At 73.5% G+C, this 43,358-nt stretch carries 19 protein-coding genes; 6 read left to right on the plus strand and 13 right to left on the minus strand.

Going from position 1 to position 43,358, the window contains the following annotated elements; translation table 11 throughout:
* Window positions 1–49: 49 nt before the first annotated feature.
* Window positions 50–469 carry a hypothetical protein gene (locus ABZX96_RS32480; protein ID WP_355551326.1) on the minus strand — a complete coding sequence of 140 codons (420 nt, stop codon included), beginning with the start codon at window positions 467–469 and terminating at the stop codon, window positions 50–52.
* Window positions 470–940: 471 nt separating this feature from the next.
* A complete protein-coding gene (locus ABZX96_RS32485; RefSeq protein ID WP_355551328.1) occupies window positions 941–1,852 on the minus strand; it encodes a DUF2867 domain-containing protein in 912 nt (303 codons plus the stop codon).
* A gap of 56 nt (window positions 1,853–1,908) precedes the next feature.
* On the opposite strand from ABZX96_RS32485, the gene ABZX96_RS32490 reads away from it, so the two are divergent.
* Window positions 1,909–2,520, plus strand: coding sequence for a TetR/AcrR family transcriptional regulator (locus tag ABZX96_RS32490; RefSeq protein ID WP_355551330.1), 612 nt, complete (start codon window positions 1,909–1,911; stop codon window positions 2,518–2,520).
* A 135-nt stretch (window positions 2,521–2,655) separates the two neighbouring features.
* Here the strand turns inward: ABZX96_RS32490 and ABZX96_RS32495 are convergent, their stop codons facing one another.
* Window positions 2,656–2,781: a DUF397 domain-containing protein gene (locus ABZX96_RS32495; protein WP_355551359.1), complete on the minus strand. Its 126-nt coding sequence runs from the start codon at window positions 2,779–2,781 to the stop codon at window positions 2,656–2,658.
* Complete coding sequence (locus ABZX96_RS32500; RefSeq protein ID WP_355551331.1) at window positions 2,744–3,658, minus strand: helix-turn-helix transcriptional regulator; 915 nt, start codon at window positions 3,656–3,658, stop codon at window positions 2,744–2,746. Before ABZX96_RS32500 ends, ABZX96_RS32495 begins: the two co-directional genes overlap by 38 nt.
* A gap of 149 nt (window positions 3,659–3,807) precedes the next feature.
* On the opposite strand from ABZX96_RS32500, the gene ABZX96_RS32505 reads away from it, so the two are divergent.
* Both ABZX96_RS32505 and ABZX96_RS32510 read left to right on the plus strand, forming a co-directional pair.
* A complete protein-coding gene (locus tag ABZX96_RS32505; protein WP_355551333.1) occupies window positions 3,808–4,236 on the plus strand; it encodes a hypothetical protein in 429 nt (142 codons plus the stop codon).
* Window positions 4,237–4,268: 32 nt separating this feature from the next.
* Window positions 4,269–4,481 carry a hypothetical protein gene (locus ABZX96_RS32510; protein ID WP_355551335.1) on the plus strand — a complete coding sequence of 71 codons (213 nt, stop codon included), beginning with the start codon at window positions 4,269–4,271 and terminating at the stop codon, window positions 4,479–4,481.
* Window positions 4,482–4,635: 154 nt separating this feature from the next.
* On the opposite strand, the gene ABZX96_RS32515 is transcribed toward ABZX96_RS32510, so the two are convergent.
* From ABZX96_RS32515 to ABZX96_RS32525, 3 genes are all read right to left on the minus strand, one after another.
* Window positions 4,636–5,952, minus strand: coding sequence for an MFS transporter (locus ABZX96_RS32515; protein WP_355551337.1), 1,317 nt, complete (start codon window positions 5,950–5,952; stop codon window positions 4,636–4,638).
* Window positions 5,953–6,307: 355 nt separating this feature from the next.
* The gene (locus tag ABZX96_RS32520) at window positions 6,308–6,970 is read right to left on the minus strand and encodes a response regulator transcription factor (protein ID WP_355551339.1); all 663 of its coding nucleotides are present in this window, start codon (window positions 6,968–6,970) and stop codon (window positions 6,308–6,310) included.
* A complete protein-coding gene (locus ABZX96_RS32525; RefSeq protein ID WP_355551341.1) occupies window positions 6,967–8,199 on the minus strand; it encodes a histidine kinase in 1,233 nt (410 codons plus the stop codon). Before ABZX96_RS32525 ends, ABZX96_RS32520 begins: the two co-directional genes overlap by 4 nt.
* A 100-nt stretch (window positions 8,200–8,299) precedes the next feature.
* Between ABZX96_RS32525 and ABZX96_RS32530 the strand changes: the two genes are divergently transcribed.
* The 3 genes from ABZX96_RS32530 to ABZX96_RS32540 all read left to right on the plus strand — a co-directional run bounded on the left by ABZX96_RS32530 (window position 8,300) and on the right by ABZX96_RS32540 (window position 11,228).
* Window positions 8,300–8,518, plus strand: a complete 219-nt coding sequence (locus ABZX96_RS32530) for a hypothetical protein (RefSeq protein WP_355551343.1) — start codon at window positions 8,300–8,302, stop codon at window positions 8,516–8,518.
* Window positions 8,519–8,982: 464 nt separating this feature from the next.
* Complete coding sequence (locus ABZX96_RS32535; protein WP_355551360.1) at window positions 8,983–10,473, plus strand: hypothetical protein; 1,491 nt, start codon at window positions 8,983–8,985, stop codon at window positions 10,471–10,473.
* Between the two features lie 383 nt (window positions 10,474–10,856).
* Complete coding sequence (locus tag ABZX96_RS32540; RefSeq protein ID WP_355551345.1) at window positions 10,857–11,228, plus strand: hypothetical protein; 372 nt, start codon at window positions 10,857–10,859, stop codon at window positions 11,226–11,228.
* A gap of 364 nt (window positions 11,229–11,592) precedes the next feature.
* Here the strand turns inward: ABZX96_RS32540 and ABZX96_RS32545 are convergent, their stop codons facing one another.
* From ABZX96_RS32545 to ABZX96_RS32570, 6 genes are all read right to left on the minus strand, one after another.
* Window positions 11,593–13,239, minus strand: a complete 1,647-nt coding sequence (locus ABZX96_RS32545; protein WP_355551347.1) for a GMC oxidoreductase — start codon at window positions 13,237–13,239, stop codon at window positions 11,593–11,595.
* 202 nt (window positions 13,240–13,441) lie between these two features.
* Window positions 13,442–14,644, minus strand: coding sequence for a cytochrome P450 (locus tag ABZX96_RS32550; protein ID WP_355551349.1), 1,203 nt, complete (start codon window positions 14,642–14,644; stop codon window positions 13,442–13,444).
* A 107-nt stretch (window positions 14,645–14,751) separates the two neighbouring features.
* The gene (gene ccrA / locus ABZX96_RS32555) at window positions 14,752–16,017 is read right to left on the minus strand and encodes a crotonyl-CoA carboxylase/reductase (protein ID WP_355551351.1); all 1,266 of its coding nucleotides are present in this window, start codon (window positions 16,015–16,017) and stop codon (window positions 14,752–14,754) included.
* Between the two features lie 28 nt (window positions 16,018–16,045).
* Entirely contained in the window at window positions 16,046–16,822 is a 777-nt protein-coding gene (locus ABZX96_RS32560; protein WP_355551353.1) for an alpha/beta fold hydrolase, read from the minus strand.
* Window positions 16,819–27,003: a type I polyketide synthase gene (locus ABZX96_RS32565; protein ID WP_355551355.1), complete on the minus strand. Its 10,185-nt coding sequence runs from the start codon at window positions 27,001–27,003 to the stop codon at window positions 16,819–16,821. The genes ABZX96_RS32560 and ABZX96_RS32565 overlap by 4 nt, the downstream gene beginning before the upstream one ends.
* Window positions 27,004–27,049: 46 nt before the next feature.
* Window positions 27,050–43,348: a type I polyketide synthase gene (locus ABZX96_RS32570; protein ID WP_355551357.1), complete on the minus strand. Its 16,299-nt coding sequence runs from the start codon at window positions 43,346–43,348 to the stop codon at window positions 27,050–27,052.
* Window positions 43,349–43,358: the final 10 nt, after the last annotated feature.

Genomic DNA, 43,358 nt, shown 5'->3' on the forward strand with positions numbered 1-43,358 from the left:
GGCCGCCGCGTGGTGCGGGCGGCGGCCGGAGCGGCGCTCGGTCCGGGATCTAGCCCTGGGTGAGAGTGATGGAGTTGATCGGTGTCAGGTCGGCGTAGACACCGTTCTGCGGGGCGATGTCGTAGTTGCAGCCGGCGCCGTTGTAGCCGGTGCACAGATGCGCATAGGCGCCGCCGTACTGGTTGTTGAGCACCCAGTGCCGTCCGTACTGGTTCGAGAGGTTGTGTGCTCCGTAGCTGTAGAAGACGTGCGACGGGGAGACGGCGGGGTCCTGGTTCTGCGGGTAGATGCAGACGGCGCCGTACGGGCAGTTGGCCCACGGGTCGCCTGCCACCTGGGTCTTGACTGTTTCGGTGACCTGGGCATTGGTGGTGCCGGCAGTGCGGGCGTTGGCGGTGCCGGCGGTCAGCATCGTCAGTGTCGCGACGGCGGCGCCCAGCGCGGCCATGCGACGGGTGATTGCACGCATTGGGGTCTCCTCCCGTTGGTGACGTGAGTGTCACCGGGTGACGGCAGCCTAGAAGTGGGACCGTGGCGACCGCCGCGCGATTCCGGTCATGTATCCAGTCAGATATGTACGAATATCGGACGTCCGTCGTTGCCCTGCGGCTTTCGCCGTCGCCCCCCCTGTGACCCCTGTGACCGCGTGGCAGTGACGGCGACAGCGGCGCGGCCGTCGGGCAAACCGGCTGGCAACGGGGGGTGTCGCGCGGGTGGATGGTGCCGCCACGCCGGGGGGCATCGGTGCGTCGGGGGGCGTCGGTGCTGTCGGGGACACGGAGCGGATCGATCGGCGCGGCTACCCGCGTGTGCGTGCGGACCCGCGGATTTCACCGATATCGGCCGGCCGGGCAAGTTCCGCCCAGGAACCGAGCGGCGCGCCGCGCACAGGCCCCACACGCCCCACGTACACCGTCCTTACGCCGCCCTTACGCCGTCCTTACGGCGTACGACTCATCGCCCGGGCCGCGGCGTTCGGGGCGGACAGCATCAGTTTCCGGTGGGTCCGGCGCAGCACGGCGCGCGCGGCGACCGGGTGTACCCGCCGCACGACGGCGAAGTAGGCCCTGCCCCACGCGCTGTGGGTCTTGACGACGGTGCTGAAGGTGACGCGCTTGCCTTCGTCCACGTGGAGTGATGCCCGGTAGTCGAGGTGGCGGGCGTCCTTGCCGAGCAGGACCTCGTCGTCCGTGCGGGCCAGGACGGGGAGGACCCGGCCGGACAGGGCGGCGCCCCAGGCCTCCGGTTCGCGGGGCATGCCCGGGCGCAGCGGCATCCGCCAGGCGTCGGTGTAGTCGGGGCGGGCGAAGGCGGTGCGGACGAGCCGGGCGTCGCCGGGGAGGCTCGTCGCGGTCGGCCCCGCCTCCATGAACCGGTGCAGCAGCCAGTGCAGCGCGCGGACCCTCGGGGACCAGCGGACGGGCCGCTCCGGCTCTCCGGTGGCCAGGCGCTCGACGTTGTCCAGGACTTCCTCGACCACGACGTCGTGGAGGGGGCCGATGACCGCCGCCCATATCAGCCAATGCGCCACGTTCCGGGTCTGGTGGAGGGTGTGGCGCACTCGGCAGCGGTCGGGGCCCACCGGCTCGACGGTCAGTTCGTGGAAACCGTTCTCCGGGGGGGCGAAGGTGAAGCGCACCCGGCGCCCGGGCTCGTGGGCGCTGACGCGGTAGCGGATGAAGCCGTGTCCGCCCTCGGCGCCGACGCCGAGCGGCCGGTCGAAGAGCATCGGGGGCCAGACCGGGGTCGGCCAGAGGGGATCGTCGGCGGCCGACAGACGTTCGAGGAAGGCGCCGACCGTCTCGGCGGGCGCCGCGATGAGGCGGGTGTGGACGTTGCGGATCTGTGCCATGGTCACCACTCCATACGCCAGCGTATGTTCGTGGACCATACGGTAGCGTATGGAGAGTGACAGGCAAGCAGGAGCACCCCTCGCCGACCCCCCAACCCCGCGGACGCCGACGGCGTTTGACGGCCCAGGACTGGACGGACGCGGCGCTCACGGCCATCGGCGAAGGCGGACTCGCGGCCGTCTCCGTCGAACCGCTCGCCGCCCGCCTGGGCACGACCAAGGGCAGCTTCTACTGGCACTTCCGCGACCGCGAGGCGCTCGTCGAAGCGGCCTTGCGGCGCTGGGAGGAGGTCCACACCGAGGCCGTCATCGCCGCCCTGGAAGCCGAGCCGGACCCGGCGCGGCGGCTGCGCACGCTCTTCGCGCAGGGCACGAGCCGGGTGGCCGAGGACCCCCTGGAAGTGACCCTGCTCGCCACGGCGGCACACCCCCAGGTCGCCGAGGTGCTCGGCCGGGTCACCGAACGGCGGATCGCCTACCTGACCGCACTCTTCCGCGAGCTCGGCTTCCCCGCCGAGCCCGCCCGCCACCGCGCCCTGATGGCCTACACGAGCTACCTCGGCCACGCCCAGCTCCACCACGCCGCGGGAGCCGGCGCCGCCCTGCCGACCGGGGCGGAGGCCGGGCGGCATCTGGACGCGGTGATCGAGACGTTGGTGCGGCGGTGAGGTCAGTGATCCAGCAGGCCGCGGCGGCGCTCTGATCGCCAACAGGCGGGGAACGCGGATGACGGGACCGGCGCATGGGTGGGCCCCTGCCACCTTCGGCGAAGATGCGGCAGGGGCCCGTCAAACTGCGCGATATCAGAGTTCGTGGTGCTGTAGTGCGGCGATGAACGCGCCGAAGGCGGCGGGGGAGAAGACCAGGACGGGGCCGGTGGGGTTCTTGCTGTCACGGACGGGGACGGCGCCGGGGATGCCGGCAGCGATCTCGACGCAGTTGCCACCCTCCTGGTTGCTGTAGCTGCTGACGCGCCAGGTAACGGCGCTCAGGTTGGGACGGGACGAGCGAGGCACGGTAGCTGCCCTCCATCACGGAACGGATCATGCCGAGCGACATCACCGGGGGTAGAGCCAGCGCCCGCAGGTGGTCGTATGCCGCCACATAGCTCTTGACTTCTTCCGGATCTTCGATGAGTTGGCCGTAGTCAGCCCCTTCTGTATAGGCGACGCGGGAACCGTTCGGAAGCGTGAGAACGGTGAGGGAGCCGCCCATGCATTGGTGTTCCCCTTGGCTGAACGGAAGCACTTGCAAGGTGATGGACTTGTCCTCGGCCGCCTGAGCCAGGTGCGCGAGTTGGGAGTGCATGACGGGCACATTGCCGACCGGGCGCAGAAGCACCGCTTCATCGAGGACGGCCCACAGCTCGGGTTTGTCCGGCGAGGCCAGGCGCTCCTGCCTGTCCATGCGTGCGGCCAGGCGTTCCTCGATCTGCTCCGGTGACCGTAGGGTTCGGCCGACGCGCAGTACGGCACGCGCGTAATCGGCCGTCTGCAGCAGACCAGGAACCGTGTGCGCCGCATATTCTTTGATCGCCACTGCGTGTGCGGCGTGTTCCATGAACGCGCGCGACCAGTCAGGGAAATTCTCCCGATACATGTGCGGCCACAGGTCCACCAACAGGCCGCCCGCACCCACCGCTTCATCAAGTAGCCGCGTGAGGGCCAGTGTGGGCATCGTGGCTGTCGCGCGCTCGATCTGGGTAATGCGTGTGCTGTGCACGCACACCCTGGCTCCCAGCTCTTCCTGGGTCATTCCGGCGGCCTTGCGCAAAAGCCTGAGCCGGTGGCCGAACAAGGTGCGCATGGACTCCGTCGGGTCAATTCCATTGGCCACGGGTTCACTTCCCAACCTGAACGATTCGGGATTCAGGACCGACCCCCTACCGATCGTACGCACAGAGGGCAATGCTGCGAATGCAATCAGTAGCGATCAATGGTGGAGGGACCACGCGCATGACGCACGACGTAGACGAGCGCAGGAAAGAAGCTCGGCGAATTGCCGCCCAAATGGCCGACGACCTGCAGACATCCCTGTCCGCCCGCGGCTTTCACCTGCCCATGCGTGCAGGTACCCCCATCGGGGGACGGCCCCATATCGCCGTTGACCCCATTCCCCACGACACCGCCCGCCGCCTTTGTGACGTGCTCAAACCCGCGCCCGCCCTGCCCTCCGTCCCCGAGCAGTCCGACCCCTTCGCGCATGTGGAACACGCGCTGGCCACGTTGCGGCAAGCGCTGTTCGGCGCGGGGCTCGTGCTGCCGTCCCTCGGTCTCGACCTGCCCTCGGCCGTCTGCGGAACACCCCTCGTACGTCTGGGAAACGCACGTCCCGATGTCGTACGGCAGGTCGCCGTGCTGCTCCGCCAAGGGACGACGCAATAACGAAGGAGGAAGCGAAAGGAGCAGTGGGCGCGTTGGTGAAGGCAGTGGCAACGGGCCGCACGGAAATCGCTCAGGACGCCTTCGACTGGGAATTCCCTGGCACCCGCACCGCCGTCTTCACCGTTTTCGTACGCCCGGTGGGAGGCGGCTGCGAATGGACCGCCTTTCCGGAGGACGTACGCCGGAGTGGAAAGGAGGCGGGGCGGCATCTGGACGCGGTGATCGCGACGTTGGTGCGGCGGTGACAGCGGCGCTGGTGCGGCGGTGAGCAGGAACCGGCTCTCGCGGCCGGGAACGTCCGGCCGGACCGATGTCGCGGAGGTCCGTCGCGCCGACTTCCGGACGAACGGCCGACGGCGGCTCGTCCTCCGGATGGCGAACGGCTGACGGCGGCTCGTCCTATGGATGGCGAACGGCCGACGGCGGCTCGTCCTCCGGGTTCGGGAGCGCACGGCCCAGGTGGGCGAGTGGGGACAGGGCCATCAGCAGGGGGGACAACAGCATGGCGGTGGCCGTCGCCAGGAGGGCGGTGCGCAGGCCCCAGCCTTCGGCGAGTCGGCCGCCGAGCAGGGAGCCAAGTGGGGTGAGTCCCATGCCGGCGAACGTGATGGTGGCGGCGGCCCGGCCCTGTAGGGCGTGCGGGGTGACGGCCTGCCGGACGGCCATGGTCGTGACGTTCACCAGTTGGCCGCCGGCACCGAACACGAGGTTGATCGCCACGAGGGCCGTGATCGTCGTCACAGACGGTCCGTGCAGCGCGGGCACGCACAGCAGCACGCCGTCGCCGAGCGCCGCCGCGATCACCAGCACCCGGCCGTGGCCGAACCGGCGGGGAAGGCGGGCGGCGAGCAGTGCGCCCAGGAGTGCGCCGGATCCCGTGGCCGCCAGCGCCAGTCCGACGGCGGTGCCCGGCAGGCGCAGTTCCCGGGTCAGGAAGAGCAGGTAGACGGTCATCAGGGCCGCGAAGGAGAACTGGAAGGCCGCCGAGGCGAGGCCCACCGTCCGTAGCGAGGTGTCGCCGGCGACGAATCGGAGGCCTTCGTGGATGCGTCGCCAGACGCGAGGGGGGCGTCCCGAGCGCCGTGGTACCGCCTCGTGGCTGCGCATCCGCCGGATCGACAGGAAGGACAGGGTGAAGCACAGCGCGCCGGAGGCGGCGGCGGTCGGCGCCGACAGCAGCGAAACCACCATGCCGCCGAGGGCGGGACCGCCGATCTGGGCCGCGGAACGGCTGCCCTCCAGCGCGCTGTTGCCCCGTACGAGCTGATCGCGCCGCACCAGCCGTACGAGAGACGCCTGATAGGCCACGTCGAAGAACACGGACAGCGTCCCGACGGCGAAGGCGGCCACGAGCAGCACCGGCGGCCCGAGCCCGCCGAGGAGTGCGGCGACGGCCACGCCGCCCAGCGCCAGGGCCCGGCCGAGGTCCGCCAGCACCATCACCGTGCGGGTCCGCCACCGGTCCACCCACGCGCCGACGAAGAGCGGAAGGAGCAGCAGCGGCGCCAGCCCCACCGCGCGGAGCGCGCCCACCTGGCCGGCGTCGGAGTCGAGTGTCAGCACGGCGATCAGCGGCAGGATCACCAGCCCGGCGTGCTCGCCGAGTTGCGAGGCCGTCTGCCCCAGCCAGAGCCTGCGGAAATCACCGTCCCGCCACAGGTTGGGCGGTCCCGGACGACCGGAATCGGGCGCGGCGGAGGGAGGAGCGGACGGCACAGGGACCCCTTGGGTTGTCGCGGACGAGGCCCGCCGTCCCGGCGTGCGCCGGGCCACCGACGGTGCGGGGGCCGGGCACACCAACGGTGCGGGCGTGCACACACCAACAGTGCGGGCGTGCACACACCAACAGTGCGGCCGGGCGCGCACCAATGGTGCGGGCGGGGGAAGGCTCGCTGTGCCGCGCGTCAAGGGCGGCACGCGATGACGGGCCGATCACGGCCTACGGCGTCAACGCGTGCTCGGACGACCGGGCATGCCGTGGCTCCTCAGGGGTCGCTTGGTGCTCGAACACTAGCCCGTGGCCGTCCGGCGCGGAAGGTGGGAAGTTACCGGGTGGCTCCGGGCGACGGCGTCATGCCGGGTGGATGAGGCGGCTTTCGTAGGCGAAGATCACGGCCTGGATCCGGTCGCGGAGTTCGAGCTTGTGCAGGATGCGCCCCAGATGGGACTTCACGGTCGCCTCCGCGAGGTACAGAGTGGCCGCGATCTCGATGTTGGACAGGCCGCGGCCCACCTGGACGAGCACCTCGCGCTCACGGGTGCTGAGCCGGTTCAGCCGCTCGTCGCGGGCAACGCCGCCGCCGTCGGGGATGTGCGGGCGGAGGTTCTCCAGCAGGCGGCGGGTGATCCGCGGGGAGACCACCGCGTCGCCCGCGGCCACGCTGCGTATCGCGGTGAGCAACTCCTCGGGCCTGGTGTTCTTCAGCAGGAAGCCCGAGGCTCCGGCCTTGAGTCCGGCGAAGGCGTACTCGTCGAGGTCGAAGGTGGTGAGGATCAGCACTCTGCTCCGCGGGGAGGCTTGGATGACCTGCCGGGTCGCCTCGATCCCGTCGGTCCCGGGCATCCGGACGTCCATGAGGACGACATCGGGGCGCAGCTTGCGGGCGAGGCGTACGGCCTGGGCACCGTCCGCGGCCTCGCCGACCGGTGCCATGTCGGGTTGGGCCTCCAGGACGGTGCCGAAGGCCATCCGGAGGAGCGCTTCGTCGTCGGCGATCAGGATGCGGATCGTCATACGGTCGCCGCCCCGCCGCTGTCGAGGAAGAGGCGGGTGTGGACTCCCCAGCCGCCGCCCGGGAGCGGTCCGGCCCGCAGCTTCCCCCCGTAGGCAGCCGCGCGCTCGCGCATGCCGGGGATGCCGTGGCCGGATGGTGTGGCGCCGGGGCGTGGCGGGCGGGGGCCGCTGTCGGTGACGTCCACCGCGACGGTCTCGGCCGAGCACAGCACCCGGACCTTGGCGTGTGTGCCGGTGGGCGTGTGCTTGAGGGCGTTGGTCAAGGCTTCCTGTACCAGGCGGTAGACGGTCAGTTGCGCGGTGGCGGGAATGTGCGCGTGGCCGCCCTGGACCTCCAGGCGGGTCGGCAGTCCGGCGGCGCGCATCTGGTCGGCGAGGGCCTCCAGTTGGGCGATGCCGGGCATCGGATGGCGCTCCGCGTCCGGTTCGTCGGTCCGCAGGATGCCCAACGAGCGCCGCATGTCGGTCAGGGCCTGCCGGCCCGTCTCGGAGATCTGGAGCATCGCGGTGGTGGCCTTGTCGGGCGACCGGTGCTGCGCGTAGACGGCGGCGTCGGTGAGCGCGACCATGACGGACAGGTTGTGGGTGACGATGTCGTGCATCTCCCGGGTGATACGTGTCCTCTCCTCGGCGACGGCCAGCCGGGCCTGCTGGTCCTGTTGTCGCTCCAGGCGTGCGGCCCGTTCCTCCACGGCCGTGAGATAGGCGCGCGTGGTCCGCGCGTTCACCCCCAGGACGGCGGCGGCGACGACCATCGCGGTCACCGCGACGAAGAGGGCCACGAACGCGCCTTCCTCCGCCCAGCGCAGACAGGCCAGCAGGGCGCCTGCCTCCACGACGGCACCGGCGACCAGCGTGCCGCGCCGACCCGTGTTCGCGGCCACCGTGTAGAGAGCCACCAGCAAGGCGACGTCCGCCGGCAGTTGGACGTCCATCAGCCACTGGACGAAGGCCGCGGCTGCCACGGCGCCGAACACCGCCAGCGGGGCCCGGCGCCGCCACAGCAGGGGCAGCGCGAGGGCGGCGGTGAGGGCCACGGCCACCGGCAGCTCCCTCGGGGCGCGCGTGGCCATGACGTGGAGCAGGAGCAACGCCGGCAACAGCGAGCCCCGCACCATGGGCGGCAGCCGGAGGCCCCAGCGCCGGGCGGCCCTCCCCAGTCGCGCCGCTCGCACGGAGGCCAGGTGGGCGGATCCTGCCAGCCGTACGGCTGTCCTCGTCTGCCGCACGGCTGTTTTCGTTCGCCGTATGGCTGTCCTCGTTCGCCGCACGGATCTTGCCAGCCGTACGGCCGTCCGCGTCCGCCGCGTGGCTGTTTTCGTTCGCCGTATGGCTGTCCTCGTTCGCCGCACGGATCTCGCCAGCCGTACGGCCGTCCTCGTCTGCCCCGTGGCTGTTTTCGTCCGCCGCATGGCCGTCCTCGTTCGCCGCACGGCCGTCCGCGTCCGCCGCACGGATCTTGCCAGCCGCACGGCCGTCCGCGTCCGCCCCGTGGCCGTCCTCGTCCGACGCACGGCCGTCCTCGTCCGCCGTACGCGGCCCCGGTGACGCGCCGGGTGGGCACGGCCCGGCTCTGCGACCGCCTCAGTCATCACACGTCCCTGTCGATTCGGCGTCATGGTGGCCCCCGGCGAGAGGCCACGGCGGCCCCCGGCCAGGGGACACGGCGGTCCCCGGCCAGGGCCGCCACCGCGTACGGCCGGAGCCGGGTCGCGTGCCAGGAGGGCAGGAGGGCACACCAGCACACCCCGCGCTCCCCGGCGTGAACCGCGGCCCTGTCACGGTAGGACGCGGGCCCGCGCGGCACATGAGTCCACCGTCTGATGGCACCGCGCCGAGGTACGACCACAGGCGGAGTCCCGCTTCCTTCCGCGGTCGCAAAGCGGCCCGCGCCCGGCGTGCTCGCTTGCGACTCCGGTCGCACGGGCGAGAGGCCCCGATGCGACTCCGGTCGCACCGGCGACATGCCTCGGATGGCGACTCCGAGCGCATGTGAGGGCGACCCGGGATCGATGCGGCACCGCGTGCCCCGCCCTGACGATGGCCGGGTGACCGAGATCATCGCGGGGCTGTACCTGTCCCCTTTGGAATTCCTTGTCTTGCTGGGTGCCATCGCGTTGGTGGTGGCGCGCTGGCTTCCTCCCGTCGCCCGTCCGCGCGTCACGATCGCGGCGGGAGCGGTTCTCGTGCCGTCCGCGATCGTGCTGGGTGTGGTGGGGATCCGCTGGCAGATGCTGCCGGTACTGGCGGGCGCTGCCATCGCGTCGCCGTTCGCCCTCGCTCCCCTGCTGCGGCGCCGTACCGGCCGGACGGCGTGGCGGGCCCGGTGGTGGCTGGCGTTGCCGGGGTCGGTGGCCTGCGTCGGCCTGATCGCCGCGGGCCCGGTGGCCGCCTGGGCCTTCCCCGTACCCGTGTTCCCCGAACCGTCGGGCCGCTTCGCGGTCGGCACCCGCGTGGTGCAGTGGACCGACCCGCACCGCCCCGAGACCGCCACCGCCGACCCGCACGACCGGCGCACGGTCGTGGTCCAGCTCTGGTATCCCGCGCTGGAGAGCCCCGCGAGCGTGCCGCGGGCCCGGTACCTCGGACGCACGGAGCACGAGGCGCGCACCGTCTCCGACGCCCTCGCCCGCCATGTCGGCCTGCCCGGCTTCCTCGTCGACGGCGTCCCGCGGGCCCGTACCCATTCCGTCTTCGACGCTCCGGTGGCCGGCGGGAGCGAACGGTTCCCGGTGGTGCTGTTCTCACCCGGGCTGGGCGGAGTGCGCACCCAGAACACCGCCTGGGCGGAGGAATTGGCCAGTCATGGCTATGTGGTCGCCGCCCTCGACCACCCGTACGACTCCGCCGCCGTCGTTCTCGCCGACGGCCGAACGATCCACGCCAAGGTCGCCTCCACCGGCGACCCGGACAGGGACGAGAAGCTGGGGATCGGCTGGTCGACGGTTCGCGCCGCCGATCTCGGCTTCGTCCTCACCCAGCTGGGCCGTCTGGACCGGGGCGAGATCGCGGGCCCGCTGGCCGGGCGTCTGGACACCGGCCGGGCCGCGGTGACCGGCCACTCCATAGGGGGCGGTGCCGCCCTGCAGGCAGCCCGCCAGGACCGCCGGTTCGACGCCGTCATCGATCTGGACGGCTATCCCTACGACCCCAGCGCACGCCCCCTCCACCAGCCGGCGCTCGCGCTCACCCAGGCCATCACCCCGGATACCGACCCGGACTACCTGCCCCGCCTGACCAAGGTCCTCAAGCTCAACACCGCGACGAGCCATCGGCTCACCCTCCCCGGCGCCGCGCACCTCACCTTCATGGACAGCCCCCTGTACCTGCCGCCTGTGCCCTCGATAGTCGGCTCCCTGGGCCGCACCGAGAGCCCGCGCGTCGTCGCCGCGACCACGCTCGCCTTTCTGGACGCCACCCTGCGGCACAAGCCCGGTGACCTGGCCGCCGTTCTGTCGGCCCACGGCGACCTCAGCGTCTACCGCCCGGGCGACAGCCGGTGAGCGGCCGTGCCGCGGACGGAGACGACGCCCCGCCGACGGTACGGCCATTGTCGACGGTACGGCGATTGCCGACGGCACGGCCGTGCCCTCACCGGCCGGAGCGCGGTCCGCAGCGCGGTCGGTGACCCTCCGCGAGGCGGCACCGTCCGCCCACACGCCGGGGTCCCCCAAGGGGCCTCGGTCCGGTCGTGGACCACGCCCACTCGCTGCCGCGCCCGACACGCAGCCGGCCGGTGGCCCGTCAGGTGGCTTCTGTGCAGGCGTGGTTGTTGTGGTCACATCACTTCGGGCAGAATTCCTGGTGCGGCAGCGACGCCCGTGGCACACGACCAGCCGGGGGCATTCGTCGCCGCACGGAACACAACCAGGAAACGGGGCAACACATGCGCACGATGAAAAAGGCTGCAGCGCTCACGTTCGCCGTGGGGGCTCTGGCCACGACCGGCATGCTCAACGCGGGCGCCGCCCAGGCCGCGGGGAGCTGGCACGGGTGTCCGTCCGGAGCCGTCTGCGTCTACCCGCAGAACGCCGGGTGGAACGGCGACCGCCCGTCGCTCGTCTTCTACAGCTACGGAGCCCACAACCTCAGCAACCAGTACGGACAGCACTACGTCGCGAACAACCAGACCGGGGGCGCCACCGCCCGCACCTGCACGGGGTACAACGGAACGGGCTGCGAGGGCTACCTCTACCCCGGCACTTTCATCGACAAAGACATGACACCGATCAACTCGATCGTCCTCGTCCGGCCGTAGTCGGTCGGCCTCGGTCACACTCGGTCGGACTCGGTCGGACTCGACCGTCATCGGCCGCGATAGGCCGTGACAGGCCGTGATAGGAAACCGAACGGCACTTGGGCCGGGTCCTCGAAGGGCCCGGCCCAAGTGCCGTGTACGTACCGGGGCGGTTCCGGTGGGGCCGCCGGATGTCCTTCACGTCCGGCGGGGCCACGAGAACGACGCGCGGGGAGCGAGGGCCCGGCACGCCACGCCGGAGCGGGTGCCCGGGACGGCGCGGGGAAGCGTTCGGCCACCACTGGAAAGCGGTCGGCCGCCACTCCCCCGCGCCCCCATCAGCCCTTCTTCACCTCTTGCCCGCCCCTTACTTCTTCACGTCCTCTTACTTCTTCACGTCCTCCGCGATCACCCGTTCCACATTGCGCTCCGCGAGCGCGGTGATCGTGACGAACGGGTTGACACCGAGGGAGCCGGGGATCAGGGAGCCGTCGGTGACGTAGAGGTTCTGGTAGCCCTTGACGCGGCCGTAGAGGTCGGTGGCCTGGCCCAGGACGCAGCCGCCGAGGGGGTGGTAGGTGAAGTCGTCGGCGAAGTTGCGGGTGTCGCCGAAGAGGTCGTAGCGGTACATCGTGACGTTGGCCTTGTTGACCCGGTCGAACAGGGAACGCGCGGCCTCCACGGAGGGGGTGTTCTGGTCGCGGGTCCAGTTCAGGCCGAGCTTGTCGGTGGCCTTGTCGTAGGTGAAGCGGCCTCGCTCGGGGTTCTTGGTGATGGCGAGGTAGAGGCTGACCCAGGTCTCCAGGCCGGCGGGCATGGGGGCGATCTCGGCGAAGACCGGGTGGGTGGGGTTGGCCCAGTCGTCGATGGCCAGCACCGGGATCGCGGACTGCTTGCTGCCGGTGGGGTTCCACACGTGGTTGGCGCGGCCGGTCATGATATTGCCGTTGCCGCCCCAGCCGGCGCCGACCGCCTCGTTCAGGCCGGACAGCGTGCCGGTCTCGCGGGCGCGCAGCAGGAGTTCGGTGGTGCCGAGGCTGCCGCCGCCGAGGAAGAGGTGGCGACAGCCGATCTCCTTGCGGGCCAGGACCTTGCCGAGCGGGTCGATCTGCTCGGCGGAGACGACGTAGGTGCCGTCCTTCTCCTGGCGGATGGCGGTGACCCGGTGGAGGGTGGAGATGGTGACCTTGCCGGTGCCCAGGGCGGCGGCGAGGTAGGTCTTGTCCAGGCTGTTCTTGCCGTGGTTGTTGCCGTAGATGACCTCGGTGTCCAGGGCGGACTTGGGCGCCGTCCCCGCCGCCTCCTTCTCCATGTACGCGAAGTCGTAGACGTTGGGGACGAAGGCGGTGCGCAGGCCCGCCTTGTCGGCGGCCGACCGGGAGACCCGGGCGAACTGGTAGTACTCGGTGCTCTCGAAGAAGTCCTTGCCGATGTTGTTGACCTTGAGCATCGCGTTGGCGCGCGGGAAGTAGCGGTCGTACATCGGGCCCGCGTCGACCTGCGGCATCATCTCCTGGAAGTAGGAGCGCAGCGGGGTCACCGCCATGCCGCCGTTGACCAGCGAGCCGCCGCCCACGCCGCGGCCGACGTAGACGGACATCTGGCCGAGGTTGACCTTGTCCAGGACGCCCGCGTACGGCTCGATGTCGCGGTTGGCGACGTCCAGCCACAGGAAGGTGGCCAGCGGCGCCTGGGTGCGGGTCTTGAACCAGGTGGAGCGCCGGTCGGGGCTCGTCATCTTGTTGAAGATCTTGCCGTCCGGGCCGGGCTTGTCCCAGAGCTGGCCCATCTCCAGCATCAGGGTCGAGACGCCCGCCTCGCCCAGCCGCAGGGCCGTCACCGCGGAGCCGTAGCCGGTGCCGACGACGAGGGCGGGGACGAAGGTGCGGCCGTCGTCCGCGGCGGCGCCCCGGGGGCTGCGGGCGCGGGCCGCGGCGGAGTCCAGGGAGATCGTGGTGGCGCCGGTGGCCGCCGCGGCGGTCAGCGCGGCCATGCCCAGGAAACGCCGTCTGCCCATGGAAGGTGTCGTCATGTTTCTCGCACCGTGCCTTTCGTGGTGCTCCCACGGCGGTGTGGGAGGAGTGGAAATGTGCGGAGGGACGCGTACGCGGGTGGGGGCCGCGTACGGCGGGGGTGTCCGGACGTGCGGGGGAGGGTTCGCCGCGCGGGGCGCGCCTGGCTGACGGCACGCGCGTGACCGCCGTGCCGTCAGGCTACTTACGCGGGCGAGGGGTTCACCAGGTGACCGGGAGCTCGTGCACGCCGTAGAAGACCATGTCGTCGCGGAAGCGGAGCTGGTCGGTGGGGACGGCGAGTTGCAGCGTCGGGAAGCGCCGGAACAGGGTCTCGAAGACGATCTGGAGCTCGATCCGGGCGAGTTGCTGGCCGATGCACTGGTGGGCGCCGAAGCCGAAGGCCAGGTGCGGCGAGGGCCGGCGGGTGATGTCGAAGCGCTCGGGGTCGGGGACGAACGCCGGGTCGAAGTCGGCGGCGAGGACGTGGGCGATGACCTGCTCGCCCTTGCGGATCGTGACGCCGCCGAGTTCCACGTCCTCGGTGGCGACGCGCTCGGCGCCGTACTGGCCGATGGTGAGGTAGCGCAGCAGTTCCTCGACGGCGTTGCCGATCAGGGAGGGGTCCTGGCGCAGCAGGGCGAGTTGGTCGGGGCGGTCCAGCAGCAGCGCCGCGCCCATGCCGATCATGCACGCGGTGGTGTCGTGCGCGGCGATCAGCAGGGTGCCCGCGGCGTTCATCAGGAACATGTCGTCCAACTGGCCGCCCTCAGGGTCGTCCATGGTGATGAGGGCGGAGATCAGGTCGTCGCCCGGGGCGGCGCGGCGTTCCTGCACCAGTTGGTAGAGCAGGCCGCCCAGGCGGAGGCCGGCGGCGTGGGTGGCCTCGGCGTCCTGGTCGACGCGCATCATGGCCTCGGCGATGTCCTGGAACTCCGGGCGGCGGTCCACGGGGACGCCGAACAGGTCGGAGATGACCATCGACGGGACGGGCACGGCGAGGGCCTGGACCAGGTCGATCGGGCCGCCCTTGGCCTCCATGGCGTCCAGGTGGTCGTCGACGATGCGCTGGATGTTCGGCCGGAGCTGCTGCATGCGGCGGACGGTGAACTCCTTGGCGAGGAGTCTGCGGTCGCCGGTGTGCTCGGGCGGGTCCTGCCACAGCAGGCTGCCGCGGCCGGGGCGTTCGGCCACCACGCCGTCCTTGGTGTTCAGCGCGCGCGGGACCAGGACGCTGAACCCGGGGTGCCGCAGCATCGCGCGCACCTGCTCGTAGCCGGTCAGCAGCCACGCCTCGTCGCCGCTGGGGAAGGTGGCGCGGGTCACCGGGGCGGCGGCGCGGATGTCGGCCAGCCCGTCCGGCGGGAGGAAGGGGCAGCTTCGGGTCCGGGGGACGGGGGGTGCGCCGGTGGCGGCGTCGGTCATGTCGCTCCGTAGGAAGAAGAGGGGGGACAGGGGGGACAGGGTGGGGAGGCGGCCGGGGGCGTCGGGCCGCCGCGGGCTGTGTGCCGGGCGGGTCGCCGGAGGGGGCGTCAGGCCGCCAGCGGCTCCGTGCCGGGCATGTCGGTCAGCCCGCGCCGGGGGGCGTTGATGAGGACGGACATGTTGCCGGCGGGGTGCACGTTGTCGTGCATGCGCTGGTGCAGGTCGCCGATGTCCTCGAAGCCCTCGCAGGCGGACAGGCAGGGGTCGACGATCCCCGCGTCGACCAGCCGGACGATCTCGCGCACCTCGCGGAAGTTGGCGAAGTGGGAGCCCTGGAGGCGCTTGGAGCGCATCCACAGGTGGCGCAGGTCCACGTCGCCGTTGTACCCGGAGGTGCCGCCGCAGATGACGACCATGCCGCCGTTGGCGCACAGGTAGATGGAGGTCGGCAGGGTGGCCTGGCCGCTGTGCTCCAGCACGATGGCGGGCGAGCGGCGTTCGCCGAGGATGTCCCAGATCTTCTGGCCGATGCGGCGGGCGTTGCGGTGGAAGTGCGCCATGCCCTCGGCGTCGTCGGTGTCGGGGAGGCGGCCCCAGTGGTCGTACTCGCGGCGGTTGATGGTGCCGACCGCGCCGAGGCGGCGGCAGTACTCCGCGCGGGCCTCGTCGGAGATGACGGCGATGGGCAGGCCGCCGACCATCTTGACGAGCTGGATGGCCATGGAGCCGAGGCCGCCGGCGCCGCCCCAGATCAGCACGGGGTCGCCGGGGCGCACCGTGTTGCCCTGCCAGCCGAAGAGCTGGTGGTAGGCGGTCGGGCCGGAGAGCATGAAGCAGGCCGCCTCCTCCCAGGTGAGCCGGGCCGGCTTGGGGTGGCACTGGTAGTCGTCGACCAGGCAGAACTGGGCGAAGGAGCCGTGGTTGTTCTCGTAGCCCCAGGCGCGGGCGCTGGTGGAGACCATCGTGTGGGCGCCCAGGCGGATGTCCTCGGCGGTCTCGTCCCACTGGCCGCCGGAGAGCACCACGTGGTCGCCCACGGACAGGCCCTTGACGCCCTCGCCGACGGCCCAGACCACGCCCGACCCCTCCGAGCCGCCGACGTGGTAGTCCTCGGGCTCGCCGGCGCGCTGCCGCAGGCCGATGACGTCGATGGGGCGGCCCAGGGAGGACCACACGTTGTTGTAGTTGATGCCGGCCGCCATGACGTAGACCAGGACCTGACCGGGGCCGACGGCGGGCACGTCGACGACCTCGGTGCGGAACGCCTGCTTGGGCTCGCCGAAACGGTCCTGGCGGATCACCGAGGCGTACATCTGGCGGGGAACCTCGCCGAGTGGCGGCACCTCGCCGATCTCGTACAGCGACTTGGTCATTGGGGGTGCTCCTCAGATGGTCGGTGGGTCAGCGGTGGGCGGTGGGAGCCGGGGCGGCGGCGCGGACCCGGCGGGCGATGGCGTCGGTGACCTCCGCGGGCCGGTCGCCGAGGTAGAAGTGGCCGCCGGGGAAGACCTCAAGGTCGAACGTCCCGCGGGTGTGGCGCTCCCACGCCCGTGCCTCGTCCAGCGTGGTGCGCGGGTCGGCGTCGCCGGTGAAGACGGTGACGGGGCAGGCGACGGCGCGGTCCTCGGGGCAGGTGTAGGTCTCGATGGCCCGGTAGTCGCTGCGGATCGCCGGGAGGATCATCCGCAGGATCTCCTCGTCGCCCAGGAGCGCGGCGTTGGTGCCGCTGAGCAGCTTCAGTTCGGTGATGACGCCCTCGTCGTCCCGCTGGTGGACGTTCTCCACGCGGTGGGTGGAGGGGGCGCGGCGGCCGGAGAGGACCAGGGCGAGCGGGCCGCGGTCGTCCTGTTCGAGGCGGTGTGCCACCTCGAAGGCGAGGACGGCGCCCATGCTGTGCCCGAAGAAGACCGGGCGGGGGCCGGTCAGGGCGCCGATTTCGGCGGCGACGCGGTCGGCGAGGCCGGCGATGTCGGGGATGGCCGTTTCGTGGCGCCGGTCCTGGCGGCCGGGGTACTGGAGGGACAGCACCTCGATCTCCGGGGCGAGCCGGGCGGAGACGGGGTGGAAGAAGGTGGCGGAGCCGCCGGCGTGCGGGAAGCAGACCAGCCGGTGCCGGGCCTGGGGGGCCGGGTGGTAGGAGCGCAGCCAGGTGCTGGTCGCGGGGTTGGTCGCGGTCATGCGGAGGTCTCTTCCTGGGAGTCGCGGGAGGGGGTGGGGCGGGCGTCGCCCGAAGCCCCGGGCTCACTCGGGCCGCCGGGGGCCGTGGGCAGGTCCGTGAGCCAGGACCGCACCGCCGCCGCGGTGGTGCCGGCGTGGTCCTCCATCATCGAGTAGTGGTTGCCGGGGACGAGGAGGGTCTGCCCGACGTGCTCGGGCGGCGCCGCGTGCCCCTTGCCCCCGGGGGCGTCGGTCAGCAGCGGCTCGCTGGCCCGGACGAGCAGCGACGGCGCGGACACCGAGGGCGCGTCCCAGGCGTTGAACAGGCCCATGTAGTGGCCCATGGCGGTGAGTTGCTCGCCGCCGGCGCGCAGGAAGTCCATGCGCTCGGCCTGGGCCCGTCCCATGGCGTTGATGATGCCCGGGTCGAAGGGCACCTTGAGGCTGAAGCTGTCGACCATGACGATCCCGGCCGGTCCCGCGCCCAGCGCCTCCAGTTGGGCGGCCACGCCGTGCGCGATCCAGCCGCCGGAGGAGTAGCCGAGCAGCACGTACGGCCGTTCGCCCACGAGGTCGGCGACGGTGCGGGCGTGCAGCCGCAGGACGGCGTCCACGTCGGCGGGGACGCGTTCGCCGGTCCCGTAACCGGGGTTGGTCAGCGCCCACATGTCCCGTTCGCCGCGGAACGGCGCGGCCAGCCGCGCGTACTGGAGGGGCCCGGAGGGCACCACGTACGGCGAGAAGCACACCAGCGCCGGGGCGTCGGGGTCGCCTTCGGCCATGCGCACGGGGCCGGGGAGGTCGCCCGCTTCCTCGGGCCGTTCGAAGACGGGCCGGAAGGCGCCCACGCGGACGAGCATGCCCATGGCCTCGGCGGCGCGGCCGGTCTCGCCGGCGTGCTGGTAGAGCTGGACGAGGAGGTCGGCGGGCTGGTCCTGCGCCTCGCCGGCCGTCCCGCTGCCGACCAGCAACGTGCGCAGGTGGGCGGCGAGCCGGGTCGGGGTGGGCTGGTCGAAGGCCACGCCCGGGGGCAGGGTGCGGCCGATGGCGGTGGAGAGCCGGCGGCGCAGGTCGATGGCGGTCAGCGAGTCGAAGCCGAGTTCCAGGAACGGCGTGCCGGGCGGCACGTCCTCGGCGGAGGCGTAGCCGAGCACCACGGCGGCCTGCGCACGGATGAACTCCAGCAGCCGGGCCCGCTGGTCGTCCTCGGAAAGCCCCGCCAGCTCGGCGGCGAGCGTCGCGTCGGCGGCGCCGGACTCCTCGGGCGTCTCCTGGCGCTCGGCCAGCCGCTGGACGTCGGGCAGGTCGGCCAGCAGGGCGCTGGGGCGGCCCACCGTGAAGGCGGGCACGAAGCGTTCCCAGTCGATGGGGGCGACGGTCAGCGCGCCCTCGTCGTCCTCGACGGCCTGGTGCAGGGCACCGATGGCCGCCTCCGGCTCCATGAAGCCCAGGCCGCGCTTGAGGCCGCGTTCGCGTACGGCGTCGTCGACCATGCCGCCGCCCGACCAGCCGCCCCAGGCCACCGACGTGGCGGGCAGCCCGCGGGCGCGGCGGTGCAGGGCCAGCGCGTCCAGGTAGGCGTTGGCGGCGGCGTAGCAGGCCTGTCCGCCGCTGCCCCAGACGCCGGCGCCGGAGGCGAACAGGACGAACGCGTCCAGGTCGCGGTCGGCGAGCAGCGCGTCCAGGTGGGCGGCGCCGGCCACCTTGGCGGCGGTGGTCTCGGCGAACTCCGCCAGGTCCGCCCGGTCCAGCACGGAGGAGCGGGCGGTGCCCGCGGCGTGCAGCACGGCGGTCAGCGGGTGCCGGTCCTCGATGCGGCCCAGCAGGTCCGCGACGGCGTCCCGGTCGGCCAGGTCGCAGGCGGCGAGGGTGACCTCGGCGCCCAGGGCCTCCAGTTCGGCCTTCAGGTCGGCGGCGCCGGGCGCGTCGGCACCCCGGCGGCTGGTGAGCACCAGGTGCTCGGCGCCGGACCGGGCCAGCCAGCGGGCCAGGTGCCGGCCCACGCCGCCGGTGCCGCCGGTGACCAGGACGGTACCGCGCGGCTGCCAGGGCCGCACCGGCTCCGTACGGGTGCGCCGGGCGCGGACCATGCGGCGGGCGAAGACGCCGGAGCCGCGGATGGCGAGCTGGTCCTCCTCGCGCTGGGCCAGCAGCCCGGCCAGGCGGCGCAGGGCGTGCTCGTCCGGGTCCTGCGGCAGGTCCACCAGACCGCCCCAGCGGCGGGGCAGTTCGAGGGCCGCGGTGATGCCCAGGCCCCACAGCTGCGCCTGCGCCGGGTCGTGCGGCGCGTCGGCGCGGTCCACGCCGACGGCGCCCCACGTCGCGCACCACAGCGGGGCCTGTTCGGCGGTCTCCCCCAGGTCGCCGAGCGCCTGGAGCAGCACCGTGGAGGCGGCCAGGGCGGCGGAGAGCCCGGGGTGGTCGGGGTGGGTGCCGGGGAACAGGCCGAGCAGGGACAGCACGCCCGCGGGCCGGTCCTCGCCGCACTCGGCGGCCAGGAGCTGCGCGGCGGTGACGCGGTCGTCCTCGGCGGCGAGTTCCACCACCCGCACCTCGGCGCGGTGGGCGCTGAGCGCGCCGACGGCGGCGGCGGCCCAGGCGTGGTCGGCGAGCCCGGCGGGCACGACGGCCAGCCACAGCCCGTCCAGGCGCGGCGCGGAGTCGTCGGGCAGGTGCCGGAAGGTGATCCGGTAGCGCCAGTCGTCGACGGCGGCCCGCTCCCGGGCGTCGCGCCGCCAGGAGGCGAGCGCGGGCAGCGCCGGGACGAGCGCGTCCACGCTCTCCGTCCCCAGTTCCTGGGCGAGCGCGGGCAGGTCCGCCCGCTCCACCAGGTCCCAGAAGCGGGCGGCGGCCGGGTCCTCGCCCGCCGTGACCGGCGGGGCGTCCGCCAGCCAGTACCGCCGCCGCTGGAACGCGTACGTCGGCAGGTCCACGTGCCGCACCGGCAGCCCGGCGAACGGCGGGGTCCAGTCCACCGGCACGCCCGCGACGTGCAGTTCGGCCACCGCGCGCAGGAACTGCCCGGTGCCGCCGCGCTCGCGGCGCAGCGACCCGGCGGTCAGCGCCTCGGCGCCGGCCGCCTCGGCGATCTCCTGCACCGCGCCGACCAGCAGCGGGTGCGGGCTCGCCTCGACGAACACGCCGTGCCCGTCGGCCAGCAGCGCCCGGACGGTCTCCTCGAAGCGGACGGTCTGGCGGGCGTTGCGGTACCAGTAGTCGGCGTCCAGGCCGGTGGTGTCCAGCGGCCCGGCGGTGACGGTGGAGTAGAACGGGATCTCGGCGGCGCGCGGCGTCACCGGGGCCAGCTTCTCCAGCAGCTCCGCGCGCAGCGCCTCGACCTGCGGGGAGTGCCCCGCGCCGGTCGCGCCGCGCACCCGGCGGACGCGGACGCCCTCGGCACGCAGCTCCGCTTCCAGCTCCTCGATGGCATCCGGATCGCCGGAGACGGTGAGGGTCGCCGGTCCGTTGACGGCGGCGATCGAGAGCCGTCCCGCGTACGGCTCCAGTCGGCGTTCGGCCTCGGCGGCGGGCAGCGCGACGGCCAGCATGGCGCCCTTGCCGATCAGCGCGGTCAGCGTCTGGCTGCGCAGCGCCACGATGCGCGCCGCGTCGTCCAGCGACAGCGCGCCCGCCACGTACGCGGCGGCGACCTCGCCCTGCGAGTGGCCGACGACGGCGGCCGGGGTCACCCCGTAGGAGCGCCACAGCGCGGCCAGCGCCACCATGACGGTGAACAGCGCGGGCTGGGCGACCTCCACCACGGAGAGCTCCGGCGCGCCCGGCTCACCGCGCAGCACGTCCGTCAGCGACCAGTCCAGGTACGGCGCGAACGCCGCCACGCAGGCCCGGACCTCCTCCGCGAAGACCGGCGAGCTCTCCATCAGCTCCCGGGCCATCCCGGTCCACTGCGCGCCGTGGCCCGGGAAGACGAACACCGCCGACCCGTACGAACCGGTGACGCCCTGCACCACCGCGTCCGACGGCGCGCCCTCGGCGAGGGCCGCGAGGGCGTCCCGGAAGTCCTCGTGCCGCTGCCCGACGACCACCGCCCGGTGCTCCAGCCGCGCCCGCGCGGTGGCCAGCGCCCGGCCGACCTGCGGCAGGTCGGCCCCGGCGCACCCGTCCAGCCGGTTCAGCAGCCGCCGGGCCTGCTCGCGCAGTGCCTTGGCGGACTTGGCGGACACGATCCAGGGGAGGGCGTCACCGGGCTCGGTGGCGGTGGCGGGAGCCGCGGAAGGCTCCTCGTCCGGCGCCTGCTCGATGATCGTGTGCGCGTTGGTGCCGCTCATGCCGAACGAGGACACGGCGGCCCGGCGCGGCCGGTCCTGCTCCGGCCACGGCACCGGCTCGGTCAGCAGGCGCACCGTTCCGGCGTCCCACTCGACGTCCTCGGTGGGCTCCTCGATGTGCAGGGTGCGCGGCAGGACGCCGTTGCGCAGCGCCATCACCATCTTGATCACACCGCCGACCCCGGCGGCGGCCTGCGTGTGCCCGATGTTGGACTTCAGCGAACCCAGCCACAGCGGCCGGTCCGCGTCCCGCTCCTTGCCGTACGTGGCGATCAGGGCGCGGGCCTCGATGGGGTCGCCGAGCTGGGTGCCGGTGCCGTGCGCCTCCACCACGTCCACCTCGGCCGAGGTGATCCCGGCGTCGGCCAGCGCGCGCCGGATCACCTGGCGCTGCGCCCGGCCGCTGGGCGCGGTCAGGCCGTTGGAGGCGCCGTCCTGGTTCAGGGCGCTGCCCCGGACCACGGCCAGCACCTGGTGCCCGTTGCGGCGCGCGTCCGACAGCCGCTCGACGAGCAGCAGGCCGACGCCCTCGGAGAACCCGGTGCCGTCCGCCGACGACGAGAACGCCTTGCAGCGCCCGTCGGGCGCCAGCGCCCGCTGACGGCTGGAGAGGGTGAACGCGGACGGGGTGGACATCACCATCACGCCGCCGGCCACCGCCATCGAGCACTCGCCGTTGCGCAGCGCCTGCACGGCCAGGTGCAGCGCCGTCAGCGACGACGAGCACGCCGTGTCCACCATCACCGCCGGGCCCTGGAGCCCGAAGACGTACGAGAGCCGACCGGCGATCACGCTCGCCGAGTTGCCCGGCGACAGGTAGCCCTCCACGCCGTCCGGCACGTCCAGCGGACGGCTGACGTAGTCCTGGTAGCCGGAGCCGACGAACACGCCGGTGTCGGTGCCGCGCACCGCGCCCGGGTCGATACCGGCCCGCTCGAAGGTCTCCCAGGCCGTCTCCAGCAGCAGGCGCTGCTGAGGGTCCATCGCCACCGCCTCGCGCGGGCTGATCCCGAACAGCGCCGGGTCGAACTCGGCGGCGTCGTGCAGGAACCCGCCCTGCGTGGTGTAGGTGGTGCCGGAGTGGTCCGGGTCCGGGTGGTAGAGCGCGTCGATGTCCCAGCCGCGGTCGGTCGGGAACTGCGCGATGGCGTCCCGCCCGGAGGCGACCATCTCCCACAGGTCCTCGGGCGAACGGACGCCGCCCGGGTAGCGGCAGGCCATGCCGATGATCACGATCGGGTCGTCCTGGGACGCGGTGGCGGGGGCCGCCAGGGCGGCGGCCTCCTCCTCGTCCGCGTCCTCACCGCTCAGACCGGCGCGCAGGTAGCGGGCGAGGTCGGTCGCCGTCGGGTGGTCGAAGACCAGCGTCGCGGGCAGCTTCAGGCCGGTCTCGCCCTGGATGCGGTCGCGCAGCTCCACGGCGGTCAGCGAGTCGAAGCCCAGCTCCTTGAACGGCCGGTCGGCCTCCACGGCCTCGGCCCCGCGGTGCCCCAGCACCGCCGCCGCGTGGCCGCGCACCAGCCGCGTCAGGACGCGTTCCTGCTCCTCGGACGGCTTGCCGCGCAGCCCGGCGAGCACCGCCGAGGCGCCGTCGCCCGCCCCGCTCTCCGCCACCGCCTGGTCCCGCAGCTCGGGCAGGTCCGACAGCAGCGGACTGGGCCGGTTCAGGACGAACGGCCGGTGGAAGCGCGGCCAGTCCATGTCCGCGAACGCGAGCACCGACTCGTCCCGGTCCAGCGCCCGCTGGAGCGCGTCCACCGCCAGGTGCGGGGCCATGGCCAGCAGGCCGAGGCGGCGCAGGTGCTCCTCCTCGTCCCCGTCCTCGACCATGCCGCCGTCGGCCCACGGGCCCCAGGCGACGGCCGTCGCGGTGCGCCCGCGCCCGCGCCGGTGCCCGGCCAGGGCGTCCAGGTACGCGTTGCCCGCGGCGTACGCCGCCAGCCCACCGCTCCCCCACACGCCGGAGACGGACGAGAAGAGGACGAAGGCGTCCAGCTCGCGGTCCCCGAGCAATTCGTCCAGGTGCTCGGCGCCGTCCGCCTTGGCGGCCTGCGCGGTGGCGAAGGCTTCGGGCGTGGCCTCGGCCAGCACTCCGGAGTCGGCGACACCGGCGGTGTGCACGACGGCGGTGAACGCGTGCGCGTCCAGCAGCGCCGCCACCTCCTCGCGCCGGGACACGTCGCACGCGGCGAGCGTCACCCGCGCGCCCAGCTCCTCCAGCTCCGCCCGCAGCTCGGCCGCCCCGGGCGCGTCCGCGCCCCGGCGGCTGGTCAGCACCAGGTGCTCGGCGCCATTGCGGGCCAGCCAGCGGGCGACGTGCCCGCCCAGCGCGCCCGTACCGCCGGTGACCAGCACCGTGCCGCGCGGCTTCCACTGGCGGGTGGCCTGCCGGGCGGGCGCGTGCGCGAGACGCCGGGCGAAGACGCCGGACGCGCGCACGGCGAGCTGGTCCTCGGTCCACCGCTCCGAACGGGCCGGGCCGACGATGCCGACGAGCCGGTCGACCGTGGTGTCGTCCAGCTCCTCGGGCAGGTCGATCAACCCGCCCCAGCGGTGCGGGAACTCCAGCGCCGCGGTCCGCCCCATGCCCCACACCTGCGCGTGCCGCGGCCGGCGCACCGTCTCGTCGCGCTCCACCGCCACGGCGCCCTCGGTCAGGCACCACAGCGGCGCCTCCAGTCCGGCGTCGCCGAGTGCCTGGAGGAGGACGAGGGTGGGCAGGAGCGGGCGGTCGTGGAGGAGGAGGGAGAGGACGGTGGTGACGGGACCGTTCGGTGCGGCTTCCCCGGCTTCCACAGCCTGTACGGCGTCGGTCAGGCGGCGGGTCAGCTCGGCGCGGTCGGTGTGTCGGCCTACCGGGACGGTGACGAGGGCGATGCCTCGGGCTTCGAGACCGGCGCGGATGGCTTCGACGAGGGCGTGGCCGTTCCCTTCTTCAGCGTCCGCCTCCGGAACGGCCAGCAGCCACGTGCCGGTGGGGGTGCCGGGTGGCAGCCCGTTCACCCGCTTCCAGGTGATCTGGTAGCGCCACGCGTCGGTGGCCGCCTGCTCCTTGCGCTGCCGCCGCCAGGCGGACAGGCGCGGGAGGACGTCGCTCAGGGCGTCGTCGGGCCGGATGTCCAGCGTGCCGGCCAGCGCTTCCAGGTCTTCGCGTTCGACCGTGGCCCAGAACTCGGCCTCGATCGGGTCGGTGGCGGAGGCTTCCGGCTTGGCCGCGGTGACATCCACCCAGTAGCGCTCGTGCTGGAACGCGTAGGTGGGCAGGTCGACGCGCTGGGCTGCGGCAGGGAAGAAGGCCCGCCAGTCCGGCGAGACGCCGTGGACGTGGAGCTGGGCGAGCGCCGTGGTCAGGGCCTGCGGCTCGGGGCGGTCGGTACGGAGGGTCGGGACGGTGAGCGGCTCGGCCTCCGGGAGGCAGTCCCGGGTGAGGGCGGTGAGGACGCCGCCGGGGCCGATCTCCACGAAGGTCGTCACGCCGAGGTGGTGCAGGGTCTGGATGCCGTCGGCGAAACGGACGGCCTCGCGGACGTGGCGGACCCAGTAGTCGGCGGTGTAGGGCTCGGCCAGTTCTCCTGTCACGTTCGATACGACCGGGATCGTCGGCTCGGCGTAGGACAGGCCGCGCGCCACGGCCGCGAACTCGTCGAGCATCGGGTCCATCAGCGGCGAGTGGAACGCGTGGCTGACCTTCAGACGGGACGTCTTCCGGCCCTGGGCGGAGAAGTGCTCGGCCACCGCCGTGACGCCCGCCTCGTCGCCCGAGACGACCACCGAGCGGGGGCCGTTGAGCGCCGCGATGCCCACCTCGTCCGTCAGGTGCGGCAGGACCTCGTCCTCCGTCGCCTGAATCGCGATCATCGCGCCACCGGACGGCAGCGCCTGCATCAGCGAGGCACGCGCGGAGACGAGCTTCGCGGCGTCGGCCAGGGTGAGGACCCCCGCCACATGCGCGGCGGCAATCTCGCCCACGGAGTGCCCGGCCACGTAATCCGGCCGGATACCCCAGGACTCCAGCAGCCGGAACAGCGCCACCTCGATGGCGAACAACGCCGGCTGCGTCACCCCCGTCTGCGACAGATCATCCCCGTCCACGGCCACGTCCAGGTGCGCGCACACCTCGTCGTACGCGGCGGCGAACGCCGGATAGGCGGCATACAGCTCCCGGCCCATCCCGACCCGCTGCGAACCCTGCCCCGAGAACAGGAACCCGACCTTGCCCCCGGACGAACGACCGACCACCACACCGGCCGACGAGGCCTCCCCCGCCGCCAAGTGACGCAGCCCGTCCATGAGCTCGTCCCGGGACTCGCCCACCACAGCAGCCCGCGACCGCAGCGCGGCACGCGAGACCGCCAGCGAGAAACCGACGTCCACGGGGGAGACCTCGCGGCCGTTCAGGTGCTGCAACAACCGCCCCGCCTGGGCCCGCAGCGCCGCGTCCGTCTTCCCGGACAGCACCCACGGAAGGGCGGCAGGGGCGGCAGGGGCCGGGACCGGCTCGGTGGCCTCTTCCTTCGCCGGGGCCTGTTCCACGATCACGTGGGCGTTGGTGCCGCTGACGCCGAAGGAGGAGATGGCGGCCCGGCGGGGGCGGTCGGTCTCCGGCCAGGGGATGGGCTCCGTCAGGAGCCGTACGTCGCCCGCGGACCAGTTGACGTGCGGGGTGGGTTCCTCCGCGTGCAGGGTCTGCGGGAGGACGCCGTGGCGCATGGCCATGACCATTTTGATGATGCCGCCGACACCGGCGGCGGCCTGGGTGTGGCCGATGTTGGACTTCAGGGAGCCGAGCCACAGCGGGCGGTCCGGTTCCCGCTCCTGGCCGTAGGTGGCGAGCAGCGCCTGGGCCTCGATCGGGTCGCCCAGCGTCGTGCCCGTGCCGTGCGCCTCCACCGCGTCCACCTGGGCCGGTGAGATGCCGGCCGAGGCGAGCGCGGCGCGGATGACGCGCTGCTGGGCCGGGCCGTTGGGGGCCGTCAGGCCGTTGGACGCGCCGTCCTGGTTGACGGCGGAGCCGCGGACGACCGCCAGCACCTCGTGTCCGTGGCGTTCGGCGTCGGACAGCCGCTCGACCAGGATCATGCCGACGCCCTCGGCCCAGCCCGTGCCGTCCGCCCCGGCCCCGAAGGCCTTGCAGCGGCCGTCCGCCGCCAGGCCCCGCTGCCGACTGAACTCGACGAACGGGGTCGGGGTGGCCATCACCTGGACGCCGCCGGCGAGCGCCATGGAGCACTCGCCGTTGCGCAGCGCCTGGATCGCCCAGTGCAGGGCGACCAGCGAGGACGAGCACGCCGTGTCCACCGTCACCGCCGGGCCCTCAAGCCCGAAGGTGTAGGCGATGCGGCCGGACATCACGCTGGCCGAGTTGCCGGTGCCGAGGTGGCCGTCGGAGTCGCCCGACTCGCCCGCGACGCCCAGCAGGAGGTTGACGTAGTCCTGGTAGCCGGAGCCGACGAAGACGCCGGTGCGGCTGCCGCGCACGGCTTCCGCGTCCAGCCCGGCCCGTTCGAACGCCTCCCAGGACGCTTCCAGCAGGAGCCGCTGCTGCGGGTCCATCGCGACCGCCTCGCGCGGCGAGATCCCGAAGAAGTCGGGGTCGAAGTCCCCCGCCTCGTAGAGGAATCCGCCGCGCCGGGTGTAGGTCTTGCCCGCGGCGTCCGGGTCCGGGTCGTAGACACTGTCTATGTCCCAGCCCCGGTCCTCCGGGAACTCGCCGATCGCGTCCCGGCCGGACGCAACCAGCTCCCACAGGTCCTCCGGGGACCCCACGCCGCCCGGGTAGCGGCACGCCATCCCGACGATGGCGATGGGTTCCTGGTCCTTGCTCTCCACCTCGCGCAAGCGCTCCCGGGTCTGGCGAAGATCCCCCGTCACGCGCTTCAGGTACTCAAGAAGCTTGTCTTCGTTGCTGCTCATGCGCCCCATCCGTCCTCGGCTGTTCTTCACGCTAGAGGGCCGGGAACTAGGAGATTTCTAGATCTTTGTCGATCAGATCGAAGATGTCGTCGACCGTGGCGTCCTCCAACTCCCGCTGCGCGTCGCGCTTGCGCCGGGCGTCGTCGGCCGCTTCGGCCCCGTCGTCGCCGACCGCCCGCGTGCCGCCGGCGTTCACCAGCGACAGCAGTTCCTGCAGGCGGGTGCGGACCCTGGCCCGGACCGTCTCCTCGTCGGCGGTGGCCGTGGAGATCACCGTCTCCAGCCGGTCCAGCTCGCTGAACACCGAGACCTCCGGCGTTCCGGCGCCGCCGCCGAGCTCGTCCGCGAGGTAGCGGGCGATGGCGAGCGGGGTCGGGTGGTCGAAGACCAGCGTGGCGGGCAGGGTCAGGCCGGTGTCGGCGGTGAGCTTGTTGCGCAGCTCCACCGCGGTCAGGGAGTCGAAGCCCAGGTCGCGGAAGGGGAGGTCGGGTTCCACGGCGGTGACGTCGGCGTGGCCGAGGACGGCCGCGGCGTTCGCGCGCACCGTGTCCACGAGCAGCCGCCGCCGTTCCTCGTCCGAGGGCAGGGCGGACAGCTTCGCGAGCAGGGTCGGCTGCTCGGTGTCGGCGGCCTCCCCGGTGGCCGGCTCGTCGGCGAACGCCGCCGCCACCTCCGGCAGGTCGCCCAGCAGCGCGCTCGGGCGGCTGATCGTGAACGGCACGATGAACCGCGCCCAGTCCACGTCCGCCACGGTGACCTGCGTGTCCCCGGCCTCCAGCGCGCGACGCAGCGCGGAGAGCGCCCGCGCCGGTTCGAGGGCGGTCAGGCCGCGCAGCCGCAGCCGGTCCTCGTCCCCGGCGTCCGCGACCATGCCGCCGCCGCCCCACGGGCCCCAGGCCACGGCGGTGGCCGCCAGGCCGCGGGCCCGGCGGTGCCGCGCCAGCCCGTCGAGGTAGGCGTTCGCCGCGGAGTACGCGGCCTGTCCGCCACCGCCCCAGACGCCGGAGATGGAGGAGAAGAGGACGAAGGCGTCCAACTCCCGGTCCCCCAGCAGCTCGTCCAGGTGCGCGGCGCCCGCCGCCTTGGCGGCGACCGTCGCGGCGAACTCCTCGGCGTTCGTCTCCATGAGCATCCCGGCCTCGGCGGTACCGGCGGCGTGCACGACCGCGCGGATGTCCGGGTGCCGGTCGAGCAGCGCGGCGAGCGCTTCCCGGTCGGCGACGTCGCAGGCCGCCAGGGTGACGCGTGCGCCCTGGGCCTCCAGTTCGGCGCGCAGTTCGGCCGCGCCCGGCGCGTCGGCGCCCCGGCGGCTGGTGAGGACGAGGTGCTCGGCACCCGACCCCGCCAGCCAGCGGGCGACATGCCCGCCCAGCGCACCCGTACCACCGGTGATCAGCACCGTGCCGCGCGGCGACCACGAACGCTTCGCCGGCACGTCACCGGCGCGCCCGAGGCGACGCACGAAGGTGCCGTCGGCACGCACCGCGACCTGGTCCTCGTCCGACTGCGACAGCACCGCCACGAGTCGGCGCGCCACCCGCTCGTCCACGACCTCGGGCAGGTCGACCAGACCGCCCCAACGCGCCGCGTGCTCCAGTGCGACCACCCGGCCCAGCCCCCACACCAGGGACTGCCCCGGCCCGGCCGGGACATCGGCGGAGCCCACCTGGACGGCGTTGCCGGTCGCGCACCACAGCGGTGCGTCGAGGCCCGCGTCGCCCAGCGCCTGGACGAGCAGCAGCGTCAGAGCCGTCCCGCGCGTCGGCACCGGTCCGGCTTCGCTGCCGGGCGCGGCGTCGGCCGCCAGGAGGGACAGCACCCCGGCGACGGGGGCGCCGGAGGCGGCGGCGGTGAGCTGGGCGGCCAGCTCCTGACGGGTGGTGTCCGGGGCGATCGGGACGGGGACGAGGGTGAGACCGCTCGCGCTTCCCTGTGTTTCGAGGGCCTTCAGGCACGCGGTCACCCACGCGTCGTCTTGCGTGCCGGCGCTCAGCGGGACGAGCCAGGTACCCGGCTGGCCCGACTCCACTCCGGCGGCGGTCCGGTCGGCGAGTCGCTTCCAGGTGATCTGGTAGCGCCACGCGTCGGTGGCCGCCTGCTCCTTGCGCTGCCGCCGCCAGGCGGACAGGCGCGGGAGGACGTCGCTCAGGGCGTCGTCGGGCCGGATGTCCAGCGTGCCGGTCAGGCCTTCCAGGTCTTCGCGTTCGACCGTGGCCCAGAACTCGGCGTCCACCGGGTCGGTGCTGGTGGCGGCCGTCTGCTTCGCTGCCGTCACGTCCACCCAGTAGCGCTCGTGCTGGAACGCGTAGGTGGGCAGGTCGACGCGCTGGGCGGCGGCAGGGAAGAAGGCCTGCCAGTCCGGCGAGACGCCGTGCGTGTGGAGCTGGGCGAGGGCCGTGGTCAGAGCCTGGGGCTCGGGGCGGTCGGTGCGGAGGGCGGGGACGGTGAGCGCGTCGGCGTCGGGCAGGCAGCCCTGCGCCATGGCGGTCAGGACCCCACCCGGGCCGATCTCCACGAAGGTCGATACGCCCAGGTCGTGCAGGGTCTGGATGCCGTCGGCGAAACGGACGGCCTCGCGGACGTGGCGGACCCAGTAGTCGGCGGTGTAGGGCTCGGCCAGTTCTCCTGTCACGTTGGAGACGACGGGGATGGTCGGCTCGGCGTACGACAGGCCGCGTGCTACGGCCGCGAACTCGTCCAGCATCGGGTCCATCAGCGGCGAGTGGAACGCGTGGCTGACCTTCAGGCGGGAGGTCTTACGGCCCTGAGCGGTGAACACCTCCGCCACCGCTGCCGCAGCGTCCTCGGCACCCGAAATGACCACCGACTGCGGGCCGTTGAGCGCCGCGATGCCCACCTCATCGGTCAGGTGCGGCAGGACCTCGTCCTCCGTCGCCTGGATCGCGATCATCGCGCCACCGGACGGCAGCGCCTGCATCAGGGAGGCACGAGCGGAGACGAGCTTCGCGGCGTCGGCCAGGGTGAGGACCCCCGCCACGTGGGCGGCGGCGATCTCACCCACCGAGTGCCCGGCCACATAATCCGGCCGAACCCCCCACGACTCCAGCAACCGGAACAACGCCACCTCGATGGCGAACAGCGCCGGCTGCGTGAACCCGGTCTGGCTCAGATCGTCCGCGTCCACATCCACGGCCACGTCCAGATGCGCGCACACCTCGTCATACGCGGCGGCGAACGCCGGATAGGCGGCATACAACTCCCGCCCCATCCCGACCCGCTGCGAACCCTGCCCGGAGAACAGGAACCCGACCTTGCCCCCGGACGGACGCCCGACCACCACACCGGCCGACGAGGTCTCCCCCGCCGCCAAGTGACGCAGCCCGTCCAGCAGCTCATCCCTGGACTCGCCCACCACAGCAGCCCGCGACCGCAGCGCGGCACGCGAGACCGCCAGCGAGAAACCGACGTCCACCGGGGACACCTCACGGCCACTCAGGTGCTGCAGCAACCGCCCCGCCTGAGCACGCAGCGCCGCGTCCGTCTTCCCGGACAGCACCCACGGCAGCGCGGCAGGAACGGCGGGGGCGGCGGCCGGGACCGGCTCGGTGGCTTCCGCCGGGGTATCGGCGGGGGCCTGCTCCAGGACCACATGCGCGTTCGTTCCGCTGACGCCGAAGGAGGAGACGGCGGCCCGGCGCGGGTGGCCGGTCTCCGGCCAGGGGATGGGCTCCGTCAGGAGCTTCACCTCACCCGCGGACCAGTCCACGTGCGGCGTCGGCTCGTCCACGTGCAGGGTCTGCGGGAGGACGCCGTGGCGCATGGCCATGACCATCTTGATGATGCCGCCGACACCGGCCGCCGCTTGGGCGTGCCCGATGTTGGACTTCAGGGAGCCGAGCCACAGCGGGTGGCCCGGTTCCCGCTCCTGGCCGTAGGTGGCGAGTACGGCCTGCGCCTCGATCGGGTCGCCCAGCGTCGTGCCCGTGCCGTGCGCCTCGACCGCGTCCACCTCGGCGGCCGAGACACCGGCGTTCGCCAGGGCCGCGCGGATGACGCGTTGCTGGGCGGGGCCGTTCGGGGCCGTGAGGCCGTTGGACGCGCCGTCCTGGTTGACGGCGGAGCCGCGGACGACCGCCAGGATCTGGTGACCGTTGCGGCGGGCGTCGCTCAGCCGCTCGACGAGGAGCATGCCGACGCCCTCGGCCCAGCCCGTGCCGTCCGCCCCGGCCGCGAACGCCTTGCAGCGTCCGTCGGCGGAGAGCCCGCGCTGACGGCTGAACTCCACGAAAGCGCGCGGGGTGGACATGACCATCACGCCGCCGGCCAGTGCCATGGAGCACTCGCCGTTGCGCAGCGCCTGGGCCGCCCAGTGCAGGGCGACCAGCGAGGACGAGCACGCGGTGTCCACCGTCACCGCCGGGCCCTCAAGCCCGAAGGTGTAGGCGATGCGGCCGGACATCACGCTGGCCGAGTTGCCGGTGCCGAAGAAGCCGTCGGAGTCGTCGATGGCCTGGAGGGCGTGGGTCGCGTAGTCCTGGTAGCCGGAGCCGACGAAGACGCCGGTGTGGCTGCCGCGGACCGCTTCCGCGTCCAGCCCGGCCCGTTCGAACGCCTCCCAGCTCGTCTCCAGCAGCAGCCGCTGCTGCGGGTCCATCGCGACCGCCTCGCGCGGCGAGATCCCGAAGAACCCGGCGTCGAACTGCCCGGCCTCGTAGAGGAATCCGCCCCGTCGGGTGTAGGTCTTCCCCACGGCGTCCGGATCGGGGTCGTAGACACTGTCTACGTCCCAGCCCCGGTCGTCCGGGAACTCCCCGACCGCGTCCGTCCCGGACCGCACCAGCTCCCACAGGTCCTCGGGCGAGCCCACGCCGCCCGGGAAGCGGCACGCCATCCCGACGATGGCCAGGGGCTCGTCCTCCACGGGAGCGGCGACGGGGCCGGTGGCCGTCGGGGCGTCGGGCAGGTGACCGGTGAGTTCCGTGCGCAGGAGCCGGGCGACGGCGTGGGCGTTCGGGTAGTCGAAGACCAGGGTCGGCGGGAGGCTGAGGCCGGTGTCGGCGTTCAGCACGTTCCGCAGTTCGACGGCGGTGAGGGAGTCGAAGCCCAGGTCCTTGAACGCCCGGTCGGCCTCCACGTCCGTGGTGTCGCGGTGACCGAGGACGGCGGCGGCGTGGCCGCGTACGAGGTCCACGAGCGCGGTGAGCTGTGCCGCCTCGGACTGGCCGGCCAGACGCTCGGCGAGCGGGGAGGCCGCCACAGCCGTTGTTCCGGTGCCGTGGGACCCGGCCGCCGGGTCCTCCTTCGTCCGCTGCGCCTCCGCGAGGTCGCCGAGCAGCGGGCTCGGGCGGCCGAAGGTGAACGGCGGCAGGAAGCGCGCCCAGTCGACGTCGGCGACGGTCGTGGTGGGCTCGCCGGACTCCAGCGCCCGCCGCAGCGCCGACACCGCGAGGTGCGCGGGCATCGGGATCAGGCCGCGGCGCCGCAGGCGTTCCGCCGCGCCGTCGCCCTCGGCCATGCCGCCGTCGCCCCACGGGCCCCAGGCCACCGCCGTGGCGGGCAGGCCACGGGCCCGGCGGCGGGCGGCGAGGCCGTCGAGGGCCGCGTTCGCCGCCGCGTAGGCGGCCTGGTGGCCGCTGCCCCAGACGCCCGCGATGGACGAGAAGAGGACGAACGCGTCCAGCTCACGGTCTCCCAGCAGTTCGTCCAGGTGGACGGCGCCCGCGACCTTGGCGGACAGGACGTCGGCGAAGGCGCCCGGCGTCATGGTGGGCAGCGGGTCGAGCTGGTCCACACCGGCGGTGTGGACGACCGCGCGGATGTCCGGGTGCCCGTCGAGCAGTGACGCCAGGGCTTCGCGGTCCGCGACATCGCAGGCGGCCACGGTCACCCGGGCGCCCAGGGCCTCCAGTTCGGCGCGCAATTCGGCCGCGCCGGGCGCGTCGGCGCCCCGGCGGCTGGTCAGCACCAGGTGCTCGGCACCCGACTCCGCCAGCCAGCGGGCGACGTGCCCGCCCAGCGCACCCGTACCACCCGTAATCAGCACCGTGCCACGCGGCGACCACGGGCGGTCGCCGCCGCCGGTACGGCGGGTGGTCGTGACGCGGGACAGCCGGCGCCCGTACACGCCTTGGGCGCGGATGGCGATCTGGTCCTCGGCGGGGACGGTCGGGGCCGTGGTGGCCGGGTGTCCGGCGCCGGGCTGATCGTCGGCCATCTGGCCAAGGAAGGTGGACAGGCGGCGGACCGCCCGGTCGTCGATCGTCTGCGGCAGGTCGATCAGACCGCCCCAACGCGCCGAGTGCTCCAGTGCGGCCACCCGTCCCAGGCCCCACACCGCGTGCTGGGCGGCGCTCGGCTGCTCGTCGGCGCGGCCGGTGGCCATGGCGCCCTTGGTCAGCGCCCACAGCGGGGCGTCGATGTCCGTGTCCCCGAGCGCCTGCACCAGCAGGAGGGACAGGACGGTGCCGACGGAGGCCGCCGGGTGCTCCGGGTGCGGGCGTTCGTCCGCGCCGAGGAGGGAGATCACGCCGGTGAGCGGCGGGATCGGAGTCCGGGCGTCGTCCTCCGGGTTCCGCGGGGCGTTTGCCGCCGCGTCCCGGAGTTGGCGTCCGAGAGTGTCCCGGTCGGCGGCCGGGTTCAGGACGACGGTCAGCAGGCGCGCGTCACCCGTGGTGAGGCCGGCCTGAACCGTCTCCACCCAGTCGCTCTCGACGAGTTCGTCGGTGACCGCCAGCAGCCACGTGCCGGAGAGCGTCCCGTCGGCCCCCTGGCCGGTCAGCGGCTTCCAGGTCTCGCGGTAGTGCCAGCCGTCCACCGCGGACTCCTCGCGCCGCTGCCGCCGCCAGGCGGACAGGCGCGGGAGCACCGCGTCGAGCTGCTCGGCCGGGAGGTCGAGAGCGGCGGCGAAGGACTCCAGGTCCTCACGCTCCACCGTCTCCCAGAACTCCGCGTCGACGGTGTCCACGGCCTCCCCGGCCGTCTCGCCATCGGGCGCGGCGGACAGCAGCCAGTAGTCCTGCCGCTGGAACGCGTACGTCGGCAGCGCCGCCCGCCGGGCACCACGACCGGCGAAGAAGCCGGACCAGTCCACCGGCACCCCGTGCACGTGCGCCTGGGCCACGGCGGCGGTGACCGCCTCGGGCTCCGCCCGGCCGGTGCGCAGGACGGGCACGGTCACCGCGTCCGGGATGACGGACTGGGTGAGGGCGGTCAGGACGCCACCGGGGCCGATCTCGATGAAGGTCGTCACGCCCAGGTCGTGGAGCGTCTGGATGCCGTCGGCGAAACGGACGGCCTCGCGGACGTGGCGGACCCAGTAGTCGGCGGTGTAGGGCTCGGCGAGCGCGCCCGTGACGTTGGAGACGACCGGGATGGTCGGCTCGGCGTAGGACAGATCGCGGGCGATGGCCGCGAACTCGTCCAGCATCGGGTCCATCAGCGGCGAGTGGAACGCGTGGCTGACCTTCAGGCGGGAGGTCTTGCGGCCCTGGGCGGTGAACACCTCAGCCACCGCTGCCACAGCATCCTCGGCGCCCGAGATCACCACGGACTGCGGGCCATTGAGCGCCGCGATCCCCACCTCGTCCGTCAGGTGCGGAAGGACCTCGTCCTCCGTCGCCTGGATCGCGATCATCGCGCCGCCGGAGGGCAGGGCCTGCATCAGCGAAGCCCGCGCGGAGACGAGCTTCGCGGCGTCGGCCAGGGACAGGACCCCGGCGACGTGCGCCGCCGCGATCTCGCCCACCGAGTGCCCGGCCACGTAATCCGGCCGAACCCCCCACGACTCCAGCAACCGGAACAACGCCACCTCAATGGCGAACAACGCCGGCTGCGTGAACCCGGTCTCGTTCAGCCGGCCTTCCAGAGCGCCGCTGTCCGCCTCGTCACCGTCAAGGGCGCCGAACACCACATCGCGCAGCGGCCGTTCCAGATGGCCGTCCAGATGCGCGCACGCCTGGTCGAACGCCTCGGCGAAGGCCGGGTACGCCGCGTACAGCTCGCGGCCCATGCCGAGCCGCTGCGAGCCCTGGCCCGAGAAGAGGAAGCCGACCTGGCCGGTGTGGGCGCGGCCCAGGACGACGTCCGAGGCGGGGGTCCCCGCGACCAGTGCGCGCAGCCCGGCCAGGAGAGCGTCCCGGTCGTCGCCGATCACCGCGGCGCGGTGGTCGAGGGCGGCGCGGGTGGTGGCCAGGGAGTAGGCGAGGTCGGCGGGTGAGGGCTGCCGGGCGGCGTCGTTGCCGGGCACCTCGTCTCCGGCCAGGGGCTCCCCGGTCTCGGGGTTCCCGGCCGGGCGCTCCAGGTGGCTCAGCAGGCGTTCCGCCTGGGCCCGCAGGGCCGCCTCGGACTTGCCGGAGAGAACCCAGGGGATCACCCCGGCCGACACCGACGCCACCGCATCCGACGACACCGGCTGCTCAACCGCAGCAGCAGCGTCCTCCACCGGCGCCTGCTCGATGATCGTGTGCGCGTTGGTGCCACTGACACCGAACGACGAGATCGCGGCCCGACGCGGACGATCGCCCTCCGGCCACTCCATCGCCTCCGTCAGCAGCCGCACCGCGCCCGCCGACCAGTCCACATGCGGCGTCGGCTCCTCGGCGTGCAGCGTGCGCGGCAGCTCACCGTGCCGCATCGCCATGATCATCTTGATGATCCCGGCCACGCCCGCCGCCGCCTGGGCATGCCCGATGTTCGACTTCAGGGAGCCCAGCCACAGCGGCTGGTCCGCGTCCCGCTCCTGCCCGTACGTCGCCAGCAGCGCCTGGGCCTCGATCGGATCACCCAGCGTCGTCCCCGTGCCGTGGCCCTCCACCACGTCCACGTCCGACGCCGACAACCCACCCGACGCCAGCGCCGCGCGAATGACACGCTGCTGAGCCGGACCGTTCGGCGCCGTCAGACCGTTCGACGCACCATCCTGATTGACGGCCGAACCACGAACGACCGCCAGCACCTCGTGCCCGAGTCGCCGAGCGTCACTCAGCCGCTCCACCAACACCACACCGACGCCCTCGGCCCACCCCGTGCCGTCCGCGTCGGCGCCATACGCCTTGCAGCGGCCGTCCGGCGACAGACCGCGCTGACGGCTGAACTCCACGAAGGCGGCCGGTACGGCCATGACGTTGACGCCGCCCGCGATGGCCATCGTGCTCTCGCCGTTGCGCAGCGACTGGATGGCCAGGTGCAGGGCGACCAGCGAGGAGGAGCACGCGGTGTCCACCGTCACCGCCGGGCCCTCAAGACCGAAGGTGTAGGCGACCCGGCCGGAGACGACGCTCGCGGCGCCACCCGTGAGCAGGTGGCCCTCGACGCCTTCGGGGACCTGCGGGAGGCCCGCGCCGTAGCCCTGGTAGGACATGCCGACGAAGACGCCGGTGCGGCTGCCGTGCAGCGAGGACGGGTCGATGCCGGCCCGCTCGAACGCCTCCCAGGAGGCTTCGAGCAGCAGCCGCTGCTGCGGGTCCATCGCCAGCGCCTCGCGCGGCGAGATCCCGAACAGTCCGGCGTCGAAGGCGCCCGCGTCGTAGAGGAAGCCGCCGTCGCGGGCGTAGGTCTTGCCGGGGACGCCCGGGTCGGGGTCGTAGAGGTTCGCCAGGTCCCAGCCGCGGTTGTCGGGGAACCCTGAGATCGCGTCGCCACCGGAGGTGACGAGGTCCCACAGGGCCTCGGGCGAGTCGACGCCGCCGGGCAGGCGGCAGCTCATCGCCACGATGACGATCGGGTCGTCGTCCGCCGCGGCGACGGGCGCGAGGGCCGGGCCGGCCTCGGTGGCGGACGAGCCCAGCAGGCCCTCCCGCAGGAAGGCGGCCAGCGCCTTCGGGTGCGGGTAGTCGAAGACTAGGGTGGTGGGCAGGGACAGGCCGGTGTCGGCGGTGAGCTTGTTGCGGAGTTCGACGGCGGTGAGGGAGTCGAAGCCCAGGTCCTTGAAGGCCCGGTCGGCGCGCATCTCGTCGGTGCCGTCGTGGCCCAGGACCGCCGCCGCGTGGGTGCGGACGAGGTCCACCAGGGCCCGGTCCTGCTCGGCGGCCGTCAGGGCGGCCAGCCGTTCCGCCAGCGGTGAGCCGCCGGTGCCGGTGGTGCTCGGCGCGGTGGACTCCAGCGCGCGGCGCACCTCCGGCAGGTCGGAGAAGAGCGCACTCGGACGGGCCATCGTGAACGGCCCGACGAAGCGGTCCCAGTCGAAGTCCGCCACCGTCACGGCGGTCTCGTCGGCGCCCAGCGCCTGCCGCAGGGCGGAGATCGCCAGCGCGGGCCGCATCGGCGGCAGGCCGCGGCGGCGCAGCATGGCTTCGCCGTCGCCGACGTCGGCCATGCCGCCGTCCGCCCAGCCGCCCCACGAGACGGCAAGGGCGGTCCGGCCGTGGGCGCGGCGGTGTTCGGCGAGGGCGTCGAGGTAGGCGTTGGCCGCCGCGTAGGCGGCCTGGCTGGCGCCGCCCCAGATGCCGGCGCCGGAGGAGAAGAGGACGAAGGCGTCCAGTTCGCGGTCGCCCAGCAGCTCGTCCAGGTGGCGGGCGCCGTCGACCTTCGCGGCGAGGGTGGCGGCGAACGCGGCCGGGTCGGTGTCCGCGATCAGGGCGTGGTCGCCCACACCGGCCGCGTGGACCACGGCGTCCACCGGGTGCCGGTCCAGCACCTCGGCGAGCGCGTCCCGGTCGGCCGCGTCGCAGGCGGCGAGGGTGACCCGCGCGCCCAGTTCCTCCAGTTCGGCGCGGAGTGCGTCGGCGCCGGGGGCCTGCGCGCCCCGGCGGCTGGTCAGCACCAGGTGCTCGGCACCCGACTCCGCCAGCCAGCGGGCGACGTGCCCGCCCAGCGCACCCGTACCACCCGTGATCAGCACCGTGCCGCGCGGCGACCAGGGTCGGTCGCTGGTACGGCCCCCGGCCCGCACGAACCGGCGGCCGAAGACGCCGGAGGTGCGGATGGCCACCTGGTCCTCGGGGACGGCACTCTCACCGGCCGGGAGCCGCCCGCCCGCTGCCTGCTGGGGGAGTACGCCCTCCGTCTGGGCGAGTACGCCCTTCGTCTGGGTGAGCACGCCGACGAGGCGGGCCGCCGCGCGGGCGTCCAGCGTGTCGGTTTCGGGGAGGTCGACCAGACCACCCCAACGCCGCGGGTACTCCAGCGCCGCCGACCGGCCGAAGCCCCACACCTGCGCCTGCCCCGGCCGGATGCGCCGGTCGGCGCGGCCGGTCGTCACCGCGCCGCGGGTCGCGCACCACAGCGGCGCGTCCAGGTCCGCGTCCTCCAGCGCCTGGACGAGGAGCAGCGTGGCGGCGAGGCCCTGCGGGAGGGAGGGGTGGTCGCGGGACGGGGACTCGTCATCGGCCAGCAGGGACAGGACACCGGCCGGCGGCTCGGCACCCTGCCGCTCCTTGACGGCCGTCAGGGCGTCGGTCAGCGCCTGGCGGTCCACTCCCGGCTCGACCGGGAAGGGCACCACGTGCAGGCCGCGTTCGGTCAGCGCGGTCTCGACGGAGGCGACCCACTCGTTCCGTTCTTCGGTAGCGGGAATGGCCAGCAGCCACGTCCCCGGGTCGCCGCCCTCGGGCAGCGTCCCGAGCGGCTTCCAGGTGACGCGGTACCGCCAGCCGTCCACCACCGAGTCCTCGCGCCGCTGCCGGCGCCAGGCGGAGAGCCGGGGCATGATCGCGGCCAGCGACTCGTCCGCCCCCACGCCCAGCGCCTCGGCGAGCGATTCGACGTCCTCCCTCTCCACGGACTCCCAGAACCCGGACTCCGCCGCGTCCGCCCCGCTCACCGCGACGGCCGCCGCGTCGTCCTGCCCCTCCAGCCAGTAGCGCTTGCGCTGGAAGGCGTACGTCGGCAGCGCGACGCGGCGCGCGCCCGGGAAGAAGGGCGCCCAGTCGACGGGGGTGCCGTGGGCGTGCAGGTGGGCGAGAGCCGTGGTCACGGCCTGCGGCTCGGGGCGGTCGGTACGGAGGGCGGGGACGGCGAGGATGTCGGCGTCGGGCAGGCAGCCCTGCGCCATGGCGGTGAGGACGCCGCCGGGGCCGATCTCGACGAAGGTGATGACGCCGAGGTCGTGGAGGGTCTGGATGCCGTCGGCGAAACGGACGGCCTCGCGGACGTGCCGGACCCAGTAGTCGGCGGTGTAGGGCTCGGCGAGTGCGCCCGTGACGTTGGAGACGACGGGGATGGTCGGCTCGGCGTAGGACAGTCCACGGACGACGGCCGCGAACTCGTCCAGCATCGGGTCCATCAACGGCGAGTGGAACGCGTGGCTGACCTTCAGAAGGGAGGTCTTCCGGCCCTGGGCGGTGAACACCTCCGCGATCGCCGTAACAGCCGCTTCCACCCCGGAGATGACCACCGACTGCGGGCCGTTGAGCGCCGCGATGCCCACCTCATCGGTCAGGTGCGGCAGGACCTCGTCCTCCGTCGCCTGAATCGCGATCATCGCGCCACCGGAGGGCAGCGCCTGCATCAGGGAGGCACGAGCGGAGACGAGCTTCGCGGCGTCGGCCAGGGTGAGGACCCCCGCCACGTGGGCGGCAGCGATCTCACCGACCGAGTGCCCGGCCACGTAATCCGGCCGGATACCCCAGGACTCCAGCAACCGGAACAACGCCACCTCAATGGCGAACAACGCCGGCTGCGTCACCCCCGTCGGCGTCAGGTCCTCCACATCCACGGCCACGTCCAGGTGCGCGCACACCTCGTCGTACGCCTCGGCGAAGGCCGGGTACGCGGCATACAGCTCCCGCCCCATCCCGACCCGCTGCGAACCCTGCCCCGAGAACAGGAACCCGACCTTGCCCCCGGACGAACGGCCGACCACCACACCCGACGCCGAGGTCTCCCCCGCCGCCAAGTGACGCAGCCCCTCCAGCAGCTCGTCCCGGTCGGCGGCGACCAGCACGGCGCGCTCCTCGAAGGGGGCGCGGGTGGCGAGGGAGTGCCCGATGTCGGCGGGGTGCCAGTCGGGGAGGGTGTCGAGGTGCTGGGCCAGGCGTTCGGCCTGGGCGCGCAGGGCGGCCTCGTCCTTGCCGGAGAGGACCCACGGGAGCGGCCCGGCCGACGACACCGGCTGCTGCTCAACCGCTGCAGGAACGTCCTCCTCCGGCGCCTGCTCGATGATCGTGTGCGCGTTAGTGCCACTGACACCGAACGAAGAGATCGCGGCCCGACGCGGACGGTCCGCCTCCGGCCACTCCACCGCCTCCGTCAGCAGCCGCACCGCGCCCGCCGACCAGTCCACATGCGGCGTCGGCTCCTCCGCATGCAGCGTCGGCGGCAGTTCACCGTGGCGCATCGCCATGATCATCTTGATGATGCCCGCGACACCGGCCGCCGCCTGCGTGTGTCCGATGTTGGACTTCAGGGAGCCGAGCCAGAGCGGCTGGTCCGCGTCCCGCTCCCGGCCGTACGTCGCCAGCAGCGCCTGGGCCTCGATCGGGTCACCCAGCGTCGTCCCCGTGCCGTGGCCCTCCACCACGTCCACGTCGGCAGCCGACAACCCACCCGACGCCAGCGCCGCCCGAATGACACGCTGCTGAGCCGGACCGTTCGGCGCCGTCAGACCGTTCGACGCGCCGTCCTGATTGACGGCGGAGCCACGGACGACCGCCAGCACCTCATGACCATTGCGCCGGGCATCGCTCAGCCGCTCCACGAGCACCACGCCGACGCCCTCGGACCAGCCGGTCCCGTCCGCGTCCGCGCCGAACGCCCGGCACCGGCCGTCCGGGGACAGGCCGCGCTGACGGCTGAACTCCACGAAGACGTTGGGCGTGGCCATCACCGTCACGCCGCCGGCGAGCGCCATCTCGCACTCGCCGTTGCGGATCGACTGGATGGCCAGGTGCAGGGCGACGAGGGAGGACGAGCAGGCGGTGTCGATGGTGACCGCCGGGCCCTCAAGACCGAAGGTGTAGGCGACGCGGCCGGACACGACGCTGGACGCGCCGCCGACCAGGCGGTGGCCCTCGACGCCCTCCGGGGTCTGTCGCACGTCGGCGCCGTAGCCCTGGTAGGCCATGCCGACGAACACGCCGGTGCGGCTGCCGCGCAGCGCGGCCGGGGTCAGCCCCGCCCGTTCGAACGCCTCCCAGGAGGATTCGAGGAAGACGCGCTGCTGCGGGTCCATGGCCAGCGCCTCGCGCGGCGAGATGCCGAAGAAGGCGGCGTCGAAGTCGGTGGCGTCGTGCAGGAAGCCGCCGTCGCGGGTGTAGGTGGTGCCGACGCGTTCGGGGTCGGGGTCGTAGAGGCCGTCGATGTCCCAGCCGCGGTTCTCGGGGAAGCCGGAGATCGCGTCGCCGCCGGAGCGGACGAGGTCCCACAGGGCCTCGGGCGAGTCGACGCCGCCGGGCAGGCGGCAGCTCATCGCGACGATGGCGATCGGGTCCTCGTCGTCGTCATGGGCGGTGCGCACGGAAAGCGCGTGGGCCCCGGCGGGCGTGGCCCCGAGCAGTTCCTCATCCAGGAAGGCGGCCAGCGCGGCCACGTTGGGGTGGTCGAAGACGAGGGTGGGGGGCAGGGTGAGGCCGGTCGCCGCGTTGACCTTGTTGCGGAGTTCGACGGCGGTGAGGGAGTCGAAGCCGAGGTCCTTGAAGGCCCGTTCCGGCTCGATGTCGGACGCGTTGGCGTGGCCGAGGACGGCGGCGACGTGCGCCTGGACGAGTTCCCGCAGCGCCGCCGCGCGCTCGGCCTCGGAGAGGCCGGACAGCCGGGCCATCAGCGGAGACGCGTCGCCCGTGCTTGCCGACTCCTGCACCTGCCGGGCCTCGGGCAGCTCGGAGAACAGCGTGCTCGGACGGGCCAGAGTGAACGGCTCGATGAACCGTTCCCACTCGATGTCGGCGACGACCAGGGCGGCGGGCCGGTGCCCGGCACTCGCCGTACCGCCGTCGCTCGCCCCACTGCCTCCACCCACCGCACCGCCGTCGCCCACCGCGCGCCGGACCACGGACGCGGCCAGGCGCGGCGGCAGGGTGCGGACGCCGCGTCGGCGGAGCTGCGCCTCGTCGTCGTCGGTGACCATGCCGCCGTCGGCCCACGGGCCCCAGGCGAGGGCGGTCGCGGCGAGGCCGCGCGCCCGGCGCCGGGCGGCGAGCGCGTCCAGGTGGGCGTTGGCCGCCGCGTAGGCGGACTGCATGCCGCTGCCCCACACGCCGGCGATGGACGAGAAGAGGACGAAGGCGTCCAGCTCGCGGTCGCCCAGCAGCTCGTCCAGGTGGCGGGCGCCCTCGACCTTCGCGCGCAGGGTGCGGGCGAAGTCGGCGGCCGTCAGCTCGTCCAGCGGGCCGAACTGCCCGGCTCCGGCGGCGTGCACGACGGCGGTGAAGGAGTGCTCGGCGAGGAGCGCGGCCACGGCGTCGCGGTCGGCGATGTCGCAGGCGGCCAGGGTGACCCGGGCGCCCAGGGCCTCCAGTTCGGCCTTCAGCTCGGCGGCGCCGGGGGCGTCCGGGCCCCGGCGGCCGGTCAGGACCAGGTGCTCGGCACCGGCTTCGGCGAGGTCGCGGGCGAGGTGGCCGCCGAGCGCGCCCGTGCCGCCGGTGATCAGTACGGTGCCGCGCGGCGTCCAGGGCGCGGCGGTGCCGCGCGGGGCGCGGACGAGCCGGGCGGCGAAGACGCCGGAGGCGCGGATGGCGAGCTGGTCCTCGCGGGCCGCGGCGGGCTGGCCCTCGCGGGCCCCCGCGGGCTGGGTGAGGGCGGCGACGAGGCGACCGGCCGTCCGGTCGTCGATCGTCGCGGGCAGGTCGATCAGCCCGCCCCACCGGCCCGGGTACTCCAGGGCGGCGGCCCGGCCGAAGCCCCAGACCTGCGCCTGCTCCGGGCGCACCGGCTCGTCGTCGGGGCGGCCGGTGGCCACCGCGCCGTGGGTGACGCACCACAGCGGCAGGTCGAGCCCGGCGTCGCCCAGCGCCTGGGTGAGCAGGACGGTGCGGGCGAGGCCCTGGGTGAGGGTGGGGGCGTCGGAAGCGGTCGTCTCGTCGTCGGGGAGGAGAGAGATGACGCCCGCGAGCGCGGCGGCTTCAGCGTCAGTCTCCCCGTCCACGTCTCGTGCCTCGTCCCCAGCCCGTACCGCCTGCGCGGCCTCCGTCAGAAGACGGGCCAACGTCGGCCGGTCGGCGTTCGTCCCGACCGGCACCGGGACCAGCCGCACGCCCTGCGCGGTCAGCGCCTCCCCGACCGACGCGGCCCACTCGCTCCCCTCGGGAGCGGCGAACAGCCAGGTCCCCGGCCGCTCCCCCGCCAGCATCCGGCCCACCGGCTGCCAGGTCATGCGGTAGGACCAGCCGTCCACGGCGTTCCGCTCGCGCCGCTGCCGCCGCCACACGGACAGCTTCGGCACGACGACGTCCAGTTCCTCGGCGCTCAGCCCCAGCGTGCCGGCCAGCGCCTGCGCGTCCTCCCGCTCCACGCTCGCCCAG

Origin of the sequence: Streptomyces sp. NPDC003077 (assembly GCF_040611095.1) — a bacterium.
Classification (GTDB): Bacteria; Actinomycetota; Actinomycetes; order Streptomycetales; family Streptomycetaceae; genus Streptomyces.

Bases quoted from the DNA above. Each gene is read 5' to 3' on its own strand.
- ABZX96_RS32480 (WP_355551326.1), bottom strand. From the start codon at position 469: ATGCGTGCAATCACCCGTCGCATGGCCGCGCTGGGCGCCGCCGTCGCG.
- ABZX96_RS32500 (WP_355551331.1), bottom strand. From the start codon at position 3,658: ATGCGCACCTTGTTCGGCCACCGGCTCAGGCTTTTGCGCAAGGCCGCC.
- ABZX96_RS32560 (WP_355551353.1), bottom strand. From the start codon at position 16,822: ATGACCGCGACCAACCCCGCGACCAGCACCTGGCTGCGCTCCTACCAC.
- ccrA (WP_355551351.1), bottom strand. From the start codon at position 16,017: ATGACCAAGTCGCTGTACGAGATCGGCGAGGTGCCGCCACTCGGCGAG.
- ABZX96_RS32485 (WP_355551328.1), bottom strand. From the start codon at position 1,852: ATGGCACAGATCCGCAACGTCCACACCCGCCTCATCGCGGCGCCCGCC.
- ABZX96_RS32535 (WP_355551360.1), top strand. From the start codon at position 8,983: ATGCGGCACCGCGTGCCCCGCCCTGACGATGGCCGGGTGACCGAGATC.
- ABZX96_RS32505 (WP_355551333.1), top strand. From the start codon at position 3,808: ATGACGCACGACGTAGACGAGCGCAGGAAAGAAGCTCGGCGAATTGCC.
- ABZX96_RS32540 (WP_355551345.1), top strand. From the start codon at position 10,857: ATGCGCACGATGAAAAAGGCTGCAGCGCTCACGTTCGCCGTGGGGGCT.
- ABZX96_RS32530 (WP_355551343.1), top strand. From the start codon at position 8,300: ATGGCTGTCCTCGTTCGCCGCACGGATCTCGCCAGCCGTACGGCCGTC.
- ABZX96_RS32550 (WP_355551349.1), bottom strand. From the start codon at position 14,644: ATGACCGACGCCGCCACCGGCGCACCCCCCGTCCCCCGGACCCGAAGC.
- ABZX96_RS32565 (WP_355551355.1), bottom strand. From the start codon at position 27,003: ATGAGCAGCAACGAAGACAAGCTTCTTGAGTACCTGAAGCGCGTGACG.
- ABZX96_RS32520 (WP_355551339.1), bottom strand. From the start codon at position 6,970: ATGACGATCCGCATCCTGATCGCCGACGACGAAGCGCTCCTCCGGATG.
- ABZX96_RS32545 (WP_355551347.1), bottom strand. From the start codon at position 13,239: ATGACGACACCTTCCATGGGCAGACGGCGTTTCCTGGGCATGGCCGCG.